This is a genomic window from Streptomyces sp. NPDC051105 (genome assembly GCF_040682795.1).
GTDB lineage: Bacteria > Actinomycetota > Actinomycetes > Streptomycetales > Streptomycetaceae > Streptomyces.
Genome location: NZ_JBFBBR010000014.1, coordinates 56322 through 113447, shown reverse-complemented (window position 1 = coordinate 113447; position 57126 = coordinate 56322). Strand labels below are relative to the sequence as shown.

At 71.2% G+C, this 57126-nt stretch carries 49 protein-coding genes (2 of these 49 running past the window's edge); 17 read left to right on the top strand and 32 right to left on the bottom strand.

Going from position 1 to position 57126, the window contains the following annotated elements; all coding sequences use genetic code 11:
* A protein-coding gene (locus tag AB0N16_RS30400; RefSeq protein WP_365802194.1) for a hypothetical protein crosses the window boundary here: on the top strand, positions 1-244 show its 3' end. It extends 266 nt beyond the left edge of the window; 244 of the gene's 510 nt are visible here — the last part of the coding sequence; the start codon falls outside the window, past its left edge; it ends in the stop codon at positions 242-244.
* A 95-nt stretch (positions 245-339) separates the two neighbouring features.
* Here the strand turns inward: AB0N16_RS30400 and ppc are convergent, their stop codons facing one another.
* Entirely contained in the window at positions 340-3072 is a 2733-nt protein-coding gene (gene ppc / locus AB0N16_RS30395; protein ID WP_365802192.1) for a phosphoenolpyruvate carboxylase, read from the bottom strand.
* A gap of 308 nt (positions 3073-3380) precedes the next feature.
* Here ppc and AB0N16_RS30390 point away from each other — a divergent pair, with 308 nt between their 5' ends.
* Entirely contained in the window at positions 3381-4394 is a 1014-nt protein-coding gene (locus AB0N16_RS30390) for an acyl-CoA desaturase (protein WP_365802190.1), read from the top strand.
* The gene (locus AB0N16_RS30385; RefSeq protein ID WP_365802188.1) at positions 4391-5065 is read left to right on the top strand and encodes a TetR/AcrR family transcriptional regulator; all 675 of its coding nucleotides are present in this window, start codon (positions 4391-4393) and stop codon (positions 5063-5065) included. The genes AB0N16_RS30390 and AB0N16_RS30385 overlap by 4 nt, the downstream gene beginning before the upstream one ends.
* Before the next feature lie 66 nt (positions 5066-5131).
* On the opposite strand, the gene AB0N16_RS30380 is transcribed toward AB0N16_RS30385, so the two are convergent.
* The 3 genes from AB0N16_RS30380 to AB0N16_RS30370 all read right to left on the bottom strand — a co-directional run bounded on the left by AB0N16_RS30380 (position 5132) and on the right by AB0N16_RS30370 (position 6561).
* The gene (locus AB0N16_RS30380) at positions 5132-5305 is read right to left on the bottom strand and encodes a CsbD family protein (protein ID WP_365802186.1); all 174 of its coding nucleotides are present in this window, start codon (positions 5303-5305) and stop codon (positions 5132-5134) included.
* Positions 5306-5383: 78 nt separating this feature from the next.
* Positions 5384-5746, bottom strand: a complete 363-nt coding sequence (locus tag AB0N16_RS30375) for a VOC family protein (RefSeq protein WP_365802184.1) — start codon at positions 5744-5746, stop codon at positions 5384-5386.
* Positions 5746-6561 carry a trans-aconitate 2-methyltransferase gene (locus AB0N16_RS30370; protein ID WP_365802182.1) on the bottom strand — a complete coding sequence of 272 codons (816 nt, stop codon included), beginning with the start codon at positions 6559-6561 and terminating at the stop codon, positions 5746-5748. Before AB0N16_RS30370 ends, AB0N16_RS30375 begins: the two co-directional genes overlap by 1 nt.
* Before the next feature lie 89 nt (positions 6562-6650).
* On the opposite strand from AB0N16_RS30370, the gene tamR reads away from it, so the two are divergent.
* Positions 6651-7148, top strand: a complete 498-nt coding sequence (tamR, locus tag AB0N16_RS30365) for a MarR family transcriptional regulator TamR (protein WP_365802180.1) — start codon at positions 6651-6653, stop codon at positions 7146-7148.
* Between the two features lie 85 nt (positions 7149-7233).
* Here tamR and AB0N16_RS30360 read toward each other — a convergent pair whose 3' ends face one another.
* Positions 7234-8007, bottom strand: coding sequence for a response regulator transcription factor (locus AB0N16_RS30360; RefSeq protein ID WP_365802178.1), 774 nt, complete (start codon positions 8005-8007; stop codon positions 7234-7236).
* Between the two features lie 271 nt (positions 8008-8278).
* Here AB0N16_RS30360 and AB0N16_RS30355 point away from each other — a divergent pair, with 271 nt between their 5' ends.
* A complete protein-coding gene (locus AB0N16_RS30355) occupies positions 8279-8725 on the top strand; it encodes a GNAT family N-acetyltransferase (RefSeq protein WP_365802176.1) in 447 nt (148 codons plus the stop codon).
* Positions 8726-8728: 3 nt separating this feature from the next.
* Here AB0N16_RS30355 and galK read toward each other — a convergent pair whose 3' ends face one another.
* From galK to galT, 3 genes are read right to left on the bottom strand one after another with little or no spacing between them, the layout of a single operon-like run.
* Complete coding sequence (gene galK, locus AB0N16_RS30350) at positions 8729-9883, bottom strand: galactokinase (protein ID WP_365802174.1); 1155 nt, start codon at positions 9881-9883, stop codon at positions 8729-8731.
* Positions 9883-10845 (bottom strand): UDP-glucose 4-epimerase GalE, encoded by a 963-nt coding sequence (galE, locus tag AB0N16_RS30345; protein WP_365802172.1) that lies wholly within the window; start codon positions 10843-10845, stop codon positions 9883-9885. Before galE ends, galK begins: the two co-directional genes overlap by 1 nt.
* The gene (gene galT / locus AB0N16_RS30340) at positions 10845-11903 is read right to left on the bottom strand and encodes a galactose-1-phosphate uridylyltransferase (protein ID WP_365802170.1); all 1059 of its coding nucleotides are present in this window, start codon (positions 11901-11903) and stop codon (positions 10845-10847) included. The genes galE and galT overlap by 1 nt, the downstream gene beginning before the upstream one ends.
* A 136-nt stretch (positions 11904-12039) precedes the next feature.
* On the opposite strand from galT, the gene AB0N16_RS30335 reads away from it, so the two are divergent.
* Entirely contained in the window at positions 12040-13740 is a 1701-nt protein-coding gene (locus tag AB0N16_RS30335) for a sodium:solute symporter family protein (RefSeq protein ID WP_365802427.1), read from the top strand.
* A 28-nt stretch (positions 13741-13768) separates the two neighbouring features.
* Positions 13769-14101, top strand: a complete 333-nt coding sequence (locus tag AB0N16_RS30330; RefSeq protein ID WP_365802168.1) for a hypothetical protein — start codon at positions 13769-13771, stop codon at positions 14099-14101.
* A gap of 102 nt (positions 14102-14203) precedes the next feature.
* Here AB0N16_RS30330 and AB0N16_RS30325 read toward each other — a convergent pair whose 3' ends face one another.
* From AB0N16_RS30325 to rsmI, 10 genes are all read right to left on the bottom strand, one after another.
* The gene (locus AB0N16_RS30325) at positions 14204-14896 is read right to left on the bottom strand and encodes a response regulator transcription factor (RefSeq protein ID WP_365802166.1); all 693 of its coding nucleotides are present in this window, start codon (positions 14894-14896) and stop codon (positions 14204-14206) included.
* A gap of 293 nt (positions 14897-15189) precedes the next feature.
* Positions 15190-16968 carry a PQQ-binding-like beta-propeller repeat protein gene (locus AB0N16_RS30320; protein WP_365802164.1) on the bottom strand — a complete coding sequence of 593 codons (1779 nt, stop codon included), beginning with the start codon at positions 16966-16968 and terminating at the stop codon, positions 15190-15192.
* A gap of 207 nt (positions 16969-17175) precedes the next feature.
* Positions 17176-18987, bottom strand: coding sequence for a hypothetical protein (locus AB0N16_RS30315; protein ID WP_365802162.1), 1812 nt, complete (start codon positions 18985-18987; stop codon positions 17176-17178).
* 352 nt (positions 18988-19339) lie between these two features.
* Complete coding sequence (locus tag AB0N16_RS30310; RefSeq protein WP_365802160.1) at positions 19340-21142, bottom strand: ABC-F family ATP-binding cassette domain-containing protein; 1803 nt, start codon at positions 21140-21142, stop codon at positions 19340-19342.
* Between the two features lie 363 nt (positions 21143-21505).
* Positions 21506-22435, bottom strand: coding sequence for a 4-(cytidine 5'-diphospho)-2-C-methyl-D-erythritol kinase (locus AB0N16_RS30305; RefSeq protein ID WP_365802158.1), 930 nt, complete (start codon positions 22433-22435; stop codon positions 21506-21508).
* Complete coding sequence (gene rsmA, locus AB0N16_RS30300) at positions 22432-23361, bottom strand: 16S rRNA (adenine(1518)-N(6)/adenine(1519)-N(6))-dimethyltransferase RsmA (RefSeq protein ID WP_365802156.1); 930 nt, start codon at positions 23359-23361, stop codon at positions 22432-22434. The genes AB0N16_RS30305 and rsmA overlap by 4 nt, the downstream gene beginning before the upstream one ends.
* Positions 23362-23399: 38 nt before the next feature.
* Positions 23400-24899, bottom strand: a complete 1500-nt coding sequence (locus tag AB0N16_RS30295; protein ID WP_365802154.1) for a ubiquitin-like domain-containing protein — start codon at positions 24897-24899, stop codon at positions 23400-23402.
* A gap of 157 nt (positions 24900-25056) precedes the next feature.
* Complete coding sequence (locus tag AB0N16_RS30290) at positions 25057-25959, bottom strand: TatD family hydrolase (RefSeq protein WP_365802152.1); 903 nt, start codon at positions 25957-25959, stop codon at positions 25057-25059.
* Positions 25960-26006: 47 nt separating this feature from the next.
* Positions 26007-26450, bottom strand: a complete 444-nt coding sequence (locus AB0N16_RS30285; protein WP_365802150.1) for a hypothetical protein — start codon at positions 26448-26450, stop codon at positions 26007-26009.
* A gap of 449 nt (positions 26451-26899) precedes the next feature.
* Positions 26900-27748 (bottom strand): 16S rRNA (cytidine(1402)-2'-O)-methyltransferase, encoded by an 849-nt coding sequence (gene rsmI, locus AB0N16_RS30280; RefSeq protein WP_365802148.1) that lies wholly within the window; start codon positions 27746-27748, stop codon positions 26900-26902.
* A gap of 139 nt (positions 27749-27887) precedes the next feature.
* Here rsmI and AB0N16_RS30275 point away from each other — a divergent pair, with 139 nt between their 5' ends.
* The 3 genes from AB0N16_RS30275 to AB0N16_RS30265 all read left to right on the top strand — a co-directional run bounded on the left by AB0N16_RS30275 (position 27888) and on the right by AB0N16_RS30265 (position 33212).
* Complete coding sequence (locus AB0N16_RS30275) at positions 27888-29678, top strand: phospholipid carrier-dependent glycosyltransferase (RefSeq protein ID WP_365802146.1); 1791 nt, start codon at positions 27888-27890, stop codon at positions 29676-29678.
* 143 nt (positions 29679-29821) lie between these two features.
* Complete coding sequence (locus AB0N16_RS30270) at positions 29822-31438, top strand: penicillin-binding transpeptidase domain-containing protein (protein ID WP_365802144.1); 1617 nt, start codon at positions 29822-29824, stop codon at positions 31436-31438.
* 103 nt (positions 31439-31541) lie between these two features.
* Entirely contained in the window at positions 31542-33212 is a 1671-nt protein-coding gene (locus AB0N16_RS30265; protein WP_365802142.1) for a penicillin-binding transpeptidase domain-containing protein, read from the top strand.
* Between the two features lie 6 nt (positions 33213-33218).
* On the opposite strand, the gene AB0N16_RS30260 is transcribed toward AB0N16_RS30265, so the two are convergent.
* Entirely contained in the window at positions 33219-33566 is a 348-nt protein-coding gene (locus tag AB0N16_RS30260; protein WP_365802140.1) for an SsgA family sporulation/cell division regulator, read from the bottom strand.
* 197 nt (positions 33567-33763) lie between these two features.
* Between AB0N16_RS30260 and AB0N16_RS30255 the strand changes: the two genes are divergently transcribed.
* From AB0N16_RS30255 to AB0N16_RS30230, 6 genes are all read left to right on the top strand, one after another.
* A complete protein-coding gene (locus AB0N16_RS30255) occupies positions 33764-34813 on the top strand; it encodes an energy-coupling factor ABC transporter permease (protein WP_365802138.1) in 1050 nt (349 codons plus the stop codon).
* A gap of 1 nt (position 34814) precedes the next feature.
* The gene (gene cbiQ / locus AB0N16_RS30250; RefSeq protein WP_365802137.1) at positions 34815-35576 is read left to right on the top strand and encodes a cobalt ECF transporter T component CbiQ; all 762 of its coding nucleotides are present in this window, start codon (positions 34815-34817) and stop codon (positions 35574-35576) included.
* The gene (locus tag AB0N16_RS30245) at positions 35564-36340 is read left to right on the top strand and encodes an ABC transporter ATP-binding protein (RefSeq protein ID WP_365802135.1); all 777 of its coding nucleotides are present in this window, start codon (positions 35564-35566) and stop codon (positions 36338-36340) included. The genes cbiQ and AB0N16_RS30245 overlap by 13 nt, the downstream gene beginning before the upstream one ends.
* Before the next feature lie 53 nt (positions 36341-36393).
* Entirely contained in the window at positions 36394-36855 is a 462-nt protein-coding gene (locus AB0N16_RS30240) for a MarR family winged helix-turn-helix transcriptional regulator (RefSeq protein ID WP_365802133.1), read from the top strand.
* 193 nt (positions 36856-37048) lie between these two features.
* Positions 37049-37495 carry an organic hydroperoxide resistance protein gene (locus AB0N16_RS30235; RefSeq protein WP_365802131.1) on the top strand — a complete coding sequence of 149 codons (447 nt, stop codon included), beginning with the start codon at positions 37049-37051 and terminating at the stop codon, positions 37493-37495.
* 145 nt (positions 37496-37640) lie between these two features.
* Entirely contained in the window at positions 37641-38810 is a 1170-nt protein-coding gene (locus AB0N16_RS30230; RefSeq protein WP_365802425.1) for a serine hydrolase domain-containing protein, read from the top strand.
* 199 nt (positions 38811-39009) lie between these two features.
* Here AB0N16_RS30230 and AB0N16_RS30225 read toward each other — a convergent pair whose 3' ends face one another.
* The 9 genes from AB0N16_RS30225 to AB0N16_RS30185 form a co-directional block, all read right to left on the bottom strand.
* Complete coding sequence (locus AB0N16_RS30225; RefSeq protein WP_351706757.1) at positions 39010-39285, bottom strand: DUF1876 domain-containing protein; 276 nt, start codon at positions 39283-39285, stop codon at positions 39010-39012.
* Between the two features lie 81 nt (positions 39286-39366).
* Positions 39367-40248, bottom strand: a complete 882-nt coding sequence (locus AB0N16_RS30220; RefSeq protein WP_365802129.1) for an NAD(P)-dependent oxidoreductase — start codon at positions 40246-40248, stop codon at positions 39367-39369.
* A gap of 160 nt (positions 40249-40408) precedes the next feature.
* Positions 40409-43162, bottom strand: a complete 2754-nt coding sequence (locus AB0N16_RS30215; RefSeq protein WP_365802127.1) for a bifunctional YncE family protein/alkaline phosphatase family protein — start codon at positions 43160-43162, stop codon at positions 40409-40411.
* Between the two features lie 14 nt (positions 43163-43176).
* Positions 43177-44592 carry an ABC transporter permease gene (locus tag AB0N16_RS30210; protein ID WP_365802125.1) on the bottom strand — a complete coding sequence of 472 codons (1416 nt, stop codon included), beginning with the start codon at positions 44590-44592 and terminating at the stop codon, positions 43177-43179.
* Positions 44589-45599: an ABC transporter ATP-binding protein gene (locus AB0N16_RS30205; RefSeq protein WP_365802123.1), complete on the bottom strand. Its 1011-nt coding sequence runs from the start codon at positions 45597-45599 to the stop codon at positions 44589-44591. Before AB0N16_RS30205 ends, AB0N16_RS30210 begins: the two co-directional genes overlap by 4 nt.
* Before the next feature lie 131 nt (positions 45600-45730).
* A complete protein-coding gene (locus AB0N16_RS30200) occupies positions 45731-46576 on the bottom strand; it encodes a DMT family transporter (protein ID WP_365802121.1) in 846 nt (281 codons plus the stop codon).
* On the bottom strand, positions 46573-47094 hold the full coding sequence (locus AB0N16_RS30195; RefSeq protein WP_365802119.1) for a YbaK/EbsC family protein: 522 nt from the start codon (positions 47092-47094) through the stop codon (positions 46573-46575). Before AB0N16_RS30195 ends, AB0N16_RS30200 begins: the two co-directional genes overlap by 4 nt.
* A 141-nt stretch (positions 47095-47235) precedes the next feature.
* Complete coding sequence (locus tag AB0N16_RS30190; RefSeq protein ID WP_365802117.1) at positions 47236-49449, bottom strand: MMPL family transporter; 2214 nt, start codon at positions 49447-49449, stop codon at positions 47236-47238.
* Positions 49450-49573: 124 nt separating this feature from the next.
* Positions 49574-50176, bottom strand: a complete 603-nt coding sequence (locus AB0N16_RS30185; RefSeq protein ID WP_365802115.1) for a TetR/AcrR family transcriptional regulator — start codon at positions 50174-50176, stop codon at positions 49574-49576.
* A gap of 183 nt (positions 50177-50359) precedes the next feature.
* Here AB0N16_RS30185 and AB0N16_RS30180 point away from each other — a divergent pair, with 183 nt between their 5' ends.
* Positions 50360-53824, top strand: a complete 3465-nt coding sequence (locus AB0N16_RS30180) for a S41 family peptidase (protein WP_365802423.1) — start codon at positions 50360-50362, stop codon at positions 53822-53824.
* 89 nt (positions 53825-53913) lie between these two features.
* Here AB0N16_RS30180 and AB0N16_RS30175 read toward each other — a convergent pair whose 3' ends face one another.
* From AB0N16_RS30175 to AB0N16_RS30160, 4 genes are all read right to left on the bottom strand, one after another.
* On the bottom strand, positions 53914-54177 hold the full coding sequence (locus AB0N16_RS30175) for a hypothetical protein (RefSeq protein WP_365802113.1): 264 nt from the start codon (positions 54175-54177) through the stop codon (positions 53914-53916).
* A gap of 96 nt (positions 54178-54273) precedes the next feature.
* A complete protein-coding gene (locus AB0N16_RS30170) occupies positions 54274-55158 on the bottom strand; it encodes an SDR family oxidoreductase (protein ID WP_365802111.1) in 885 nt (294 codons plus the stop codon).
* Positions 55155-56111 carry an alpha/beta hydrolase gene (locus AB0N16_RS30165; protein WP_365802109.1) on the bottom strand — a complete coding sequence of 319 codons (957 nt, stop codon included), beginning with the start codon at positions 56109-56111 and terminating at the stop codon, positions 55155-55157. Before AB0N16_RS30165 ends, AB0N16_RS30170 begins: the two co-directional genes overlap by 4 nt.
* A protein-coding gene (locus AB0N16_RS30160; protein ID WP_365802107.1) for an NAD(P)/FAD-dependent oxidoreductase crosses the window boundary here: on the bottom strand, positions 56108-57126 show its 3' portion. Its footprint extends 511 nt past the window's final position; the window shows 1019 of its 1530 coding nt (coding positions 512-1530); the start codon falls outside the window, past its right edge; the stop codon is at positions 56108-56110. Before AB0N16_RS30160 ends, AB0N16_RS30165 begins: the two co-directional genes overlap by 4 nt.

Here is a 57126-nt window from a genome sequence, read left to right as displayed (position 1 = left end):
GGTCATCGACAAGTCGGTGGCGGTGCGCAAGGGGCAGACCTACGACGTGATCGTGAAGCCCGGCACCGACGACGTGGTCCGGTCCGGCCCCGCCGGGATCCTGCTCGCCTGGGTGCCGCTGGGCGGCGCGCTGCTGCTCGCGGCGGTGGTGGTCGCCGGAGGCCTGCGGCTGACCCGGGTGGCGTGGGCACTGGGCGGTTCGGGCATCGCGCAGCTGACGACGGCCTTCTTCGCCTTGCAGTGAGCGCATACCGCTGTGAGCGCATACGGCTGTGAGCGCATACGGCTGTGCCCCCGGGTGTACGACCCCGGGGGCACAGCCGTGTGCGGTGGTGCTGGTCAGCCGGTGTTGCGCAGGCCGGCCGCCACGCCGTTGACGGTGAGGAGGAGGGCGCGGGCGAGGAGCGGGTCGGGTTCGGCGCCCGCGGCGGCGGCGTCGCGCTGGCGCTTGAGGAGGGTGACCTGGAGGTAGGAGATCGGGTCGAGGTAAGCGTCGCGGATGCCGAAGGTCTGCTTGAGGACGGGGGTGGCGTCGAGCAGTTCGCTCTCGCCGGTGATCTTCAGGACTTCGGTGACGGTCAGCTCGTGTTCGGCCCGGATGGTCTCGAAGACGTGCTTCAGCTCGTCGGGGACGAGGGTGTCGACGTAGTGCTGGGCGATCCGCAGGTCGGTCTTGGCGAGGGTCATCTCGACGTTGGAGACGAAGTTGCGGAAGAAGTGCCACTGTTCGTGCATCTCGTCCAGGACGGTGTCCAGGCCCGCCTCGCGCAGCGCCTTCAGCCCGGAGCCGACGCCGAACCAGCCGGGGACGATCTGCCGGGACTGGGTCCAGCCGAACACCCAGGGGATGGCCCGCAGACCGTCCAGGCCGGCGCCGGAGTCGGGGCGGCGGGAGGGGCGGGAGCCCAGGTGCAGGTCGGCGAGCTGGTCCACGGGGGTGGCGGCGAAGAAGTACGCGGGCAGGTCGGGGTCCTCGACCAGGCGCCGGTAGGCGCTGTGGGCGGCGTCGGAGACCACGTCCATGGCGGCGTCCCAGCGGGCCAGGGCCTCTCCGGACTGGCGGGGGGCGGTGTGCAGGGCGGAGGCCTGCAGGGTCGCGGCGAGGGTCAGTTCCAGGTTCTCCCGGGCGAGGGAGGGGATGAGGTACTTGTCGGAGATGACCTCGCCCTGTTCGGTGACCTTGATCTCGCCCTCGAGGGTGCCCCAGGGCTGGGCGAGGATGGCGTCGTGGGAGGGGCCGCCGCCGCGGCCGACGGTGCCGCCGCGGCCGTGGAAGAGGCGCAGGCGCACCCCGTAGCGGTGGGCGACGTCGCGCAGGCGGCGCTGGGCGCGGTGGATCTCCCACTGGCTGGTGGTGATGCCGCCGAACTTGGAGGAGTCGGAGTATCCGAGCATGACTTCCTGGACGTCTCCGCGCAGCGCTACCAGGCGCCGGTAGGAGGGGTCGGAGAGCATGTCCTCCAGGATGGTGTCGGCGGCCTTGAGTTCGTCGGTGGTCTCCAGGAGGGGGACGATGCCGATCTTGGCCCAGCCGGCGTGCAGGTCCATCAGGCCGGCCTCGCGGGCCAGGACGGCGGCGGCGAAGACGTCGTCGGCGCCCTGGCACATGGAGATGATGTACGACTCGACGACCTCGGGCCCGAACACCTCCAGCGCCTTCTTCACCGTCTGGAAGACCCCCAGGGTCTTCTCCCCGGCCGCGTCCACCGGCGCCGGAGTGGGCGCGAGCGGCCGGCGCGACCTGAGTTCCTTGGCGAGGAGCTTGCCACGGTAGTCGCGGGGCATGTCGGCGTAGCGCCAGGACTCCTCGCCGAGGCGGTCGAAGAGCTGGCCGAGGGCGTGGTGGTGGGCGTCGGCGTGTTCGCGGACGTCCATGGTGGCGAGCTGGAGGCCGAACGCGGCCAGGGTGCGGATCGTGCGGGCCAGGCGGCCGTCGGCGAACAGACCGCCGCGGTGTTCGCGCAGCGAGGCCTGGATCAGCCGCAGGTCGCCCAGGAGCTCGGCGGTGCCCAGGTAGTCGCGGCCGGCCTGGTGCGGGGTGTCGGTGGCCAGCCGCCGCTTGGTGTTGACCAGCTTCTGCCGGATGCAGGTGGCCTTGAGGCGGTAGGGCTCCTCGGCGTTGAGGCGCTTGTAGCGGGGGCTGATCTCCGGCAGCAGCTCCAGATCGGTACGCAGGGACTCCAGCAGTTCCTCCGTGGCACCCGTGTAGCGGATGGAGTTGGAGAGGAAGCCGCGGAGTTCGTCGATCATCTCCAGGGCGTCGTTGATGCCGTGCTCGTGCTGGAGGATCAGGACGTCCCAGGTGACCTGCGGGGTGACGTTGGGGTTGCCGTCGCGGTCGCCGCCGATCCAGGTGCCGAAGGTCAGCGGCCGGGTGTGGTCGGGCAGCTTGACGCCGACCCGCTCCAGCTCCGCCGTCAGGTCCTCGAGGACGTCGCCGACCGCGTCGGCGTGCAGTTCGTCGAGGTAGTAGATGGCGTTGCGGGCCTCGTCGGCGGGCTCCGGGCGTACGACACGCAGCTCGTCGGTCTGCCAGACCAGGTCGATGTTCTCGGCGAGGCGGATGTCGGTGCGGCGGCGGTCCGACTCGATGACCGGGGTGTCCAGGAGCGCCGCGATACGCCGGAGCTTGTTCAGGACCGAGCGGCGCGCGGCCTCGGTGGGGTGCGCCGTGAACACCGGGCGGACGTTGAGGTTCTGGACGGTCTCGCGCAGGTGGTCGGCGTCGGCGTCCTTGAGCCGGTCGGCGGTGCGGGTGAGGAGGCCGCCCTCGGCGGCGCGGCGGGCGCGCAGTTCACGGCCGCGGTGGACCTGCTCGGTGACGTTGGCCAGGTGGAAGTAGGTGGAGAAGGCACGGACCAGCTTGGCGGCGGTCTCCAGTTCGATGCCGCGCAGCAGCTCGGCGGCGGCCTCGCCGTCCTCGCGGGTGAGGCGGCGGACCTTCTCCACGAGGTCCAGCAGCTCGGGGCCCTCCTGCCGGACGAGGGTCTCGCCGAGAAGGTCACCCAGCCGGCGGATGTCGGCGCGCAGCTCACTGCTGGTCGTGGTGGTCTGGTCGTCGGCACTGCTCACAGGTGCGGCTCCTTGCAGTGTTGAAGCTCGTCTGGAGGGAACCCGTCCGTCAGCCGGGCGGCAGGCGGGGCCTGTCCGCATACGGGCCGGACATCCGGGAAGGAAACAGAGCGGACCGCGCTGTCCGACCGACTCCAAGGATAGGTGTCCATGAGGACGCGCAGGCTAGGGGGCTCTTGCCGCGAGACGCCTCGCTGCCATACTTACGTTGCCGTAGGTTACGGAACCGTAGGGAAGAACCCTTATCGTCCCGTACGGTCGCCACGGATCGACACCTGTCTCAACCCTCGACCCCCCAGGGGACGCGCATGACCTCGTCTAGTTCCGATGTGATCGAAGACCCCCGGAAGGCGGCCGACAGCTCGCTCCAGTCCGCCACCCTGGGCGGCGAGCGGAAGGGCTCGCTGGAGCAGATCACCCTGTTGCTGTTCATCGCCGTGCCGTTCCTCGCGCTGCTGGCGGCGGTGCCGCTGGCGTGGGGGTGGGGCGGCGTGAGCTGGCTCGACCTGGGCCTGCTGGTGTTCTTCTACTATCTGGGCTGCCACGGCGTGACGATCGGTTACCACCGTTATTTCACCCATGGCTCGTTCAAGGCCAAGCGGCCGCTCAGGATCGCGCTAGCGGTCGCGGGCTCGATGGCGGTGGAGGGGCCCCTGGTGCGCTGGGTGGCCGATCACCGCAAGCACCACAAGTTCTCCGACGCGGAGGGCGACCCGCATTCGCCGTGGCGGTACGGGGAGACCGTGCCGGCGTTGCTCAAGGGCCTGTGGTGGGCACACATCGCCTGGATGTTCGACGAGGAGCGGACTCCGCAGGAGAAGTACGCGCCGGACCTGGTCAGGGACCCGGCGATCCGGGCGATCTCCCGGCAGTTCATCTACTGGACCGTGCTCTCGCTGGCGCTGCCGCCGCTGATCGGCGGTCTGGTGACCATGTCCTGGTGGGGCGCGTTCACCGCGTTCTTCTGGGGTTCACTCGTCCGGGTGGCGCTGCTGCACCACGTGACCTGGTCGATCAACTCGATCTGCCACGCCGTGGGAAGGCGGCCGTTCCGCTCGCGGGACAGGTCGGGCAACGTGTGGTGGCTGGCGGTCCTGTCCTGTGGCGAGTCCTGGCACAACCTGCACCACGCCGACCCGACCTCGGCCCGGCACGGGGTGGAGCGCGGCCAGCTGGACTCGTCGGCCCGGATCATCCGCTGGTGCGAGCAGCTGGGCTGGGCGTACGACGTGCGGTGGCCGTCACGCTCGCGTATCGATTCGCGCCGTAACACCGGGGAAGGTGGCTCCCGGCGAGGGTCGGAGACCGCCGAGGCGGCATGATTGACGCCGTGGCGACCGACTCCAGCACCCCCAGTCCCGAAAAGCCGCGGCGGGCGCGTCGCACCCGCATGACCGGGGTGGAGCGTCGCCAGCAGCTGTTGGAGATCGGTCGCACCCTCTTCGCCGCGAAGGGTTTCGAGGGCACCTCGGTGGAGGAGATCGCGGCGAAGGCCGGGGTCTCCAAGCCGGTGGTGTACGAGCACTTCGGCGGCAAGGAGGGGCTGTACGCGGTGGTGGTCGACCGTGAGATGCGCCGGTTGCTGGACATGGTGACCGGCTCCCTCACCGCCGGGCATCCGCGTGAGCTGTGCGAGCAGGCCGCGTTCGCCCTGCTCGACTACATCGAGGAGTACACGGACGGGTTCCGGATCCTGGTCCGGGACTCCCCCATCCCGCAGTCCACGGGTTCCTTCGCGTCCCTCATCTCGGACATCGCCACCCAGGTGGAGGACATCCTCGGGCGCGAGTTCAAGTCGCGCGGCTTCGACCCCAAGCTGGCGCCGCTGTACGCGCAGGCGCTGGTGGGCATGGTGGCGCTGACCGGCCAGTGGTGGCTGGACGTGCGCCGCCCGAAGAAGGCGGAGGTCGCCGCCCACCTCGTCAATCTGGCCTGGCACGGCCTGGACGGCCTGGAGCAGAAACCGCGGCTGATAGGGCACCGCAAGGCGTGACACCGCGGCTCATAGGGCACCGCAAGGCGTGAGACCGCCCGCCGGGCCCTGGAAGACCAGACCTCCTCAGTGCTTGAAGATGTCCTTGGCCTTCTCCTTGGCCTGGCGGGCGTCGCCCTTGGCCTTCTCGGCGCGGCCTTCACTCTCCATCGGAAGATCGCCCGTCGCCCGCCCGGCGATCTCCTTGGCCTTGCCCTTGAGCTGTTCCTTCTTGGCCTTGGCCTTCTGCTCCCGTGCCACCGTCGATCACCCCTGACGGGTTCGTAGTCGGCTGTCGTCCCACCGGGTAACCGGGGCCGGGCCGGGGCAAACGGCGGCTCAGCGGTCCGGTTCAAGGAACTCCAGGCGGTTGCCCACGGGGTCCTCGCAGTAGAAGCGGCGGTGGCCGGGGAGATCCCCGTCCCAGGCGACGGGCGTGCCGTGGGCGGTGAGCCGGGCCGCGTACGCCTCGATACCCGTCACCAGCAGACCCGGGTGGGCCTGCCTGGCCGGCCGGAAGGCCTGCTCGATCCCCACGTGCAGATGGATCTCGCCGGCCCGGAACCAGCAGCCGCCGCGCGCCGCGAGCACGGGCGGTTTGGGGATCTCCGTCATGCCGAGGGTGTCCACGTAGAACGTCCGCAGCCGGTCCTCGGAGCCGGGCGGGGCGGCGAGCTGGACATGGTCGAGGGCGGCGAGCATCAGTTCCCCTCCTTGCGGGCGACGGCGAAGACGCGCCGGAACGGGAACGGGGTGCCGTGCGGGCCGGCCGGGTAGGCCTCGCGCAGTGCGGCCCGGTACTCGGCGAGGAAGGCGTCGCGGGCTCCGGGATCGTCGGCGAGGGCGGTGAGGACCGGGCGCAGTCCGGTGCCCTTCACCCAGTCGAGGACCGGGTCCTCGCCGGCCAGCAGATGGATGTACGTCGTCTCCCAGACGTCGGCGGCGCAGCCGAGCCCGGTCAGCCGCTCCAGGTAGGCCTCGGGGGTGAGGACGGCGTCGTCGTGGCGGAGGACCTCGGCGAGGCGGCCCCGCCAGCGGGGGGACTCGGCGAGGGTCCGCATGAGCCGGTGGCTGGGCGCGGTGAAGTTGCCGGGGACCTGGAAGGCGAAGATGCCGCCGGGGGCGAGGGCGGCGATCCAGTCGGCGAACCGCTCGGCGTGCCCGGGGACCCACTGGAACGTGGCGTTGCTGACGATCAGGTCGTACGGCCGCTCGGGCGCCCAGGTGCGGACGTCGGCGTGGGAGAAGTCCAGGCGGCCGCCGCCGGCCGTGGGGCCCTCGTACTCCACGAGCGCCTTGTCGAGCATCTCGGGCGAGTTGTCGTAACCGGTGATGCGGGCGGTGGGCCAGCGTTCGGCGAGCAGGGCGGTCATGTTGCCGGGGCCGCAGCCGAGATCGGCGACGGCCGGGGGCTCGCCGGGGAGGTCGGGGATCCGGGCGAGGAGGTCGATGAAGGGGCGGGCGCGGTGGCCGGCGTGCCGGAGGTACTGGGCAGGGTCCCAGGCGGGAGTCGTCATGGGCTCCACCCTCCCCGCCCTGATATCTCGATGTCAAGAAGCTCGACATCAAGAGACTTCATGTCGACACAACCACTACACTGATCGCCATGGAGGACGAGGTCGATCGGCTGGTGGCTGCGTGGCGCCGGGAGCGCCCGGACCTCGACGTGGAACCGCTTGAGGTGCTCAGCCGGGTGAGCCGACTGGCCCGGCACCTGGACCGGGCGCGTCGGCTGGCCTTCGCGGAGCACAGCCTGGAGCCCTGGGAGTTCGACGTGCTGACCGCGCTCCGGCGCGCGGGGACGCCGTACCAGCTCTCCCCCGGGCAGCTGCTGACCCAGACCCTGGTGACGTCGGGGACGATGACCAACCGGATCGACCGGCTGACCAAGAAGGGCCTGGTGGAGCGGCTGCCGGACCCGAGCGACCGGCGGGGCGTGCTGGTGCGGCTGACCGAGGAGGGCCAGGACCGCGCGGACCAGGCCCTGGCCGGACTCCTCGACCAGGAACGGGCGATCCTCGCCGAACTCTCCCGCGCCCAGCGCGCCGAACTCGCCGCTCTGCTACGCCAGTTGACCGCCCCGTTCGACAACATCCCCGGCTGAGGGACCCGCGGGGGCGGATCCCTCCGCAGACGCGGGGCTCACCGGCTACGCGGGCTCACCGGAGACGCGGGCTCACCGGTGTCGATCAGGCGCTGCTGCTCTCCTCCGGCAGGATCCGCCCGGCGGGCCCCAGGTCGGCCGGGCCCACTCCGGCCCGGCGCGCGAGCGCGACGGCGGCCAGCGTGGAGTGCACGCCCAGTTTGCCGAGCACGTTCTGCATATGGGTGCGGACGGTGTGCGGGGACAGGAACAGGCGCTCGGCGACCGCCTTGCGCCCCAGGCCCGCCACCATGCACCGGAGCACTTCCCGCTCCCTCGGCGTGAGGGACTCCACGAGCCGTTCACTCTCGGTGCGGTGCTTGCGCGCGGCCGTCAACTCCCGCAGGACCCCGGTCAGCAGGGCGGGCGGCAGATGGGTCTCGTCGCGCAGCACCCCCCGGATGACGTTCAGCAGCCGGGACAGCGAGCAGTCCTTGGCGACCCAGCCGCAGGCGCCGGCCTGCAGGGCCAGGGCCGCGCGCCGCGGGTCGTCCTTCTCGGCGAGCACGACGACACGGACCGCGGGGTGGGCCGAGCGGACCCCGGTGACCAGGGATATCCCGTCGACCAGACCCTCCTCGTTGCCCTCCTGCACCGGCACCGCCGGGCGGCCGCCGGGCAGTTGGCCGCCCAGATCGGCGTCGACGAGCAGCACGTCGTAGCGGCGGCCCTCGGCGACCGCGCGCTCCAGGCAGCGCAGTGCCGCCGGACCGCTGCCGGCCGCGGACACGTCGACGTCGGGCTCGGCGGCCAGAGCCGCGGCGAGCGACTCGGCGAAGATACGGTGGTCGTCGACGACCAGAACTCGGATGCGAACCACAAAACCCCCTTCCCAAGCTCTTCACGAGCAGGGGATACCCCAAGGTGCTCAGAACGACGGATCATGCGGACACGACACCCGTGGGAGGACAGAACCGCACGGCCGCCGTCGTGCCTGAACTGCTACCCCCACCGCGGGTGTCGTACCCGACTTGTCTCGCCCCCTGATCAGCACCGGCCCCCACCGGTACCGCTCCTCAGGGTACGGAAGGGGGGCGGGAGCGGAAGGCAATTTGCAGAACTGCCCGGCCGACGCGTTTATGGTGTGCCGCATGTTTCGTATTGAGACGGAAGTCGACAAAGAACGGCGGGAACTGCTCCACGCGCGGCTGCGGGACAGCAACACCACGGCCTCCCCGGTCCTCGCGGCCCTGCGCGGGACGCCCGACGAACGCCAAGTGCCGCTGCACGTCTGGGCGATGGACGACCGTTCGGGCGAACTGGCGGGCGGCCTGGTGGGGCACACCTGGGCGACCTGGCTGCACGTCACCTATCTGTGGGTGGACGCCGGCCGTCGCGGCACGGGTCTGGGCCGCCGGTTGCTGTCCGAGGCGGAGCGCATCGCCCGGCAGGACCGCGCCTGCGCCGCCGTCCGGCTGGAGACCTGGGACTTCCAGGCACCGGACTTCTACCGGAAGCAGGGCTACGAGGTGGTGTGCGTGGTCCCCGACTATCCGCCGGGGATCACGGAATACACCCTCACGAAGCGGCTGGGCTGAGCCTCAGCTCTCCCGGCGGGCGCCCGCCGACGGCACCGCCTCGAACGTCCGGGGCGCCTTGAACCCGGCCGCCGCGAAGGCCTCTTCGACCGCCTTGGTGATCGTGTCGACGTCGGACGCCTCCGCGAGGACGATCGCCGAGCCGCCGAAGCCGCCGCCGGTCATCCGGGCGCCCAGGGCGCCGGTGGCGAGGGCGGTGTCGACGACCAGGTCCAGCTCCGGGCAGGAGATCCGGAAGTCGTCGCGCAGCGAGGCGTGGCCCTCGGTGAGGACCGGGCCGATGGCGCGGGTGTCGCCGGCCTCCAGCAGGGCGACGACGCTTTCCACGCGGTGGTCCTCGGTGACGACGTGCCGGACCAGGCGCCGTACCTCCTCCTCGTCGCCCAGCCGGTCGAGCGCCGCGTCGAGGTCGTCGTAGGCGACGTCCCGCAGCGCGTCCACGCCCAGCAGGGCCGCGCCCTTCTCGCAGCCGGCCCGGCGCTTGCCGTACTCGCCGCCGCTGTGAGCGTGCTTGACCTGGGTGTCGACGACCAGCAGCCGCATGCCCTCGGCCGCGAGGTCGAAGGGGATCTGCTTCTGCGAGAGATCGCGGGTGTCCAGGAACAGGGCGTGCCCCTGCTCGCAGCAGGCGGACGCCGTCTGGTCCATGATGCCGGTGGGCGCCCCGACGTAGACGTTCTCCGCGCGCTGGCACAAGCGGGCCAGCTGCCAGCGGGCCAGGCCCAGTTGGTGCAGGTCGTTGAGGGCGAGGGCGATCACCACCTCCAGGGCCGCGGAGGAGGACAGGCCTGCTCCGGTGGGGACCGTGGAGGACAGGTGCACGTCGGCGCCGGTGACCGGGTGGCCGGCCTCGCGCAGCGCCCAGACCACGCCCGCCGGGTACGCCGTCCACTCCTGGTCGGTGCCGGGTTCCAGGGCGTCGAGGGAGAGCTCGACGACCCCGCCCTCGATGTCGGCGGAGTGCAGCCGCAGCACGCCGTCGGTGCGGCGGGAGACCGCGGCCGTCGTCGCGTGCGGCAGCGCGAACGGCATCACGAAGCCGTCGTTGTAGTCGGTGTGCTCACCGATCAGGTTGACCCGGCCCGGCGCCGACCAGACCCCTTCGGGCGCGGTTCCGTAGAGCTCCGTGAAACCGTCCCGGACCTGCTGTGCCCCCACTACTGCTCCCTTGAGACGTGCTGTGCGAACTCCCAGGCGTCCGCGACGATGCCCGCGAGGTCCGCGCGGGTCGGGTTCCAGCCCAGCTTCTCGCGGGCGGTGGCCGCCGAGGCGACCAGGACGGCCGGGTCGCCGCCCCGGCGCGGGGCCACGACCTCGGGGATCGGATGGCCGGTGACCTGGCGGACGGTCTCGATGACCTCGCGGACCGAGAAGCCCTCGCCGTTGCCGAGGTTGCAGATGAGGTGCTCGCCGGGGAGCGCGGCCGTCAGGGCCAGCAGGTGGGCGTCGGCGAGGTCCGCGACGTGGATGTAGTCGCGGACGCAGGTGCCGTCGGACGTCGGGTAGTCGTCGCCGAAGACCGAGACGGCCTCGCGGCGGCCCTGGGCGACCTGGAGGACCAGCGGGATCAGGTGCGACTCGGGGTCGTGGCGCTCGCCCTGCGCGCCGTAGGCACCGGCCACGTTGAAGTAGCGCAGGGAGACCGCGCCCAGGCCGTGCGCGGCGGCCTCGCCGGTGATCATGTGGTCGACAGCGAGCTTGGTGGCCCCGTACGGGCTGGTGGGCTTCGTCGGGGCGGTCTCGACGATCGGGACCTGCTCCGGCTCGCCGTAGGTGGCCGCCGTGGAGGAGAAGACGAGCTTGCGGACGCCGGCCTCACGCATCGCGGCGAGCAGCGCCATCGTGCCGCCGACGTTGTTGTCCCAGTACTTCTCGGGCTGCTCGACCGACTCGCCGACCTTGGAGAACGCGGCGAAGTGCAGCACCGCGTCGTAGGAGGCGTCGAGCCACTTCGCGGCGTCGCGGATGTCGCCCTCGACGAAGGCGGCGCCCGCCGGGACGGCCTCCCGGAAGCCCGTGGACAGGTTGTCGAGGACGGTGACCTCGTGGCCCGCCTCCAGCAGGTGCTGGGCCACCACGCTGCCGACGTAACCCGCTCCGCCCGTCACCAGGTACTTCATCAACTCGCTACCTCTCGCAGTCGCTCGGCCGCGCGCTCCGGCGGCACGTCGTTGATGAACACGTTCATGCCGGATTCGGAACCCGCGAGAAACTTCAGCTTGCCGGACGTTCGGCGGATGGTGAAAAGCTCCAGGTGGAGCGCGAAGTCGTCGCGCGTGACCCCCTCGAACTCCTCCAGCGTCCCGAACGGCGCCTGGTGCCAGGCGGCGATGTAGGGCGTGGGAGGTTCACCCTCACCGAAGATACGGTCGAAGCGCCTCAAGAGTTCCAGATAAACCTGGGGGAACTCTGAGCGCGCCGCCTCGTCCAGTCCGAGCAGGTCGGGGACCCGGCGCTTCGGGTACAGGTGGACCTCGTAGGGCCAGTGTGCCGCGTACGGCACGAAGGCGACCCAGTGTTCACCCTCAAGGACGACCCGCTCGTCGGCGAGTTCCCGCTCCAGGACGGCGTCGAAGAGGTTCTCTCCGCCGGCCGCCTCCTTGTGAGTGGCGAGTGAACGCAGCATCAGGGCGGTGCGCGGGGTGGTGAAGGGGTAGGCGTAGATCTGGCCGTGCGGGTGACCGAGCGTCACGCCGATCTCCTCGCCGCGGTTCTCGAAGCAGAACACCTGCTGGACGGAGGGGAGATGCGACAGTTCCGAGGTCCGGTCGGTCCACGCGTCGAGGACGAGACGCGCCTGCTCCTCGGTGAGGCTCGCGAAGGACGCGTCGTGGTCCGAGGTGAAGCAGACCACCTCACAGCGCCCGGAGTCGCCGGCCAGCGAGGGGAAACGGTTCTCGAAGACCACCACGTCGTACGACGAGTCCGGGATCTCGCTCAGCCGGTCGCCCTTGGTCGGGCAGAGCGGGCACTGGTCGGCCGGCGGGTGGTAGGTGCGGCCCTGCCGGTGCGAGGCGATGGCGACCTGGTCGCCGAGCAGCGGGTCACGGCGGATCTCGGAGGTGGTGTGCGTCCGCTCCAGCGGCCTGCGGTCCACCGCGTCCCGCACGGTGTCGTCCCGCAGGTCGTAGTAGATGAGCTCGCGACCGTCGGCCAGCCGGGTCGAGGTCTTCTTCACTGCGGACTCCCGAAAATCGAGCGTTGTTCGAGTCAGCCAACCATCAAACAGAACCGAACACACCAAAACACAACTCACCAGGTGAGTCAACATCGGAATCAATCAAGGTGAGACAACGAAAGTGTTGAATTACTGGGTGCAGAACCCCACCAATGCCCCCGCATCCCCCACATACCTCGCGCAGGAGCTACGGCTCCCCACCAACGGGCTCGACTACGTGATCCTCGCGATCTACTTCGTGGTCGTCCTGGGCATCGGCTTCGCGGCCCGCCGCTCGGTGAAGACCAGCCTCGACTTCTTCCTGTCCGGACGCTCGCTGCCCGCGTGGATCACCGGGCTCGCGTTCATCTCGGCGAACCTGGCCGCCACCGAGATCCTCGGCATGGCCGCCAACAGCGCGCAGTACGGCGCGTACACCGTGCACTGGTACTGGATCGGCGCCATTCCGGCCATGGTCTTCCTCGGCCTGGTGATGATGCCGTTCTACTACGGGAGCAAGGTCCGCTCGGTCCCCGAGATGCTGCTGCTGCGCTTCGACAGAGCCGCACATCTGCTGAGTTCGATCCTGTTCGCCTTCGCCGCCATCCTCATCGCGGGCGTCAACCTGTACGCCCTCGCGATCGTCGTGGAGGCACTGCTGGGCTGGCCGCAGTGGGTGGCGATCGTGGTGGCCGGCGCGTTCGTGCTGGGGTACATCACCCTCGGCGGCCTCTCCTCGGCCATCTACAACGAGGTGCTCCAGTTCTTCGTGATCCTGGCCGCCCTCATCCCGCTGTCCGTGCTCGGCCTGAAGAAGGTGGGCGGCTGGGACGGCCTGGTCGACAAGCTCGACGCCACCCACGGCCACAACTTCACCACCGCCTGGGGCGGCACCGGCATCGGCACCGTCAACCCGCTCGGCGCGAACTGGCTGACCATCGTCCTCGGCCTCGGCTTCGTCCTCTCCTTCGGCTACTGGACGACCAACTTCGCCGAGGTCCAGCGCGCCCTGTCGGCGAAGAACCTCTCCGCCGCCCAGCGCACCCCGCTGATCGCCGCGTACCCGAAGATCTTCATCGTCTTCCTGGTGATGATCCCGGGCCTGGTCGCCGCCGCGCTGGTGCCGAACATCGGCACGTCCGGCTCCGACCTCCAGTACAACGACGCGATCCCCTACCTGATGTCCCAACTCCTGCCCAACGGCGTCCTCGGCATCGCGGTCACCGGCCTGCTCGCGGCCTTCATGGCCGGCATGGCCGCCAACGTGTCGTCCTTCAACACCGTCTTCACGACCGACATCTGGGCGAAGTACGTGGTGCGGGGCCGCGAGGACGGCTACTACGTCCGCTTCGGACGCCTCATCACCGCGATCGGCGTGGCCGCGTCCGTCGGTACGGCGTTCCTGGCGTCGTCGTTCTCGAACATCATGAGCTACCTCCAGACACTGTTCTCCTTCTTCAACGTGCCGATGTTCGTCGTCTTCATCGTCGGCATGTTCTGGAAGCGCGCCTCGGCGAAGTCCGGCTTCTGGGGGCTGCTCGCGGGGACGGTGACCGCGATGGTCAACTACTTCGTCCTCTACAAGAAGGACATCATCGGCATCCCCTCGGACCAGGGCGCCAACTTCGTCTCCGCGATCGCCGGCTTCGTCGCCGGCGCGGTGGTGATGGTGATCGTGTCCCTGTTCACCGCGCCCAAGCCGGAGGCGGAGCTGGCGGGCCTGGTCTACGGCACGCGCTCCCCCGGCATGACCGAGGCGCGCGCCGCGGGCGACGACGCCTGGTACCGGCGGCCGGCGCTGCTGGGCTGGGGTGCGGTGATCCTGGCCGCCCTCTGCTACATCCCGTTCTCGTTCTGACCGCCGTGGCTGGAGAAGAGGAGAGACCATGACCGACGACTCCGGGCACTCCGGGTTCCACTACTCCGAGCAGGACGTCCATCGGGAAGTCACCGAGCTGGAGGGCAAGTCCGCGACCGCCGCGCGCATCTTCGATCTGCGGCGGATCATCGGTGGGCTGTTCGTGCTGTACGGGATCATCGTCACGATCACCGGGATCACGGACTCGCAGGCCGAGATCGACAAGGCACAGGGGATCAACATCAACCTGTGGACCGGGATCGGGATGCTGCTGCTGGGGGTGTTCTTTCTGGTGTGGCTGTGGCTGCGGCCGACCCCGCCGCCGGTTCCTTCGGTGGAAGGGGAGAAGGAGGTGGAGTAGGTCGTCGTGCGGGTGCGGGTGCGTGGGGGCTGGTCGCGCCCGCACGGCGGAGCCGCACATCGCTACGGCCCCGCGCCCCTGGGTGGGTGCGGTGGCCGCCGGCTACTGGTCCGGCCCTGCTGAATGGTTGAGTGGGCCGGCCCTGTCCAGCAGCCCGGTACGTGCCGCCAAAGCCGCCGCCTCCAAGCGCGACCCCACCCCCAGCTTCATCAGCACCCGCTGCACATGGGTGCGGGCCGTGCTCGGGGCGATGCCCATGCCCGCCGCGATCAGGCGGGTGTCCTCGCCGTCGGCGACGCGCACCAGCACCTCCACCTCCCTCGGGGTGAGCATCTGGAGGAGGCGCTGGCCCTCGTCGTCGGGCTGGGCGGCCGGGTTGAGGAGTTCACCGAAGGCACCCTGGAGCAGGGCGGGTGCCACCGCTGCCTCCCCGGCCCGCGCCTTCATGATCGCCCGCTCGACGCCCTCTATCCGCTCGTCGTGCCGGACGTATCCGGAGGCGCCCGCGGCGAAGGCCGCCGCGATGCCCCGCGGTGAGGGCACCGGGCCCAGCACGAGGACGGCGACCTGCGGCCGTTCCTTCTTGATCCGCACCACCGGGTCGAAGATCCCCGGCTCGGCCGGTGTCGCCGTACCCAGCAGGCACACCTCGGGCGCGCGCGTGATCACCAGCTCCGCCGCACCCGCCGCCGGCGCCGCCGCCGCGAGCACCCGGTGGCCGCGCAGTTTCAGCGCCGAGGCCAGCGCCTCGGCGAGCAACCGGTGGTCGTCGACCACCATGAGCCGCACTCCCATAGAGCAACCCCCCAGTCCCCCCAATGGATGCCCCACTATGGATGCCCACTGGTCCGCGTGGACAGAGGGCCCCCCGGCACCTCGTCCTTCATGCCCCCGGAAGCTACACGCTTGTTCGACGTTGCGCTGCCCCTACTGATGAGAAGTGCCCCGGATCGGAGGAATCTCTGGCTTTTCTCGTATTCGCAGGTGAAGAGCGGGTGTGATGCGGTACGCGCCCGGTCCCGCCGCTGACCAGGGGCGGGACCGGAATCGCGGGCCGGGTGATACGGGTGTTTCCGCTTGACGAACCGTCAGCCACCCGCGCCGAACGCGGTGACCAGGTACTCCTTGGCCGACAGTGACGAACCGGCGGCGTGGGCGTACACCGCGGACAGGTACAGGTGCCCCTGAGAGTAGAGGACCTCCGCGTACGCCGGGGACATGGCGGTCTCCACGGCCCTGACCGACGCGGTCGACGGGTTCTCCAGCAGCTTGGTCTCGCTGAACGAACCGCCGTCGATACTGACGATCTGGCCGCCCTTGTCGTACGGCGGGTTCTTGTACGCGATCACGTTCGGACCGTCCATGCGCAGCGGTGTGATCGTGTAGTTGTCGCCGGCGTCGGCGCGCTGGCCGGTCTGCTTGCCGGTGGCCAGGTCGAAGGCGACGATCTCGTTGGTCTTCGCGAGGTCCGCGCCGCCGTCGTGCGCCTCGGTCGCCAGGTACAGCCGGTCGTTGCCGACCACCACTCCCTGGCACTTCTCCAGCTGGTAGATGCCGTCGCAGCGGGCCGCGTACGAGCTGCCGGGCGTGGAGATGCGGGTGCGCAGCTGCCCGGTCCTGTTGTCGATGGAGAAGACGTCCGAGAAGCCGCTGCCGTCGCCCGCGCTGTCGTTGACGTCCGCGGCCACGACCAGGGGGTCGGTCGACACGACGCTGGCGTAGGCGATGCCCGAGGTCATCTTGTACTCGGAGATCACCTTGCCGGAGACCGGGTCGATGGTCTGGATGTGCAGCTGGGCGGTGTCGCCGCTGCCGCAGCTGCGGACCGCGACCAGTTTGGCGCCGCCGCCGTAACCGGCGTCGTAGCAGGTGTCGGTCGGCTTCGGCTGCCAGCGGACCTTGCCGGAGGCGAGGGCGAAGGCGGCGCCGCCGCTGGTACCGCCGACCGCGACCGTCTGCTGGGAGACCGTCACGTTATTGAAGTTGATCGGTACGTCACCGGACTTGATCGTCTGCGTCCATAGTCTCTTACCGGCGTTCAGGTCGATCGCGGCGACCTGGGTGCAGCCGGCCGTGGAACCCTTGGGCGGCATTTTCGGCTGGAAGACGACGGCCGTCCTGCCGTCCGCACTGGTGTGCCCGGTGGCGTAGCAGACCGGGCCGGGCAGCGGCACCGTCCACAGCTTGGCGCCCGAGTCGGGGTCGTAGCCGACGATCCGGGCGACGCCGGTCTTCGCGTACACCTTGTCGGTGAGCCAGGAACCGGCGGTGACCGTGGTGTCGTTCGCCGTGGGCAGCGGGACCTGGAAGAGGATCCTGGAGGCCGGGTCCGCGGGCACCTTCTCGCTGCCCTTGCCTGCTCCCCCGCCTCCTCCCTTGCCGCCGGTGCCGCCGGTGCTGGAGCCCGCGGTGTCGTCCTTCTTGCCGTCCGCGCCGGAGGACTTGGAGTACCAGATGCCACCGCCGACGATCAGCGCGATCACGACGACCGCGGCGACGACGATGAACAGCGTGGTGTTGTTCCTGCCGGGGGCGGGAGCGGGGCCGGGGGTGGGGCCGCCCGGGTAGCCGTAACCGGGTGGCTGGGCGTAGGGGTTGGCGGAGGTGGGGGTGGGGGTGGGGGTGGGGGGGTGCTGGGTGTACGGGTTCACGGCCGGGGGCTGGGCGGGGTAGCCGTAGCCGGGCTGCGGGGGCTGGGGTGGCTGGTGGGGGTGGCCGTAGCCGGGCTGGGGGGCCGGGGGCTGCTGCGGGTAGCCGTAGCCCGGCTGGGGGGCCGGGGGTACGGGTGGCTGCGGCGGGCCGGCGGGGGCGCCGAAACCGGGCTGCTGTGGGGGCTGGTTGGGCGGTGGCGGAGGCGGCTGGGTCATGACGGGGAACCTCTGGGGACGGGACGGCGCGGGAGAGGGCTGGGGACGGCGCGTGGGCCAGTGGAGGACGGCGCGTGGGCCGGCACTGGCGGCCGGTGCGGCAGACGGCCGGCGGTCGACGGCCGGCGGTCGATGGCCGGCGGGGTGAGGGGGCCGGCCGTCGGCGCGGGCTGCTGGACGGGGTAGGGCGGGGCGAGGTGGGGCCGCTCAGTCGCCGAAGGCCATCATCAGCTTCTCCTTCGCGTCGTCGCTGCCGGACAGCCGCGTTGAGGAGAGATAGAAGCGGCCGTCGACCCAGTCGACCGCGCCGTCGTAGAAGCCGTCCTCGATGTCGGCGGTGTGCTGTGGGTTCTGCAGCAGCTTGGCGGTGGCGTGGGCGGAGCCGGCGGTCGGGATCGACACCACCTGACCGCCCGAGTCGTACGACGGCCGTACATACGCGACGAGTTTGCCGCCCTCGACCTTGACCGGGTACATCGACTCGTCCGTCGGGGATTTCGTACGCCACTTCGCCTTGCCGTCGACGAGGCTGATCGCGACGATCTCGTTGGCACCGCTATTCGTGTCCGTCGGCAGGTAGAGGGTGGTCGCGTCGACGGCGACGCCCTGGCAGCCCTGGAGGTCACGGGCGAAGATCGCCCAGCCGCACTCGGGGGCGAACTTCTCGTCGACCTTGACCTCGGACCGGAACGCGCCCTTGGCGTCCAACGTCGAGATGTTCCAGGCCTTCTTCTCCTCGTTGGTCATGTAGACCACGAGCGGGTCGACGGAGTAGGTCCGTTCGACCGACCAGCCCTTCTTGACCGGCTGGGTCCACCTGACCGCGCCGGTGGCCGGCTCCAGCTCCGAGATCTCGTCGTGCTCGTTGCCGCCGCCGACCCCGCAGGAGGCCACCTCGACCAGCCGGTGCGCACCGCCCGCGAACGCCGTCGGGAAGCAGGACGCGCCGTACTTCTTCTTGTCGTACAGCTTGTCGCCGCTGCCAAGGTCGTACGCCGTGCCCGACTGGGAGCGGCCCACCATCAGCGTCTTTCCGCTGATCGTCAGCTCGATGCTGATCGCGCTGTCGAACAGGCCGCCGTCGGCGACGGTCGCGGTCCACCCCTTGTGGCCCGTGTCGAGATCGATCTCCTGCAGCCGGTTGCACTTGGCCCGGTCACTGGTGCCGTTCATGTACGCCACGACGACCTTGCCGTCGGCCGACTGGTCCGGGGTCACCGCGCAGATCTTCTGCGGGAACGTGATCGGGGCCCAGGCCGCGGCGCCGCCGCCCACGCGGTAGGCGAAGACCTGCTTGTACGCCGCCTTCACCGCGGTCTTCCCGGTGATCCACATGCCGGGGGCGTCGGCGCCGGACGCCGGGGCGTCGGGCGCCGACTTGTACCAGAGCACCTTGGCCTCGCCGGACTCGCGGCCCTCGTTGAGGTTCTCCGGGTCCGTGCCGCCGTCGCCGCTGCCGTCCCCCGGGTTGACCGGGGCGTCGGTGCCGGAGGCCTTGGGGTCGTCGGACTGCTGGGCGACCGGGTTCTTGCCGTCGTCCCCGCTGGTCACGGCGTACACGGTGCCGCCGACGGCCAGCAGGGCCGCCACCGCCGCCGCGACGATCAGCCCGGGCTTCCCCCTGAACGGCCCGCGGCCCCCGCCCCCGGGCGGCGGAGCGATGCCGGGTGCGCCCGGGTACTGCGGCGGATAGCCGTAACCCGGCTGGGGCGGCTGCCCGTACGGCCCCGCTTGCTGGGGCTGGCCGTAGGGGCCGGGCGGCTGAGCCTGGGGCTGGCCGTAGGGGCCGGGCGGCTGAGCCTGGGGCTGGCCGTACGGACCGGGCTGCGCGTACGGTCCCGGCTGCTGTGGATAGCCGTATCCCGGCTGGGCAGGAGGCGGGGGCGTGCCCTGGGGCGCACCGAAACCGCCCTGCGCGGGCGGCTGTTGCGGGGCGCCGAAGCCACCACCCGGTGGAGGCTGGTCCTGCGGTGCTCCGAATCCGCCCTGCTGCGGCGGCTGACTGGGTGGCTGAGTCATCAGCGCCCTTCCCCCGTTACTGATTTTTAGCCACGCCCCGAGACTCCCGATGGGCCTCAGGCCGTTCTCAGACTTCTCTCAGACGGACCTTTCTATCACTCGGGACCGACAGGCCACGGACCCTCATCAACCCCTGTTCCCAAGGAAGAACCGCCCCGTGATGCCCCCGTTACGCGCCTTCACGCTCCCTTCACGCCGGCGCGCGCAGGGGGTTTGCGCGCCGTGGGGTGGCGCGCGTGCGCGGCCGGTTCACGCCGGTGGATGAGGGGGCGGGCGCACCCATGCGGGTCGCGCGCCCACCGGCACAGCGCACACGCCGAGTTACGCGCCGCCCGGGACCGCGCGCGCCGTGTTACGCGTCCTCCGCCAGCTCCAGCCAGCGCATCTCCAGTTCCTCGCGCTCCCCGGCCAAGTCGCGCAGCTGGGTGTCGAGTTCGGCGACCTTGGCGAAGTCCGTGGCGTTCGCGGCGATCTGGTCGTGCAGCTTGGTCTCCTTCTCGGAGACGCGGTCCAGCTGACGCTCGATCTTCTGGAGTTCCTTCTTGGCGGCGCGCTGGTCGGCGGCGCTCCGGTCGGCCGTGGGGGCTTTCGGGGCCACGGCGGTCGCGGCGGCCGTCTCCTCCATGCGCTGACGCCGCTCCAGGTACTCGTCGATGCCGCGCGGCAGCATCCGCAGGGTGGCGTCGCCGAGGAGGGCGAAGACGCGGTCCGTGGTGCGCTCCACGAAGAACCGGTCGTGGGAGATGACGATCATCGAGCCGGGCCAGCCGTCGAGGACGTCCTCCAGCTGGGTGAGGGTCTCGATGTCGAGGTCGTTGGTGGGCTCGTCGAGGAAGAGGACGTTCGGCTCGTCCATGAGCAGCCGGAGCAGCTGGAGGCGGCGGCGCTCACCGCCGGAGAGGTCGCCGACCGGCGTCCACTGCTTCTCCTTGTTGAAGCCGAACGTCTCGCACAGCTGCCCGGCGGTCATCTCGCGTCCCTTGCCGAGGTCGACGCGCTCGCGCACCCGCTGGACGGCCTCCAGGACCCGCAGGTTCGGGTCGAGTTCGGCGACCTCCTGGGAGAGGTAAGCCAGCTTGACGGTCCGGCCGACGGCGATCCGGCCGGCCGCCGGCTGCTCCTCGCCCTCGGTGCGCGCGGCCTCGGCCATGGCGCGCAGCAGCGAGGTCTTGCCGGCGCCGTTGACACCGACCAGGCCGATGCGGTCGCCGGGCCCGAGCTGCCAGGTGACGTGCTTGAGGAGCACCTTGGGCCCGGCCTGGACGGTCACGTCCTCCAGGTCGAACACGGTCTTGCCGAGCCGCGAGGAGGCGAACTTCATCAGCTCGGAGGTGTCGCGCGGCGGCGGCACGTCGGCGATCAGCTCGTTGGCGGCCTCGACCCGGAAACGGGGCTTGGAGGTACGGGCGGGAGCGCCCCGACGCAGCCAGGCGAGCTCCTTGCGGACCAGGTTCTGCCGCTTGGTCTCCTCGGTGGCCGCGATCCGCTCGCGTTCCGCGCGGGCGAAGACGTAGTCCGAGTAGCCGCCCTCGTACTCGTAGACGGCTCCGCGCTGCACGTCCCACATGCGGGTGCAGACCTGGTCGAGGAACCAGCGGTCGTGGGTGACGCAGACCAGCGCCGAGCGGCGTTCGCGCAGATGCCGGGCGAGCCAGGCGATGCCCTCGACGTCGAGGTGGTTGGTGGGCTCGTCGAGGACGAGCAGGTCCTGCTCCTCGATGAGCAGCTTGGCCAGCGCGATACGGCGCCGCTCACCGCCGGACAGCGGCCCGATGACGGTGTCCAGGCCCTTGGGGAACCCCGGCAGGTCCAGGCCGCCGAAGAGGCCGGTGAGGACGTCCCTGACCTTCGCGTTGCCCGCCCACTCGTGGTCGGCCATGTCACCGATGACCTCGTGCCGGACGGTGGCCGCCGGGTCGAGGGAGTCGTGCTGGGTGAGGACGCCGAGGCGCAGCCCGCCGGAGTGCGTGACGCGCCCGGTGTCGGCCTCCTCCAGCTTGGCGAGCATCCGGATGAGGGTGGTCTTGCCGTCGCCGTTGCGGCCCACCACGCCGATGCGGTCGCCCTCCGACACGCCGAGCGAGACGCCGTCCAGCAGGGCACGAGTGCCGTAGACCTTGCTGACGTTCTCGACATTGACCAGGTTGACGGCCATTTCACTCCTGCGCAGGGGGACGGTCAGCCTCCCAGCGTAATGCGCGCCGGGAGGCCGTCCCGCCGCGAGCGGCTTTCCGCCCGCCTGAGCGCATACCTCGGTCGAGGACGTCGCCTGGCCCGGGCAGTGCCTCGTCGAGGACTTCGCCTGGCCCGGGCAGTGCCTCGTCGAGGAGGTCGTCTGGCCCGGGCAGTCGGTCTCCGGCCATTCGCGGTGGTCGGAGACGGTGGTGACGGCCTTGGTGACGCCGCCCGCGAGACGGATCGTGACGCCGCCCTGGTCGCCGTCCCAGCGGACGCCGGCGTAGGGGGCGGGGAAGCCCGTGGCGGCCGTGCCGGTGGCGCCGGCGGCTGCGCGCTGGTGTCACGCTCCGGCGGGGGCGCCGATGTCGTGCGCCGTGGTGACGACCCTCGCGCCCGGCGCGGGCGCCGTTGCCGTGCGCACGGTGCGGCAGGTGCCGGAGGCGAGGAGCGCCCCGGACACCTTCTCCGCCGACGCGGTGTCGCGGACCAGGAACGCCGTCGTGGGCCCGGAGCCGGAGACCAGCGCCGTGAGGGCACCGGCCGTGCGCCCCGCGTCGAGCGTCTCCGCGAGCTCCGGGAAGAGCGAGAGCGCGGCCGGCTGGAGATCGTTGGAGACGGCGGCGGCGAGCGCGTCCGGGTCGCCCTTGGCGAGCGCGTCCAGGAGAGCGCGGGAGGCGACGGGCTCGGGGATGTCGAGGCCCTCGGCGAGCCGGTCGAACTCGCGGAAGACGGCCGGGGTGGACAGCCCGCGTCCGGCCATCGCGAACACCCAGTGGAAGGTGCCGCCGACCTCCAGGGCGGTGAGCCGTTCGCCGCGCCCGGTGCCGAGGGCGGCGCCGCCGACCAGGCTGAAGGGCACGTCGCTGCCCAGATCGGCGCAGATGGCGAGGAGTTCGGCGCGCGAGGCGCCCGCGCGCCAGAGCTCGTTGCACGCGAGCAGCGCGGCCGCCCCGTCCGCGCTCCCCCCGGCCATGCCGCCGGCGACCGGGATGTCCTTGGCGATGTGGAGGTGCACGGCCGGGTCGATGCCCCGGCGCTCGGCGAGCGCGAGCGCGGCGCGCGCGGCGAGGTTGGTGCGGTCCAGCGGTACCTGGTCGGCGTCCGTGCCCTCGCAGGTGATGCTCAGCTCGTCGGCGGGCGTGACCGTGACCTCGTCGTACAGGCCGACGGCGAGGAAGACGTTGGCGAGGTCGTGGAAGCCGTCGGGGCGGGCGGCGCCCACCGCGAGCTGGACGTTGACCTTGGCGGGAACGCGTACCGTGACGCTCACTTGCCGGACTCCTCTGTCGGGGACGCGGACCGCCGCACGGCGGCCGTCTGATGCTGTGCCCCCTGCGGGGACGCGGCCTCGGCGATCCGCGCGAACTCCTCCACCGTCAGCGACTCCCCCCGCGCCTGCGGCGAGACCCCGGCGGCGACGAGGGCCGTCTCCGCTGCCGCCGCCGACCCGGCCCAGCCGGCGAGCGCCGCCCGGAGGGTCTTGCGCCGCTGTGCGAACGCCGCGTCGACGACCGCGAAGACCTCGCGCTTCGACGCCGTCGTCCTCAGCGGCTCCGCGCGCCGGACGAGGGAGACGAGCCCGCTGTCGACGTTCGGGGCGGGCCAGAAGACGTTGCGCCCGATGGATCCGGCGCGCTTCACGTCGGCGTACCAGTTGGCCTTGACGGACGGCACGCCGTACACCTTCGAACCGGGCGGGGCGGCGAGCCGGTCGGCGACCTCGGCCTGCACCATCACCAGCGTCCGTTCGATGCTCGGGAAGGTGTCGAGCATGTGGAGGAGGACGGGGACGGCGACGTTGTAGGGGAGGTTCGCGACGAGCGCGGTGGGCGGGGGGCCGGGCAGTTCGGTGACGTGCATCGCGTCGGAGTGGACCAGCGCGAACCGGTCCGCGCGCGCCGGCATGCGCGCCGTGACCGTCGCGGGCAGCGCGCCCGCCAGCACGTCGTCGATCTCCACCGCGGTCACTCGGTCGGCCGCCTCGAGGAGCGCGAGGGTGAGGGACCCGAGTCCCGGGCCGACCTCGACGACGACGTCGTCCGGGCGGACCTCGGCGGTGCGGACGATACGGCGGACCGTGTTGGCGTCGATCACGAAGTTCTGGCCGCGCTGCTTGGTGGGGCGTACACCGAGCGCGGCCGCGAGTTCACGGATGTCGGCCGGGCCGAGGAGGGCGTCGGGGAGGGGGCTGCTCACGGGACAAGGGTACGGGCCGCCGGGATCCGGCCCGCCGGTCACCCGTGCAGCCGTGCCCCGCAGTGCGGCCAGGGCGTGGAGCCGCGTTTCGTGTAGAGCTTCTTCGCACGGAACGTCTGCTCCTCGGCCGGCGCGTCCTGCGGGCGCCCGCTGCCGCCAAGGCTGTGCCAGGTGTGCGTGTCGAACTGGTACAGCCCGCCGTACGTCCCGGAGGGATCCACCGCGGCCGCGCGGCCGCCGGACTCGCAGACGGCGAGACCGTGCCAGTTGAGGCCGTCGGCGCCCTTCACGGAGTCCGGGTGCGGCTTGGTGCCGACCTTGACGAGTTGGGCGCTCGGCTCGCGGACCACCTCGGACCGCTCGCGGCGCGGCTTCTGCCGGACCCCGTTGACGGTCCGCAGGTAGTACGTGACCCGGCGCAGTCCGGGCCGCCCGGTCCGCTCGACCACCTCGGTGCCCTTGAACACAGTGGGGTCCGCCGTCCGCCGCACCTCGAAGGGGATGGTCTCCTCGCGCACCTCCTTGCCGTCGGTGACCCGCAGCACGGTCACCGTCTGCCCGTCGCGCGGGAAGCCGGCCAGCGGCACGGAGGTGGTGTCCTGGCCGTGCAGGGTGACCCCGGCCTCCTCGACAGCCTCGTGGACGGTCGCGGCGTTGGTGCGGATGGTGCGGGTCCGCCCGTCCGCCAGGATCGTGACCGTGCGCTCGGTGCGCACGTCAAGCGCGAGCCCGGCGCGTCCGATGCTCTGGGAGCGCGAGGCCGATAGGTACGCGCCCTCGGCACGCACCCCCAGTTGGGTGAGCGCCCCCTCGACCGTGCGCGCCGTCGTCCACACCTCGCGCCGCTGGCCGTCCAGGGTGAGCCGCACGGGGCGGCCGTAGCGCACCGCGACCTCGTCGCCGCTGGCCAGTGCCGCGTCGGCGGCCGGCGCCACCACGTCGTGCGTGCCCACCCGCACACCTTCGTCGGCGAGCAGTTCGGTCACGTCGTCCGCGAACGTGTGCAGGATGCGCGGCCTGCCGTCGACGGTCAGCTCGATGGCCTTGTCCTTGGCAAGGAACGCGGTGGTGCCACCGGCGAGGAAGGCGACGACCAGCGCCTGCGGCAGCAGACGGCGCACGGCGGAATCCGGGCGCTGGGTGTACCGAGCCTTCCGCCGTCGCGCGGCACGCCGCCCCGCCACGGCACCCACTCCCGATTCGCGCGCCCCGCTTTCCGGCGCGCGCCCGCTCTGTCGCGGAAGCACCGGCTCGCCGGGCTCACCCGCATACGCCTGCGCGTGCCCCAGCGGCGCGCCCCGGGCCCCCGCCCCCGCCCCCGCCCCCGCCCCCGCCGAGACCTCGTACGCCGGCCGATACGTGTCACCCCCGTAGGCGGCCACGCCGTATCCCTGCGTCACGGCGTCGTGCACGCCGGGCACCGGCACCACCGGCGCGCCGTACACGCCCTGCTCCCCGTGCGCGCCACCTCCACCGTGCGCCCCCGGCGCGCCGTAGGGGTCGTACGCCTCAAACATCTCGTACTGCGATGTGCTCACGCCGACACGCTCCAGAGGGCCAGAGGGGTCCGGATCGGGCCCCCAGAACCTAGCGGAGCACCGGTCACTCTCCAAGGCGGCTTGACTACGCAGAGTCGCGATCGGGCCCAAGCCGTGGCCGAGCGAGCGTTATGCGTCAGTTATGATCGATACACCCTCAGTAATCGAAGGCGCGGGCCGTGTTCGCTCCCAGGGCTGTCGCCAGCGCGTCCTCGTCGATGCCTCGCACGGCGGCCATCGCGCGCACCGTGACCGGAATGAGATACGGGGCGTTGGGCCGTCCGCGGTACGGCACCGGGGTCAGGAAGGGCGCGTCGGTCTCCACGAGGACCAGCTCCAGCGGAGCGACGGCGAGTGCGTCGCGGAGGTTCTGGGCGTTCTTGAAGGTGACGTTGCCGGCGAAGGACATGAAGTAGCCCTCGCGGGCGCACACCTCGGCCATCTCGGCGTCCCCGGAGTAGCAGTGGAACACCGTCCGCTCGGGGGCACCCTCCTCCTTGAGGACGCGCAGCACGTCGGCGTGGGCGTCGCGGTCGTGGATGACGAGGGTCTTGCCGTGCCGCTTGGCGATCTCGATGTGGGCGCGGAAGGAACGCTCCTGGGCGGCCTTGCCCTCGGGCCCGGTACGGAAGTAGTCGAGGCCGGTCTCACCGACGCCCTTCACCTGGGGCAGCCCGGCCAGCCGGTCGATCGCGGCGAGCGCCTCGTCCAGGGCCGCGTCCCCGCCCGCCGCACGGGCACCTTGCCGGGACCAGCCGTCGGGGTCGCCGTGGACGATACGCGGGGCCTCGTTCGGGTGCAGGGCGACCGTCGCGTGGACGTTCGCGTGCGCGGCCGCCGTCTCGGCCGCCCACCGGGAGCCCTTGAGGTCGCAGCCGACCTGGACGACGGTCGTCACGCCCACCGAGGCGGCCTTCGCGAGGCCCTCCTCGACCGTGCCGGACTGCATGTCGAGGTGGGTGTGGGAGTCGGCGACCGGCACCCGGAGGGGTTCCGGGAGCGGCGGCGCCGCGTTCTTGTCGGCCGCGGCGGACGCGTTCGCGGAGGCGTTCGAAGGCATGCCCCGATCCTACGAAAGGGGCACACCCCGCCGGACCCGCGCCCGGGTCAGCTCGCCTTGCGCTGGAACGGATGCAGGAGATCGGACAGCTGCCAGTGGTGGTGCGCCTTGACCTGCGCGGAGCCCTCCGTCGCCGCCGCGGGACCGGTCTCGGCTTCCTCGGCCTCCTCGGCCACCTCGTCCCGGCCGCCCTGCACCGGTCGCCGGGACGACTGGGCCGCGCTGCGCACCGACGAGACCTGCCCCGCGCGCATGATCCGCACGACCTGGCCGTCGCAGTTCTGGCACGCGGGCCGGCTCAGCGGGGACGGGACGACCTGGCCGTTCGCCACATACATGACGAACTCGTGGTTCTCCGCGTCCGTGTGGTGCTCTATCTCGTACGACTGCTCCCAGCCGTGCCCGCATCGCATGCAGGCGAAGGAATACGACTCGTGAACGACGGCTGTGGCCGCACCGCGGAGGCCGGTCTGCCCTGCGATCTCACTCATGCCAGCTCCTCTTGTCCGCTGGACAAGCACCCCGGTTGCCGGGATTCCCCCCGGAATCCCATGGAGGTGAGGGACGGACGTCCCTGCTGACCAGTGGACGCCTTCACCGGCGCGAATGCGACGGGCCTGCCGAGTGTTGGATGCGATTTGGATTCTGCTTGCCAAATCGGCCTTGTCGCACAGGGCTGGGCTTTGCGTTTCCGGCCCTTGCTTTACCGTTGCGTGGGGCGCGCGCTCAGAGGAGACGCGCCCCGCTCAGAGGACACATCACCGCAGGTCAGGGGCGCACGCCCAGAACAAGAGCGACGCGCTCGAGGATCAAGGGCGCCCCCTTCGAAACCCCGGCCCCGAGGCGCCCCACCAGAGGCGCGGGGCACCGCGCGGCCGGCCCCCACCGACCCGCACACGACCGCACAAGAGCAACCATGACGGCGCTGCCGAAACCGCCCTCACCCCTCCGCACGCTTCGCCGCCACCACCGCGTCGAACACGACCCGCTTCGGAATCCCCGCGTCCACCGCCACCGCCGCGATGGCCTCTTTCCGGCGTTCACCCGCCTCCTCCCGCACCCGCACCCGCCGTACGAGTTCCGTCGCGTCGAGTTCCTCGGGCCCGCGCTCGGGGGCGCCCTCGACGACGACGGTGATCTCGCCGCGCACCCCGTCGGCCGCCCACACCGCGAGCTCGGCCAGCGGGCCGCGCCGTACCTCCTCGTACGTCTTGGTCAGCTCACGGCAGACGGCGGCCCGGCGCTCGGCGCCGAAGACCTCGGCCATGGCGGCGAGGGTGTCGTCGAGGCGGTGCGGGGCCTCGAAGTAGACGAGGGTGCGGCGTTCCTCGGCGTTCTCCTGGAGCCGGGAGCGGCGTTCGCCCGCCTTGCGCGGCAGGAACCCCTCGAAGCAGAACCGGTCGACGGGCAGCCCGGACAGCGCGAGCGCGGTGAGCACCGCGGACGGCCCCGGGACCGCGGTGACGCGGATCTCCTTCTCCACGGCGGCCGCGACCAGCCGGTAGCCGGGGTCGGAGACGGAGGGCATCCCGGCGTCGGTCACGAGCAGCACGCGCGCGCCGCCGACGAGTTCCTCGACCAGCTCGGGCGTGCGGGCGGCCTCGTTGCCCTCGAAGTACGACACCACGCGCCCCTTGGGCGTGACACCGAGCGCCTGGGTGAGCCACCGCAGCCGCCGGGTGTCCTCGGCCGCGATCACGTCGGCGCCGGTCAGCTCCGCCGCGAGCCGGGGCGGCGCGTCCGCTACATCGCCGATGGGGGTGCCTGCGAGGACAAGGGTTCCAGTCACGCCTCCATCCTCGCAGCAGCCACCGACAGGGCCGTCCCCCAGCACGGTCCCCCGCGAACCGCGGCGTCGATCGCAAAGGAAACCACCTCTAAGCCCCATTGCACGGGACTCACACAGAACGGTTCCCTACGATGGCGCGGTGACCAGTACCGCGTCCTCCACGGACACCCGGCAGGGCCAGGCAGCGCTCGACGAGCAGCCGGCGTGGCAGCAGCGGCTGCGCCGCTTCGGCTACCCGGCGATGCCGGCGCACACGGCGCACACCACCGGAGGCAGAAGCGCCGCGGGCGCCGGCGCGGGCGCCGATGTCGTCGACCGGCTGGTCCCGCCGTACGCCGAGCCCAGCTCCCGGCTGTGGCTCGGCCTGGGCGTGCCCCCGGCGCTCGCCGAGCGGATCACGCGCTGGTCCGGTTGGGGCGGCCCCCTCCTGGTGACGCTGATGGCGGGCCTGCTGCGGTTCTGGAACCTGGGCAGCCCCAAGGCGGTGATATTCGACGAGACGTACTACGCGAAGGACGCGTGGGCGCTCGTCCACCGCGGTTTCGAGGTCAACTGGGACAAGAACGCCAACGATCTGATCCTGCAGGCGAACGGCCATGTCACGGTCCCGGCGGACGCGGCGTACGTCGTGCACCCGCCGGTCGGCAAGTACGTCATCGGGCTCGGGGAGCTGATCTTCGGCTTCAACCCGTTCGGCTGGCGCTTCATGACGGCGCTCCTCGGCACGCTGAGCGTGCTGCTGCTGTGCCGGATCGGGCGCCGGATGTTCCGGTCCACCTTCCTGGGCTGCCTGGCGGGCGGCCTGATGGCGGTGGACGGGCTGCACTTCGTGATGAGCCGCACCTCGCTGCTCGACGGCGTGCTGATGTTCTTCGTGCTGGCCGCGTTCGGCTGCCTGGTCATCGACCGGGACAGGGCACGGGAGAGACTCGCGGCCGCGCTGCCTCCCGACGCGGAGGGCCGGATCCGCCCCGACGCGCGCGTGGCCGACGGTTTCCGCTTCGGCCGGCGCCCCTGGCGCTGGGCTGCGGGTGTGCTGCTGGGCCTGGCGATCGGCACCAAGTGGAACGGTCTCTACATCCTGGCCGCGTTCTGCCTGATGGCGCTCCTGTGGGACGTCGGCGCCCGCAAGGTGGCCGGGGCCCGGCACCCGTACAAGGCGGTCCTCAAGTACGACACGGGGATCACGTTCCTGGCGACGGTCCCGGTGGCGATCGCCGTCTACCTGACGTCCTGGATCGGCTGGATCCTGTCCCCGACCGACGGCAGCGGCGGCTACTTCCGCAACTGGGCGGCCACCGACGGCAAGGGCGGCGACTGGACGTTCCTGCCGGACTGGCTGCGCAGCCTGTGGCACTACGAGCACGAGGTGTACCTCTTCCACGTCGGCCTCTCGTCGCCGCACACCTACATGTCCAACCCGTGGTCCTGGCTGGTGCTGGGCCGCCCGGTGTCGTACTTCTACGAGTCGCCCTCACCCGGTGCGGACGGCTGCCCGTCGGACGCCGGGGGGAAGTGCGCCCGTGAGGTGCTGGCGATCGGCACACCGCTGCTGTGGTGGGCGGCCTGCTTCGCGATCCTGTACGTCCTGTGGCGGTGGGCGTTCCGCCGTGACTGGCGGGCGGGCGCCATCGCCTGTGGCATCGCGGCCGGTTACCTGCCCTGGTTCATGTACCAGGAGCGCACGATCTTCCTCTTCTACGCCGTCGTCTTCGTGCCGTTCCTGTGTCTCGCGGTGGCGATGATGATCGGCGCGATCATCGGCCCGCCGGGCTCCAGCGACACCCGCCGGCTGATCGGCGCGTCGGGTGCCGGCGTACTCGTCCTGCTGATCGCCTGGAACTTCATCTACTTCTGGCCGCTGTACACGGGCACGGCGATCCCGATCGATTCCTGGCGTTCACGGATGTGGCTCGATACCTGGGTGTGAGCCACATCTCTGATCTCTCTTCAGGCAACAATGAGTCAACACCTGACACTGGGCCCTCACAACCGCCTACAGTGCGCATCAAAGCCAGCTTTTGAACGCGTTCACAAAATGCGGCGAAAGCGCACGGGGAGGGGATACGCGTTATGCGCAAGGGGGTCAAGGCGGCCATAGTCGGCAGCGTCTGCACCGTGATGGTGGGCGGAGCCGGATACGGCGCCTACAACGTGCTGTCGGCGGTGCGCGGCGACGGCGGTGGCACACCGGCCGTACGGACCGGGCCGCCCACCACGGACGAGATCAAGGACACCACGCGGAAGTTCTTCGCGGCCTGGGAGAAGGGCGAGTCGGTGACCGCGGCGTCGTACACGAACAACTCCGCCGACGCCGAACCGGTGCTCACCTCCTTCAGCGCCACCGCGCACATCAAGGACGTGCACATCACGCCCGGCAAGGCGAGAGGAGCCACCGTGCCGTTCAGCGTGAAGGGGACGGTGGCCTACGACGGGAAGTCGAAAACACTCGCCTACAGGAGCACGTTGACGGTCGTGCGCGGCGAGACCACGCACCGCGCGCTCGTCGACTGGCAGCCGTCCGTGGTCCATCCGCAGCTCAGACGCGGCGACACGCTGGCCACCGGTGAGGCGTCGAGCCCGCCGATCGAGGCCGTGGACCGCAACGGCACGGTCCTCAGCAAGGACAAGTACCCGTCCCTGGGGCCGATCCTGGACGAGCTGCGCAGCCGCTACGGCGACAAGGCGGGCGGCACCCCGGGCGTGGAACTGGTGATCCAGCACGCGTCCCAGGAGTCCGCCGACACCACCCTGCTGACGCTCGCGGCGGGCCGGGCGGGCAAGCTGCGCACGACGCTCGACGCGCGCGTGCAGGCCGCCGCCGAGTCAGCGGTGACGAAGTACGCCGAGTCGTCGGTGGTGGCCGTCAAGCCCAGCACCGGCGAGGTGCTCGCGGTCGCCAACCACCGTGAGGACGGATTCAACGCGGCCTTCCTGGGCGAGCTGGCACCCGGCTCCACCATGAAGATCATCAGCGCGGCCACCCTCATCGACACCGGGATCACCACGATGAACGGCCCGGCACCCTGCCCGCCGACCGCGACCTGGCAGAGCCAGACCTTCAGCAACCTCAAGGGACTTCAGCCGGATCTGAAGGCCACCCTCTCGGACAGCTTCGCGCGGTCCTGCAACACGGCGTTCGTGAAGTACGCGGACTCCGTCCAGGTCGACTCGCTCACCAAGGAGGCCGAGGAGGGCTTCGGGCTCGGGCGCAACGACTGGAAGGTCGGCATCCCGAGCTTCGACGGACGCGTCCCCGCCTCCGGCGGTCCGGACACCGCGGCCAACCTCATCGGCCAGGGCCAGGTGCAGATGAGCCCGCTGAACATGGCGTCGGTGACGGCGACCGCGATGACGGGAACCTTCCACCAGCCGGTGCTCGTCTCACAGAAGCTGGACGGCCGCGACCTGGCCACCGCCAAGGGCCTGTCGGCCAACACGGTCGGCCAGCTGCGCTCCATGATGAACCGCACCGCCACCAGCGGCACCGCGGCCGGGGTGATGAGCGGACTGCACGGCAGCATCGGCGCCAAGACGGGTTCGGCGGAGGTCGACGGACAGTCCAAGTCGAACAGCTGGTTCGCCGGTTACCGCGACGACGTCGCGGCGGCGGCCATGACCCAGGACGGCGGTCACGGCATCGACGCGGCCGGTCCGATTGTCGCAAGCGTGCTACGGATCGGTGGCTGAAGTCACTCCCACAGGCCGGGACTCTAGGCTGTTGCAGTCGTTGGGGTGCGTGAGGGCTACGGGGCGGCGGGGGCCCTGGGGAAGTGCGCGGAGGGACTGAGCTGTGGGCAAGAGAAGGCGCGTCGTCGAACGGCGGAAGAAGAAGAGACCCGCCGTCATCGTCGGGGTGATCGCCGTCGTCGTCGGCGGCGCCGGCTTCGGCGGCTACGCGCTGTACGGCGGCGGAGCGGCCGACGCGGCGTCGAAGACGCCGGCCGCCAAGCCCGTCAAGACCGGACCGTTGTCGGCGACCGAGGTGCAGACGACGGCGCGAACCTTCCTGACGTCCTGGCAGCAGGGCAAGGTCACGCAGGCCGCAGCCGTCACGGACGACGCCAAGGCCTGCATCACGCTGCTCACCGGCTACGCCAAGAACGCCCACGTCAAGGACGTCACGCTCACCGAGGGCACCCGCACCGGCGCCAAGGTCCCGTTCTCCGTGAAGGCGACGGTGTCCTACAAGGGCGTCAGCAAGCCGCTGTCGTACGACTCCTCGTTCAGCGTCGTCCGGCGCACCAGCGACGGCAAGCCGGTGGTCGACTGGCACGCCGCGGTCGTCCACCCGGACCTCGCGGACGGCGACACCCTGGCGACCGGCGAGTCCGGCACTCCGCCCATCAAGGCCCTGGACCGTGACGGCGGGGAGATCACCACCGCCAAGTACCCGTCACTGGGCACGGTCCTGGACGGGCTGCGGGAGAAGTTCGGCAAGAAGGCCGGCGGCAAGGCGGGCGTCGAACTGCGCGTGGTGCGCGGCAAGGCGTCCGAGAAGGCGAAGCTGTCCGACAAGACCCTCCTGGAGCTCAGCAAGGGCACGCCTGGCACGGTGAAGACGACGCTCAGCCCGACCCTCCAGGCGGCCGCCGAGAAGCAGGTCACCACGCAGAAGAACGCCTCGGTCGTCGTGATGCGCCCGTCGACCGGCGAGATCTACGCCGTGGCCAACTCCAGCCACGGCTTCAACGTGGCCTTCCAGGGCTCGCTGGCCCCCGGTTCCACGATGAAGATCGTCACCTCGACGATGCTGTTCGAGAAGGGGCTGATCACCCCGGACGCCTCCCACCCCTGCCCCAAGACGTACAAGCTGGCCGGGTGGACGTTCCACAACGACGACGACTCCGAGATCAAGAAGGGCACGTTCAAGATGGCCTTCGGGGCGTCCTGCAACAACGCCTTCATCAATTTCGCGCCCAAGCTGTCCAACAGCGACCTGACGACCGAGGCGCAGCAGGTCTACGGCCTCGGCATGAACAACTGGGCCATCGGCGTCCCGACCTTCGACGGCTCGGTCCCGGTGCAGAGCGGCGCGCAGATGGGCGCCTCGCTGATCGGGCAGGGCGGAGTGCGCATGAACCCGCTGAACATGGCGTCGGTGGCGTCCACCGTCGAGACGGGTGTCTTCCACCAGCCGTACCTGGTCTCCCCCTCGGTCGACGACCGGACCGTCGCCAAGGCCTCGCGCACGATGTCCGCGAAGACCCAGTCCGAGCTGAAGGAGGTCATGCAGTACACGGCCGCGTACGGTACGGCCGCCAAGGCGATGGCCGGTCTCGGCCCGGACTACGGCGCCAAGACGGGCTCGGCCGAGGTCGACGGGCAGAAGAAGCCCAATGGCTGGTTCACGGCGTACAAGGGCGATCTGGTGGGCGCGGGCGTGGTCCAGGCGGGCGGCCACGGCGGCGACACGGCCGGGCCGATCGTGGCGGCGCTGCTGAAGCTGGGGTCGTCGCTGTAGGCGGCGCTAGCCGGCCACAGGGGTGCTCATGTAGGTGCGCCTGAGGAAGCGCAGCAGCGCCTTCGACTCGAACTGCACCACCGACGTGCCGTGGTCGGAGTGGAACTCCACCACGGCCTGCACCCGGCCCAGCGGCCACACCCGTACGTCACCGCTCGCCGCCGGAGCCCTGAGTCCCTGCTCCAGCAGCGCGCGCGAGAACGTCCACTCGTCCGTCCCGGGCAGGCCGACGCGCACCGAGCGCGGATCGTCTTCGGGGTCGTAGCGCAGGACGACGGGCACCGCACCCGGATCTACCGGCACGTCCTCGTCCGTGACGATGTGGGCTCGCGCATACTGCTCGACTACAGACATCGGACTGCCCTTTACGCTCCGTTACCTTTGCGAAAGCTGTGCATCCGCTTCTCTCCAATGTCGCACATATTCCGGATTGTGCTTGCGGAGGTCGTGGTATTTTCCGCGCCCCCGGGGCGCCCCGATGTGCCTCGGTGCGCGCTACACGACTCTCTCGCTCTTGCAAAAGCTTCGCAACAACCGCTTAAAATCGAGTGGTGCATGTACCTGACGGATTCATCGACGCCCCCACCTCGGCGGTCACCGCGGTGGTCGCGGCCGGCGCCCTCGCCGTGAGCCTGCGCGGCGCCCGCCGTGAACTCGACGAGCGCACGGCGCCGCTCGCCGGCCTGGTGTCGGCGTTCATCTTCGCCGTACAGATGCTCAACTTCCCCGTCGCGGCCGGAACAAGCGGCCATCTCCTGGGCGGAGCGCTGGCCGCGATACTCGTCGGCCCCTATACCGGCGTCCTGTGCGTGTCCGTGGTCCTGCTGATGCAGGGCATCCTGTTCGCGGACGGCGGCCTGACCGCGCTCGGCGTGAACATCACGGACATGGCGATCGTGACGACCGTCGTCGCGTACGCCGTCTTCCGGGGCCTGCTGAAGGTCCTGCCGCGCACCCGGCGTTCGGTGACCGCCGCCTCCTTCGTCGCCGCCCTGCTCTCCGTCCCGGCCGCCTCCGTCGCCTTCACGCTCCTCTACGCGATCGGCGGCACCACCGACGTGTCCATCGGCAAGGTGGCCACCGCCATGATCGGTGTGCACGTCCTCATCGGCATCGGCGAGGCCGCGATCACCGCGCTCACGGTCGGCGCCGTCATCGCCGTACGCCCTGACCTGGTGTACGGGGCGCGCGAGCTGCGGCAAGGGCTGAAGTTGCGCGTGAACGGCGTGCTGGTGGACGCGCCCCCGTCGCAGCCGGCGCCCACGGCGCCCGTGGCAGCGCGCACCTCGCGGCGCGCGCTGTGGATCACGGGGCTCGCCACCTCCCTGGTGCTCGCCGGGTTCGTCAGCTTCTACGCCTCCGCCGACCCGGACGGTCTGGAGAAGGTCGCCCACGACAGGGGCATCGACGTGAAGGCGGAGGAGCATGCCGCCGCCGACTCCCCACTCGCCGACTACGGCGTCAAGGACATCTCCGACGCCCGCCTCTCCGGCGGCCTCGCGGGCGTCATCGGTGTCGGCGTGACCGTCGTCGCGGGCAGCACGGTGTTCTGGGCGGTGCGCCGGCGCCGGGGCGCCGAAGAACCGTCCCGGGCGCTCTGACATGGGTGCAGGACACGCTCACCGGCTGTACCGGCACGCGCACTCCCCCGTGCACGCGCTCCCCCCGCACACCAAGCTCGCCGCGGCCTTCGCCTTCGTGGTCGTCGTGGTCTCGACACCGCGTACGGCGATGTGGGCGTTCGCCCTGTATGCCGTGCTCCTCGCGGGCGTCGCGCACCACGCGCGTGTGCCCGCTTCCTTCGTGCTGCGCCGGCTGCTGATCGAGGTGCCGTTCGTCGCCTTCGCGGTGCTGATGCCGTTCGTGGCGGAGGGCGAGCGGGTCGACGTCCTCGGCCTCTCACTCAGCGTGAACGGCCTGTGGGGCGCCTGGAACGTGCTCGCCAAGGGCACTCTCGGCGTCGCCGCCTCCGTCCTCCTGGCGGCCACCACGGAGCTGCGGGAACTTCTCCTCGGCCTCCAGCGGCTCAGGCTCCCCCCGCTGCTCGTCCAGATCGCCTCCTTCATGATCCGCTATGGCGACGTCATCACCGACGAGATGCGCCGGATGCGGATCGCCCGGGAGTCGCGCGGATTCGAGGCGCGGGGCGTGCGCCACTGGGGCGTGCTCGCGAAGTCCGCCGGCGCGTTGTTCATCCGCTCCTACGAGCGCGGGGAGCGCGTCCACCTGGCCATGGTGAGCCGGGGGTACGCCGGTTCGATGCCGGTCATCGACGAGGTGACGGCGTCCCGGGCACAGTGGTCCCGCGCCCTCGCGCTGCCCTTGTCCGCCCTTGTCGTCTGCGTGTTGGGATGGGCCCTGTGACTACCGCTCCCGCCTCCCTGGAGGTCTCCGGCCTCGCCTTCGCCTACCCCGACGGGCACCAGGCCCTGTTCGGCGTGGACTTCACCGTCACGCGCGGCGAGCGCGTCGCGCTGCTCGGGCCGAACGGCGCCGGCAAGACCACCCTCGTACTGCACCTCAACGGCATCCTGAGCGGCGGCACGGGCACGGTGACGGTGGCCGGACTGCCGGTGGGCAAGCGGCACATGGCGGAGATCCGGCGCCGGGTCGGCATCGTGTTCCAGGATCCGGACGACCAGCTGTTCATGCCCACGGTGCGCGAGGACGTCGCGTTCGGTCCGGCGGCGGCCGGCCTGAAGGGCGCCGAACTCCAAGCACGCGTGCGTACCGCCCTGGAACGGGTCGGCATGGCCGACTTCGCCGAACGCCCGCCGCACCACCTCTCCTTCGGCCAGCGCCGCCGGGTCGCCGTCGCCACCGTTCTCGCCATGGAGCCGGAGATACTCGTCCTCGACGAACCCTCCTCCAACCTCGACCCGGCCTCCCGCCGCGAACTCGCCGACATCCTGCGCTCCCTGGACGTCACGGTTCTCATGGTCACCCACGACCTGCCCTACGCCCTGGAGCTGTGCCCGCGCTCCCTGATCCTGAGCGACGGCACGATCGCCGCCGACGGCCCCACCGGTGAACTCCTCTCCGACGACGCCCTGATGCGCGCCCACCGGCTGGAACTGCCGTTCGGCTTCGACCCGCGCGCGGCGACGGCCGGACGTGGGGGCGCCTGACGCGTTTCCGTGACGGCCGTCCCACGCACCCCCGCGTCCGTGACAATGGGCGGGTGACGCATCAAGAGGACACGGGGTCGCCACGGCTGGACGACCAGCTGTGCTTCGCGCTGTACGCCGCGCAGCGCGCCGTGACCGCCGCCTACCGCCCGCTCCTCGACGACCTCGGGCTCACCTACCCGCAGTACCTCGTGCTGCTCGTCCTGTGGGAGCGGGGAGAGACCACGGTGAAGGAACTGGCCGGCGCGCTCCGCCTCGACTACGGCACGATGTCGCCGCTGCTCAAGCGGCTGGAGGCGGCGGGTCTGGTGCGCAGGGAGCGCTCGGAGCGGGACGAGCGCTCGGTGCTCGTCGCGTGCACCGGGCGTGCGGAGGAACTGCGGGAGCGCGCGGCGCGCGTACCCGGCACCCTGCTCACGGCGACGGGGCTCGACGGCTCGGATGTGGCGCGGTTGCGCGAGGAGTTGCGGGCGCTCGCGGACCGGGCGAGCGGCGCGTCTTCGCGCCCCGCGTAGCGGCGCCCGCACCCGGCGCACACCTCAACACCGCGCGCTCCGCCGCCGCCCTCACCACCCCCGGCCCCCTGTTACCCACGGTTTCCACCCCCTGGTAACCCGAAGACTTCCTACCGGTCGGTACCTTGTGCACGATGTACTTGCACACCACCGTGTTGCCCACCATCGTTTCCGCCCTGGGGGAGGTCCCGCCGTGACCGAAGGCGCCACCGTCGACAGCCGTCCGACGAAGATCATGTATGTCGCCGAGGCGACCGCGCACGGTGGCCGGGACGGGTACGTGACCAGCCAGGACGGCCAGATCGAACTCAAGGTCGCGATGCCTCCGGAGCTGGGCGGCGACGGCAATGGCACCAACCCCGAGCAGCTGTTCGCGGCGGGCTACAGCTCCTGCTTCCACAACGCGCTGATCCTGGTCGGCAACCGCGCGGGCTACGACCTGACCGGCTCCACGGTCGCCGCGAAGGTCGGTATCGGCCCCAACAAGCGGCGCGGCTACGGTCTCGCCGTCGCGCTCAGTGTCTCGCTCCCCGTCCTGGACGCGGACATCGCGGCGAAACTGGTGGACGCCGCCCACGAGGTGTGCCCGTACTCGAACGCGACGCGCGACAACATCGACGTGACGATCGTGCTCGGCTGACCGCGTGCCTCTCCCACCCAGGCACACCCCAGGGCCACCTCACTGAGGCACAGCTCACGCCCGTACCGCCCTGGTACCGAGGAATCGCAGGCCCCGCGGGTGCGTTCCCCCCAAGGGTCAGGCGATCAGGAGGGATGTGGCGGACGTGGACGTGAACGGCACTGTGGCCGAGGGCTTCGAGCCGGTCAGGGACGCGTTCGCGAAGAACTTCGAGTTGCTCGGGGACCGGGGCGCGGCGGTCGCCGTGTATCGGGACGGGCACCGGGTCGTCGACCTGTGGGGCGGCGCCCGGGACTTCGACGGGGGTGCGGGCGACGCTTCCTGGGAGCACGGCACCGCCCAGATCGTGCGCTCGGCGACCAAGGGCGTCGCCGCCGCGGTTCTGCTGCTTCTGCGACAGCGCGGGGAGCTGGACCTGGACACTCCCGTGGGTGATCACTGGCCGGAGTTCAAGGCGGCCGGCAAGGAACGCACGCTGGTGCGGCATCTGCTCGCGCACCGCGCTGGCGTTCCGGTGCTGGACAGGCCGCTCACGCCCGAGGAGGCAGCCGACCCCGATCTGGGCGCGGCCGCGGTGGCGGCGCAGGCGCCGGCGTGGGAGCCGGGCGCCGATCACGGCTATCACGCACAGACCTACAGCTGGCTGACCGGTGAGCTGGTGCGGCGGGTGACCGGGCGGCCGATCGGCGAGTGGATCGCGGAGGAGATCGCAGGGCCGGTCGGTGCCGAGCTGTGGCTCGGGCTGCCGGAGACGGAGCACGCGCGCGTGGGGTGCGTCGGGCCCGTCGAGGGCCCCGAGACCGCCGGCGCGCTGCGGACCCGCCCCAAGCGCGCCGTCTCCGAGGCGTACGCCGACCCCGGGTCGCTGACCCGCCGGGCGTTCGGCGCGATCAGCCCGCTTCCGGACGAGAACGACCCCGCCTACCGCGCGGCCGCCCTGCCCGCCTCCAACGGGATCGCCACCGCCGACGGCCTGGCCCGCTTCTACGCCTCCCTCATCGGCGAGGTCGACGGCGGCACGCGGCTGTTCACGCCGGAGACCGTTGAGCTGGCCCGCGCCGAGCAGTCGGCGGGGCCGGACCGGGTGCTGGTCATCTCCACCCGCTTCGGGCTCGGCTACATGCTGCACGGCAGCGCGTCCCCGCTGCTCTCTCCCACCTCCTTCGGCCACCCCGGCCGCGGCGGCGCGCTCGGCTTCGCGGACCCCGAGTCGGGCATCGCCTTCGGCTATGTCACCAACGGCTTCCGCAAGAGCGTGACGGCGGACGCACGGGCGCAGGCGCTGGTGCGGGCGGTGCGCGCAGCGCTGTCGTAGCCGCCGCACGCGCCCACGCGCCCACGTACGCGCCTCCGAACCCGCGTACGCGCCTCAGCGCCCCGCGCACGCGCCATGCCCGCGCCCCGCATCCCGCACCCACGCCTGGCGCGCCTCGCGCGCCTGCGCGCCCCGGGCCGCCCACGCCCCCGGGCCGCCCACGCCCCCGTGCCGCCCACGCCCCCGTGCCGCCCGCCCCTCACACGTTGATCGGGTGCGAGTGCCGTCCGGAGTCCGCGTCGATCTCGCCGTGCGCCTTGGTCAGCAACTGCATGGCCAGTTCGTTCAAAGCGCGGGCTCCCGCGATCTCCTCACCGACTCTGGGCTGATTGCTGTCGGAGTCGTGACGGCTCGCATGGCCGTGCGCTCGTACCTCGGTGCCGTCGGGCAGGCGCACCATGGCCACCGCGCGCGTGTGCGTGTCGTCCTCCAGGAACTCCATCTCGACGTGCCATCCCACAGCGGTTTGCATCATGGGGACCACCTCCGGAATCGCTGCTTCCAGGGTGCTCCTCGGAGGGCCGGGCCGTCACGTCGGGGGGGTCCCGCTGACCGGCTACTTGTCGTCGAAGCTCGCGAAGTACGCGGCGGCCATGTCCTCGTCGGCGTGGCCCTGGGCGGCGGCGCGGGCGAAGCGTTCGGCGGCCGCCTCGGCGACGTCGAGGCGCACGCCGTGGCTCGCCCCGGCGGCGACGATCAGCCGGGCGTCCTTCCCGGCGGTGTCCACCGCGAACGACGGCGGGGTCAGCCCGCCGTCAAGGATCAGGCCGGCCTTGGCCCGCATATAGCCCATGTCGAGCGGCCCGCCCGCGATCAGGTCGAAGAAGCTGTGCGGGTCGACGCCGAGGCCCTGCGCCAGCGCCATCACCTCGCCGGTCGCAGCGGTGGCCGCGATGACCCAGCTGTTGGCGACCAGCTTGAGCCGGGTCGCGGTGGCCGAGGACCCGTCGTCGCCGGTCCACACCGTACGGGCGCCGACGGCTTCGAAGACGGGCGTGACCGTCTCCCGGCCCTGCTCGGGCCCCGCGGCCAGGACGGTGAGCTGTCCGGCCTCGGCGGGCTGGCGGGTGCCGAGGACCGGGGCGTCGTAGAAGACCAGGCCGTGTTCGCGGGCGAAGGCGGCGAGCCCGGGGATCTGGTCAAGGCCCGCGGTGGTCGACTGCACCCAGGCGGCCCCGGGACGCAGCGCGCCGGCCGCCTCCCGCATCGTCTCCAGCGCGGTCGCGCCGTCGTACAGCATGGTCAGGACGACGTCGGCGCCCTCGACGGCCTCGGCCGGTGTGTCCGTGACCCGGGCACCGTCGGCCGCGAGGGGTTCGGCCTTGGCACGGGTGCGGTTCCACGCGCGGACGGTGTGCCCGGCCCTGAGGAGGTTGCGGGCCATCGCGGCACCCATGATGCCGGTGCCCAGCATGCCCACGGTCGGCTTGTCGGTCATGACGTCTCCCTGTTCTCGTACGTTCCACAGCCAGCTTGGCCCACCCGCGGCCCACCCGCGGCTCGCCCGGGGCGCGGCGACGCGGCGACGCGGCGACGCGGCGGAACGCTCAGGGGACCCCGGTCCGCCGACCGGGGTCCCCTGACGTGAGCGGGCAGGATCAGCCGTCGTTCTCCGCGGACGGGAGGTAGGCGCCGGGCACGTCGTTCGGCGAGTAGATCTTCTTGTCGCCAGGGTAGGGCTTGGTCCAGTTGTGGGTCTGGTACCAGGTGTAACGGTTCATCTGGGTGGGGTTCGCGTAGTCCGGCACGGCGTTCTTGCCGGTCAGCCGCTGGTGCGAGGCCCAGGTCCGCCACTGCGCCGCGACCGTCTTCTCGGCCGCCGGGACGGAGACGGACGTCGGGGCGGCCGCCGCCTTGGTGTCCTGGGCCGCCGGGGTGTCCGAACCGCAGGTCGGCTGCGGGCTCACGCCGAGGGTCAGCGAGGTCCGGTTCGGGACCGCCGTGAACGGCGTGTCGTCCGCCTTGCTCGTGAACGCCCCGTACATCGGGGTGGCCGCGCTGTCGAGCTGGTTCATCGGGTGCACGCCGAGGATCTGCTCGATGGTGCGGACCATGGTGATCTGCGAGTAGTAGTGGTCGTCGACCTTGCCATGCTGGGCGTACGGGCTGATGACCTGGACCGGGGCGCGGTGGCCGTCGACGTGGTCGAGGCCGGCCTGGGAGTCGTCCTCGACGACGAAGATCGCCGAGTCCTTCCAGTACTTGCTGTGGGTGATCTCGTCGACCATGCGGCCGACCGCGAGGTCGTTGTCGGCGACCTCGGCGGCGGCGTTGGCCGGGCCGCCGGTGTGGTCGTTGGAGAACCAGAACATGTTCAGGTTCGCCGGGCCGTTCTTCTCGAAGTCCTGCTTCCAGATCTGCTCTTTGTAGATGTCCGGGACGGTGAGGTCGAACAGCGGGAAGCCCTGTACCGACACGTCGTTGAGGGAGGGGATCGCCGAGCCCGTCTTGATGGGGTAGGCGGTCTGCGCGCCGGTCGCGGCCATGTTCTTGCTGTCGCAGTACAGGTTCTGCCAGGTCGCACCGGCCGGCTTGCTCTCGTACGACTGGAACTCGCCGAAGTCCTTCACGGACTTGCCGGCCGCCTGCGCTCCGGTCCAGATGAACCCGGTCTTCTGGTGGCCGAGGACGTCGTCCTCGGTGTCGTAGCTGCGGGTGTACTCGCCGGCCGACGACTCGGTGTACTCCGGGTTGTCCGACTGCATCAGCCAGTTGTGGCCCTCGGCGGAGTTGGTGCCGATGTCGTAGAAGTTGTCGTACAGCCCGAACTGCTGGGCCAGCGCGTGCTGGTTCGGCGTGACGTTCTCGCCGAACTGGGTGAGCGCGGAGTTTCCGTTTCCCTGCGGGAGGTCGCCGAAGACCTGGTCGTAGGTGCGGTTCTCCTTGACGAGCAGGAAGACGTGCTTGATCGTCGACGGGTCGCCGATCCTCTTCGGGACCGGGACGGCCTTCTTGTGGCTGTTGCTCTTCGCGGTCCTGACCGAGTTGGACGTCCAGCCGTTCTGCTTGAACAACTTGTTCGTCTCGGACCTGACGACCTGGTCGCTCGGCATCGTGAACTGGGTGAGGCTCGACGTGGTGTCGTGCGTGTTGTGGCCGGCGGCGTCGGGACGGAGCGCGTCGATGCCGCGGGTGTTGGCGACGACGATCTTCTGGCCGACGGCGGTGATCCCCGACGGGAAGTAGTCCGTGGGGAGCAGGCCGACGTAGCGGGCCGGCTGCTGCGCGGAGGTGTAGCGGTAGACGGCGACGGCGTTGGCGCGGCCGAGCGTCACCAGGAGGCGGCCGTCGTCGGTGAGGGTGACCGCGTTCGGCTCGTAGCCGACGGAGGCCTCGGGCCACGGCTGGGTGGAGATGGTCTGGACGACCTTGTCCTTGCGGCTGTCGATGACCGACACGCTGTTGTCGGCGGTGTTGGTGACGAACACCGCGCCCTTGCTCGCGTACACGGCGGTCGGGTGCAGGCCGACGTCGATGGTGCCGACGGCGGCGGACGGGTCCGCGGTGTCGATGACGCTGACCGTGCCGGTGGTGCTGGCGCCGGTCTTCGGGTTGGCGACCACGTCGGTGCCGTAGGAGTTGATGGTGGTGTCGCCGGCCTTGGCCGGGCGTCCGCCCTCGTTGCTGACGTAGAGCTTGCCGCCGACCAGCGCGAGACCGCGCGGGGCGTTGCCGACCGCCCAGGTCTGCTTGATCGTCCCGGTCGCCGCGTCTATGGCGACCACCTTGTTCTGGCCGTTGACCGCGGAGTACACGGTGGAGCCGTCGGCGGAGAACACGGCCGCGCCCACCAGCGCCTGCTTGGACCCGGCGGCCGCGATCGGTACGGCCGTGGGGCTCGCGAGGGTGCCGTCGGCGTTGACGGTGAACTTGGTGTAGCCGTTGGCCTGGCCCAGCCACAGCTGCTTGCCGTCGGGCGAGTAGGTCGGGCCTTCCTGGCCGACCGCGCCGCTGCTGATGCGCAGGTTGTCGGCCGCGCTGGTGCCGATCTTCTGCTTGACCTGACCGGTCGCCAGGTCCACGACGACCAGGGAGGCGTCGCCGTCGGCGACCGAGGCGGCGAGCTGGGTGCCGTCCGGGCTGACGACCGACGACATGATCTTGCCGTCGTTGATGACGCTACGGGTGCCGTAGGGGTTGATGTACTGGTCGGCGGAGACGACCTGGCCGTTGGCGGTGGTCTGGCCGACCTGCTGGGTGCCGAACTGGTACGTCGAGGCGACCGCGGTGCCCGTGACGCCGAGGGCGACCGCGATACCCGACGTCACCAGCAGGGCCCGGCGGCCGACATGTCTGCCGAAGAGGTTGAACTGTTTCTTCTCGCTGATCCGACGCTGGCGTGTTACCTGCACGGAACTGTTTCCCTTCAGTGGGTGTCAAGCAGGTCGACGTTGCCGTCGAACTGCCACAGCGGATTCGGGGCGTCGCCGGTCGAGGTCCGCACCAGGAAGTAACCGTTGACTTCCTTGGGACCGTCGCCGTCGGCCACGAACCGCCCGTCTGAGGTGATGTCGAGCTGGTAGATCGCCGTCCCGGTGACCGGGACGCCGGGGAGGCGCCAGCTCACGACGCAACGCCAGTCGTTGCCCGCGCCCTCCTGCGCGACCCGGCCGTCGCTCTTGGTGCACGCCGCCGTGGCCTTCAACTGCGCCTCGGTGACGGCGGGGCGGTGCAGTTGCCCGGTCTGCAGCCGGTAGAGGTGGCCGAAGGCCGTCGCGAGGGACTTCTGGACCTTTTCCTGCTCGATCCCGGAGTCCGTCGACGGGGTGGCCACGGCGACCACTGCGACGGTGACGGCGGTCAGCGCGGCCAGCGGCAGCACGCCGAGGGTGATCGCGCGGCGCCCGGAACCGTCGTAGGCCGGATTGGTGAAGTCGCGCCGCACGAACAGCACATGGGCCAGTACGGTCGCGAGCACCGCCCACACCAGGCTGACCGCGACGGCGATCAGCAGCGGGGCGAGCTGGGCCGGGCTGGTGAACAGGCCGTTCCAGGAGATGAAGGCGTAGGTGGGCAGGGCGAGGCGCACGGCGACGGGCAGCGGCAGCATCTGGGCGACCGACATCGCGAGCGCGACGATCGGGGGCAGCAGCAGGCCCATCGGGGAGCGGCCCAGCGCGACCGACCCCAGCAGTCCGATCGCGGCGAGCGCGAGGGTCGGTGCGAGGGCCGCGAGCCAGGCGAGCAGGACCCGGCCGGCCGCGTCCCCGGGCGACAGCAGGTGCCCGTCCAGTCCCACCAGGGGCTGGTTGCCGACCGCCACCAGTCCGCCGACCGTGCTGGAGACGACCAGCCCGGCCACCAGCAGCAGGATGACGGTGAGGCTGGCCAGTGTCTTCGCCACGAAGATCCGCGCGGGTGAGCGGACCGCCACCAGCAGATGGCGCCAGGTGCCGAGCCGGTCCTCGGCGGCGAACACGTCACCGGCGACCACCGACGTCAGCAGCGGGAGCGCCCAGGTGCCCGCGAAACCCAGTATCACCAGCGGCCCGGCCCACCCGGTCGCGTGCATCCAGCGCCCGAAGAGTGTGTCGGCGGGCAGCGTGCTCTGCTGGCTGACCCCGGCGACGAACAGCCCCGGCGCGATCCAGCAGGCGAGCACCAGCAGCCGGATCCGCCACTGCGAGACCAGCTTCACCAGCTCGAAGCGGTACCCGCGCGAGACCGGGACACGACGGGCGTCGGCGGGTTCGGTGAGGACGGAGGCGGTGGGGTCGGTGGCGGTGGGGTCGGTGGCGGTGGGGTCGGTGGCGGTGGGGTCGGTGGGGGTGGTCGCGGTCATCGTCCGGCCTCCTGATGCTCGGTGAGGGCGAGGAACGCGGCTTCGAGGGGCGATACGACGGGGGCGAGTTCGCGCACCGCGACACCCGACCGCACGACCTCCGTGACGAGTTCGTCGAGGGCGGCCACCAGGGCGCGTACGACCAGCACGTCGGGGTCCTTCCGCAGGCCGAGGCCGGTGTCGTCGACGATCCGGATCCCGGCCACGTCCGCGGCCAGCCGGCGCGCGGTCTCGGTGTCTGAGGTGCGCAGCCGGTAGTCGAGTTCGCGGTTCTCGGCGGCCAGCTTGGTCAGGGGGCCGGAGAAGACGACGCGGCCGGTGGCGAGGATGGTGACCTCGGAGCACAGCGCCTCCAGGTCGTCCATCCGGTGGCTGGAGAGCACCACGGCGGTGCCGTCGGCGGCGAGCCGGCTGAGGACGCCGTGCACATGTCTCTTGCCGGCCGGGTCGAGGCCGTTGGCTGGCTCGTCGAGCACGAGCAGCCGGGGCCGGGTGAGCAGGGCGGCGGCGAGCCCGAGCCGCTGGCGCATGCCGAGGGAGAAACCGCGGGTCTTGTCGTCGGCGACATCGGTGAGCCCGACCTCGGCGAGCACGTCGTCGACACCCGTGGTTCCCGCGGTCTTCGCGGTCCCCGCGGTCTTCGCGGTCCCCGCGGTCTTCGTGGTCCCCGCGGGCCCGGTGCCGAGACCGCGCAGCGCGGCCAGCGCGGCGAGGTTCTGCCGGGCGGTCAGCGAGGGGTAGAGACCGGGCGCGTCCACGAAGCCGGCGACGCCGTCGGGGGCGGCGAGCGCCCGCTCGACCGGGGTGCCCAGGATCTCCAGCCGGCCGCCGTCGGCGACGGCCAGCCCCAGCAGCAGCCCGAGCAGGGTCGTCTTACCGGCGCCGTTCGGCCCGACCAGGCCATGGATCTGACCTTGCGTCACGTCGAGGTCCACGGCGTCCAGTGCCACGACGTCACCGAAGCACTTGGTGATCCCGCGGGCCCGGACAGCGTGAAGTGTGTCCATGAGTCCCATGCGTCCCTTCTTCCGCAACCCGCAGGGACTTTATGGAGAACACACAACCCGGGCACAGGTGGTCGGTTGAACGTTCGAGGAACGGTTCGTCAAGGCAACGGCAAGTCCGGTGAACTGACGCACTACCCGGCGTGCAGCATCAGCCCGATCCCGACGACCACCAGACCGGCCGCCGCGATCCTGGGCGCCCCGAAACGCTCCTTGAAGAAGACCGCTCCGATGGCCGCCCCGACGATGATCGACGACTCGCGCAACGCGGCGACCGGTGCCAGCTCGGCGCGGGTCTGTGCCCACAGGACCAGTCCGTAGGCGAAGACGGACAGCAGGGCGCCGAACAGCCCCAGGGCCGCGAACGGGCGGGCCGCGGTGAGCAGTTCGCCGCGTCTGCGGTACAGGGCGTACGCCGGGATCACGAGCCCTTGCAGGGCCATCAGCCAGGCGATGTAGCCCACGGAGGATCCCGAGGCCCGGACCCCGAGGCCGTCCAGGACGGTGTACGCGGCGATCGTCAGGCCGGTGGCGAGGGCGGCCCCGATCGCCGTCCAGTCGGGGCGGCGGCCGCGCAGGCCGCACAGGGCGACCCCGGTGAGCCCGGCGCAGGACACGGCGATGCCCGCGGCCGCCGGGGCGTCGGGCACCTCGTGCGCGAACACGGCGGCGAACAGCGTCACCAGCAGCGGGGCGGTGCCGCGCGCGATCGGGTACGCCTGCCCGAAGTCCCCGAGCCGGAAGGAGAGCATCAGCAGCGCGAAGTAGGCGACATGGACGACCGCGGAGGCGATCAGGTACGGCCATGCGCCGGCCGCCGGTGCGGTGCTGAACGGCATCAGCAGCAGCCCGATCAGCACGCCTCCGCCGGCGATCAGCGAGGAGCCGACGAGTTTGTCGGTGATCCGGTGGGCGATGGCGTTCCAACTGGCGTGCGTGACCGCGGCGAGCAGGACGGCCGCGGTGACCAGTGGGGTCACGCGGTGGGCTCGCGCACGTCCACGACGGTGGCGCCGGCGTGCTCCACCAGGGCGGCGGGCGCGATCGGGAAGACGGCGTGGGGGTTGCCGGCCGCGGCCCACACCAGGTCGTGCCGCAGCAGTGCCCGGTCGGCGAGCACGCGCGTGTGTGTCCGGTGCCCGAAGGGCGGCACGCCGCCGATGGCGTACCCGGTCGTCTCGCGTACGACGTCCGCCTTGGCCCGGGTCACCTTCCCGGCGCCGAGTTCCTTGCGGACCAGTTCCACGTCGACCCGGGAGGCGCCGTCCATCAGCACCAGCACCGGCACCCCGTCGGCCGCGAAGATCAGTGACTTGCAGATCTCGCTCAGCTCGCACCCGACCGCGGCGGCGGCCTCGGCCGCGGTACGGGTCGCGTCCGGGAACCGCCGGATCCGCGAGGTCAGTTCCCCGAGGCGCAGCTCCTCCAGGGCGGCGGCGAAACGAGGATGGGCACCGGAGCCCTGGGCGTCGGCGTCAGTGGCGGCTGTCGTCGTCATGGGGGCACGCTAGCCAAGCCGGGGAAGTGACGGCGAGTGGTTAACGCGGGGCGCGGCGCCGGGGCGGTCACGGCACGAGGAAGCCGGTGAGGGCGCCCCGTCCCCACGGACCCTCACCGGCGGTCTGTCACGAGCCGTACGTCAGACGCGTACGAGCTCCCGGTCCTCGTCGTCCTTGCCGGCGTCCTTGCCGGACAGGGCGCGCAGGCCCTCGCCCTCGACGTCGACGTTGGGCAGCGCCCGGTCCAGCCACTTCGGCAGCCACCAGGCGCGCTTGCCGAGCAGGGCGAGCACCGCCGGGACGATCGCCATGCGGACGACGAACGCGTCGAAGAAGACGGCGATGGCCAGGCCGAAGCCGATCATCTTGATCATGGACTCGCTGGAGGTGATGAAGCCGCTGAAGACGGAGATCATGATGACCGCCGCGGCGGCCACGACCCGCGCGCTGTGCCGGAAGCCGGTCACCACGGCCTGGCCTGGCGTCTCGCCGTGGACATACGCCTCCCGCATCCGGGTCACGAGGAACACCTCGTAGTCCATGGCGAGGCCGAAGACCACGCCCACCATGAAGATCGGCATCATCGACATGATCGGGCCGGTCTGCTCGACGCCGAGCAGGCCGCCGAGCCAGCCCCACTGGAAGACCGCGACGACGGCGCCGAGCGCGGCGAGCACACTGAGCAGGAAGCCGAGGGCCGCCTTCAGCGGGACCAGGATGGAGCGGAAGACCGCGATCAGGAGGAGGAAGGCGAGGCCGACCACCAGCGCCAGGTACGGGATCAGCGCGTCGTTGAGCTTCTGCGAGAAGTCGATGTTCATCGCGGTGGTGCCGGTGACCAGGACCCGCGCGCCGGTGTCGGCCTTGACGTCGGCGCCCTGGTCGCGGATGGCGTGCACCAGGTCCTCGGTCTGCACCGAGGACGGCTTGGAGTCCGGGATCACCGTGATCGTCGCGGTGTCGCCGGCCTTGTTGAACGTCGCCGGGGTCACCGTCACGACGTCCTTGAGGCCCTTGATGTCGTCGGCCACCTTGGTGGCCGCGGCCTTGGGGGCGTCACTGCCCTTGGCGTCGACCACGATCATGAGGGGCCCGTTGAAGCCGGGACCGAAGCCCTCCGACAGCAGGTCGTAGGCCCGGCGCTGGGTCGTGGACGTGGGCTGCGAGCCGTCGTCGGGCAGGCCCAGTTCGAGCTGGGTGGCCGGGAGGGCGATCGCGCCCAGTCCGACCACGCCGAGCAGCAGCACGGCCGCCGGGCGGCGGACCACGAAGCTCGCCCAGCGGGCGCCCAGGCCGGGCTTGTCCTGCCGGCCGGCATGGGCGTGCGTCCGGCGCTTCTCGCCCGCGGCCCTGACCCGCCGGCCCGCGTAGCCGAGCATCGCCGGGATCATGGTCAGCGCGATGAGGACGGAGACCACGACCGTGCCCGCCGCCGCGAGGCCCATCTTCGTCAGCATCGGTACGCCGACGACCGAGAGGCCCGCGAGCGCGATCACGACCGTGAGGCCCGCGAAGACCACCGCCGAGCCTGCCGTACCGGCGGCGCGGCCGACCGCCTCCTCGCGGTCGCGGCCCTCCGCCAGTTCGCCGCGGTAGCGGGAGACGATGAACAGCGCGTAGTCGATGCCGACCGCGAGACCGATCATCAGCGCCAGGGTGGACGTGGTGTCGCCGAGGTCGAGCGCCTTGGCCAGGGCGGTGATGGTGGAGACGCCGATGCCGACGCCGATGATCGCCGTCAGCAGCGGCAGTCCGGCCGCGACCAGTGAGCCCAGGGTGATGACGAGGACGACGGCGGCGATGGCGAGACCGATGACCTCACCGGCGCCTCCCGCGTCGGCCCCGGACTGGAGCGCGTCCCCGCCGACCTCTACGGCCAGCCCGGCCTTCTGGGCGTCGTGGCCGGCCGCCTCCAGCGCGTCGCGGGAGGAGTCCTTGAGCTCCGTGCCGGAGACGTCGTAGCGCACCGAGGCGTAGGCGACCGTGCCGTCCTTGCTGACGGCGTGCTGCTTGTAGGGGTCGGTGACGGAGGTGACCTCCGAGCCGTCGGCCAGTTCCTTCAGGGTCTTCTTGACGGTGGCCTTGTTGAACTTGTCCGTCACCTTCTCGCCGGCCGGCGCCTTGAAAACCACGCGCGCGGTGGCGCCGTCGGAGCTGGAGCCGGGGAAGCGCTGGTCCAGCAGGTCGAAGGCCCTCTGGGCCTCGGTGCCGGGGATCGAGAACGAGCTGGAGCCGGCCGCGGGCGCGGAGGCGGCGGCGACGCCGGCGAGGGTCAGCAGCGCCACCCATATGAGGGCGACGTAGTGCCGTCGCCGAAAGGCGAACCGGCCCAGTTTGTAGAGAAACGTGGCCACGAAGGCGTACTCCCGGTCAGGTCGTGGGGTTTTCGGGGCAGGGGTGATCAACCCGGTGGGTGGCAGGGGTGATCGGCCCGACGACGTGAGCGGAGACGTCAGGTGGGCTGGCTGCGGGGAGGGGTCAGCAGATGGGTGCGCCGAGGGCGGGAAGCACCACGGCGTCGATGTACGACAGCAGGAAGGCCTGGGTGGGCGGCTGCTCGTCGATCATGGTGCGGGCGGCGAATCCGCCGATCATCATGTGCATCAGGAAGTCGATCGCCGGGTTGTCCGCACGGATCTCACCGCGGTCGACCGCCCGTTGCAGCACTTGGCGGAACTGGGCCATCTCGGGCTCGATCAGATGCTCCTTGAACGCCTTCAGGAGGTCCGGGTTGCCATGGACCGCCAGGGCGAGCGCGCGCATCAGCGCGGAGTTCTGCTCCATCTCGCAGTCGTCCGAGCGCATCGTGAGGGCGTGCAGGTCGCCGCGGAGCGACCCGGTGTCGATCTCGTCGAACGCGCTGCCCGGCTTCTGGTACCGGACCGCCTTGGCCACCAGTTCGGCCTTCCCGCCCCACTGGCGGTAAAGGGTGGCCTTGCTGGACTTGGTGCGGGCGGCGACGGCGTCCATGGTGAGGGCGTCGTAGCCGACCTCACGGAGCAGGTCGAGCACGGCCTCGTACAGCTCTGCCTCACGCTCGGGCGTGATCCGACTGCGACGCGCCGTTGCGACCTCAGTCATGCCACTCACCCTTCCCTGTTCCGTCGGCACCTCAATGCGTACATGTTGAAGATACCCCGGGAGATAGAGAAACGAAACCGTTTCGTACGTGTGCTGTCTCACGCTCGTCGGCCACGCGCGCGTGCCGCACGAGTTGCTGGGCCCCTGCACCCGGAAAAGCATGGGGAGGTGAGCTATCTGCGCATGCCGCATCTCCACGGTGACCTGTTGTGCTTCGTGGCCGAGGACGACCTCTGGCTGACCTCGCTGGACGCCCCGGGCCGCGCCTGGCGGCTCACCGTCGACCGCACCAAGGTCGGCCATCCGCGCTTCTCGCCGGACGGCCGTCAGGTCGCTTACACGAGCTGGCGCAGCCTGGTGCCCGAGATCCACCTGGCCGACGTGGACGGCGGGCCCGGGCGGCAGCTGACGTACTGGGGCAGCGCCGACACCCAGGTGTGCGGCTGGACCCCGGAGGGCGACATTCTCGCGGTGGCCTCCCAGGGGCAGCCGTTCTCCTACTTCACCTGGGCCTACAAGGTGTCCCCCGATGGCGACCCCGGCCGCAAGCTGCCCTGGGGGCCGGTCTCCGACATCCAGGTCGCCGACATCGAGGGCGGGCGCAGGACCCTGCTGCTCACCGGCACCCCACCGCACGAACCGGCCGGCTGGAAACGCTACCGGGGCGGTGCCATGGGCCGGCTCTGGCTGCACGGGCAGCGGCTGCTCCCCGGCATCGGCGGTCATCTGCACTCCCCGATGTTCGTCGCCGGCCGGATCGCCTTCCTCTCCGACCACGAGGGCGTCGGCAACCTCTACTCGTGCGCCTACGACGGCTCCGACCTGCGCCGCCACACCGACCACGACGCCTTCTACGCCCGGTACGCCGCCAGCGACGGCACCCGGGTGGTGTACCAGTGCGCGGGCGACCTGTGGCTCGTCGACGACCTCGGCCCGGACTCGGCGCCGCGCAGAGTGGACGTGCGGCTGTCCGGGCCGCGCGCCGGGCGCCGCCCCTACCAGGTGCCGGCCGCCCAGCACGTCGACGGCGTCTCCGTCGACGAGACGGGACGGGCCAGCGCCGTCGTCGTACGCGGCAGCCTGTACTGGCTCACCCACCGCGACGGCCCGGCGCGCACCATCGCCGACACGCCGGGGGTACGGGTGCGGCTCCCGGAGATGCTCGGCTCGACCGGGCAGATCGCGTACGTCACGGACGCGGGCGGCGAGGACGCGATCGAGATCGCCCACCTGCCCCGGGCGAGCGGCGACCGCCCACCGCGCCGACTGGCTTCCGGCATGCTGGGCCGGGTCCTTGAACTGGTGTCCGACCCGCTGGGCGAGCGGCTGGCGGTGGCGGCGCACGACGGGCGACTGCTGCTCATCGACGTGACCGAGGACGTTGAGGGCGTCGAGACATCTGTTGAACCGGTCGACGCCGCCGATACCGTCCATGCTGCTGATGCCGTCAATGCCGCTGATGCCGTCAATGCCGCTGATGCCGTCCATGCTGCTGATGCCGATTCCACCGATCCAGCCGGCTTGGTTGATTCCGCTGGGCCTGTTGATTCCGTTGACGGTATTGACGATGTTGATGCCGCTGCCCCTGCCGGCGTTGATTCCGTTGACGGTGAAGTCCCCGACGGCGTGGTCACCGAGTTGATCCAGTCGATCAATGGTCCGGTCCGTGATCTGGCCTTCTCACCGGACGGGTCATGGTTGACCTGGTCGCATCCAGGGATCGGCCGTTCCCTGCGGCAGATCAAGCTGGCCCGCATCAGCGACCGGCTCGTCATCGACGTCACCAACGGCCGCTTCGAGGACGAGAACCCCGTCTTCACCCGCGACGGCCGCTATCTCGCGTTCCTGTCCTGGCGCGGTTTCGACCCGGTGTACGACGTGCACACCGGCGACCTGTCCTTCCCGCTCGGCTGCCGCCCGTACCTGGTCCCGCTCTCGTCGGCGACCCCCTCCCCCTTCGCCCTCAGCCCCGACGGGCGACCCGCGGCGGGCGGTCTGGACCTCGTCGAGGACGAGGAGCCCGGCGAGGGCGGCACGGTCACGGTCGAGGTGGAGGGACTGGAGAGCCGGGTGACCCCCTTCCCGGTCACCGCCTCCAAGTACTCGGCGCTGTACCCGGTCGCGGGCGGCGGTCTGGTCTGGCTGCGCTGGCCGATCTCGGGTGCGCTGGGCGAGACCTTCGTCAACCCCGCGGACACCAGCGGCCGGCCGACCCTGGAGTACTTCAACATCAGCAAGGCGAAGAAGTCCGAACTCGTGGACCACCTGGACTGGTTCACGGTCAGCGGCGACGGCAGCCGACTGGTCGTGGTCGACGAGGGCGAGTTGCGGGCCGTGCCGTCGACCGAGTCCGGCGACGCCGACTCGACCGTCTGGATCGATCTGCGCCGCATCCTGCACCAGGTCGATCCGCCCGCCGAGTGGCGGCAGGCGTACGCCGAGGCCGGCCGCCTCATCCGCGACTACTTCTGGGACCCCGAGATGTGCGGCATCGACTGGGACGGGGTCCTCGACCAGTACCGTCCGCTGGTCGAACGGGTCGCCTCCCCCGACGAGTTCGCCGACCTCCTGCGCGAGGTCCTCGGTGAACTGGGCACCTCGCACGCCTATGTCTCCCCCGCCCGCCGCAACGAGGGCCCACCGCACTACCAGCGTTTCCAGGGCCTGCTCGGCACCGACTTCGTACGCCGGGACGGCGGCTGGACGGTCAAGCGGATCCTGCCCGGCGACTCCTCCGACTCCAAGGCGCGGTCACCGCTGGCGGGCACGGGGATCCGGGAGGGGGCGGTGCTCACGCACGTGGACGGCAGGCCGGTGGATCCGGTGACCGGCCCGTATCCGCTGCTCGCGGGAGCGGGCGGTACGACGGTGGAGCTGACCTTCGTGCCGGGCGACGGCGAGCCGGGGCCACCGCGCCGGGTCGCCGTCCTCCCGCTGATCAACGAGCGGCCGCTGCGTTACCAGGACTGGGTGGCCAAACGCCGTGCGGTGGTACGGGAGTCGAGCGGTGGCAGGTGCGGCTATCTGCACATCCCGGACATGGGCGGCTCGGGCTGGGCCCAGTTCAACCGCGATCTGCGCATGGAGGTCTCGCGGCCCGCGCTCATCGTCGACGTGCGCGGCAACGCGGGCGGCCACATCAGCGAACTCGTCGTCGAGAAACTCACCCGGACCATCCTCGGCTGGGACCTGACGAGGGACGCCCAGCCGGTGTCGTACGCCTCCAACGCGCCGCGCGGCCCGATCGTCGCACTCACCGACGAGGCGACCTCCTCCGACGGTGACATGATCACGGCGGCGATCAAGCTGCTGCGGCTCGGCCCGGTCGTCGGGCAGCGCACCTGGGGCGGGGTCGTCGGCATGACCGGGCGGCACCGGCTGGGCGACGGCACGGTGATCACGGTGCCGATGAACGCGGCCTGGTTCGAGGACTACGGCTGGTCCGTCGAGAACCACGGCGTCGCCCCCGACGTGGAGGTCCTGCGCACCCCGCTGGACTGGGCGGAGGGCCGTCACGTCGAGATGGACTACGCGATCCAACTGGCCCTGGACCTGCTGACCGACCACCCGGCGGCACTCCCCCCGGACTACAGCGAGACCCCGGACAGATCCCGCCCGAAGCTGCCCCCGCGGCCGACGGCTCCCTAAGGCGCCCGCAAAGGCAGGGCGTCCGCAAACGCAGGGCGCCCTCCGAGACGAAGGGCGCCCCACACACTTCGGCCGAGCCAGTACAACGACTAGGCGTCGTAGTCCTGGTTGAACCGGTCCTGCATCTCCTGCTCGGTGTCGTCCATGTTCTGGCGACCGCGCTCACGCATCTGCTGGCCACGCTCCTGCGTCGCCTGCTGGCCACGCTGCTGCGTGGTCTGGCGGCCACGCTCCTGCGTCGTCTGCCGGCCGGGCTCCTGCGTCTGCTGATGACCGTGCTGCTTGGCCTGTTCCTGGCCTTCGCGCATCTTCTGCTTGGCCTGACCCTGCGTCTTGCCGGCCTTGTCCTTCATACCCATGTGGGTTCACTCCCGTGGTGGGTGAGGGGGATTGGCCCATCGGTGGGGCCTCGACCAGACTCACACGGGGCGCTACAGTCCGCATTTCGATCAATGACGGTGCGTAGCGCGCGCCTCCTCATCAGCCGCCCCACCTGCGCCGACGAGCCCGGTGCGGATGCCCTGCAAGCGGGGCGCGAACCGCTTCATCTCGCGCTGCCCGACCGTCCCGATCAGCGCCGGCAGGTACCCGCGGACGCCCTGCATCCCCCGGAGCCACCACTGCCCGTACACATGTGCCGAGCGCCGCTCGATCCCGGCCACGATGCGGTCCACCGCGGGGCCCAGCGGATACGTCTTGTTCGACGGCCACGGCAGCCGCTGCCGCAGCTCCCGCATCACCTCGTCCTGGTCGGCGCCGCGCACCATGTCGGTGTCCGTCCAGGACAGATACGCGACCCCGACGCGCACCCCCTGGTGGCCGACCTCGGCGCGCAGACTGTGCGCGTACGCCTCCACGCCCGCCTTGGACGCGCAGTACGCCGTCATCATGGGCGCCGGCGTGATCGCGGCCAGCGACGCCACCTGCAGCAGATAGCCCCGGCTCTCCGTGAGCACCGGCAGGAACGCGCGTGCCGTCACCGCCGAGCCGATCAGGTTGACCTCGATCACCCGCCGCCAGGCCTCGGGATCCGACTCGGCGAACGGACCGCCGTTCGCCACCCCGGCGTTGGCCACCACGATGTCGGCCTTCCCGAACCGTTCCTTGACCTCCCGCGCCACCCGGCTCATCGCCTCGTGATCGGTGACGTCGGCGTACCAGTACGCACTGTCGGTGTGCAGCCTCCCGGAGACCTCCTTGAGCGCCTCCTCCTCCAGCCCGACCAGCGCGACCTTCGCCCCGCGCGCGGAAAGCTTGCGGGCGAGCAACTCACCGACCCCGCGCGCCGCTCCGGTGACGACGGCGACCTGTCCTTCGAGACCGACCCTGCTCATGAGCCCTCCTTGATCCGCTCGGACGCCTCGGCGCCGGCTCGGCCGGGGGTGTCCGTCGCATACGCGGTGACCAGTTCCCGGATCTTTTCGTTGACCAGTTCCGGCGCCTCGACCGGAGTCATGTGACCTATGCCGGGCAGCTCGGTGAGACCGAGGGAGTGCGGCAGCGCTGCGGCCAGCGCGCGGGCGTGCAGAGGGGGCGTGAGCCGGTCGGACGCGCCGCTGATGACCGCCGTGGGCGCGCGCAGCTCCCGTACGCCGACGTCAAGGTCGAGACGCGCGAGGACGAGCGCCCAGGCATGGCGCACGGCGCGCGGGCAGGCGTGCACGATCCGCGCGCACGCTTCCACCATGTGCGGGGCGGAACCGGCGCCCATGGTGGCGTACTTGAGGATGCTCCGGGCGACGGGCGTGACCGGCCCGAGCGGGGCGCGCGAGGCCAGGACGTGCGCCGTGAGCCATGCGCGCACCGCCCCGGCGCGCAACGGTATGACGCGCGCCTCCGCGACCAGCCTCGAACTGCCGGTGCTGCACAACAGAACCGCGGCGGCGTGCTCGCGGAAGCGCGGACGCGCGGAGGCCGCCATGACGCTCATGCCGCCCATGGAGTGCCCGACGATCACGGCCCGCTCCCCGCGTGCGAGCGTGTGCGCGAGGACCGCTTCGAGGTCGTCCGCCAGCGCCTGGGTGGTGCACGCGGGGCTCGCGGGACTGCGCCCGTGCCCTCTCTGGTCGTACGCGATGACCCGGTGGTCGGCGGCCAGGTCCCGTATCTGCGCCGCCCAGAAGGCGGTCGAGCAGGTCCAGCCATGGGCGAGGACGACGGGGGGCGCGTTCTCGGGGCCGTGCATTTCGACGTGCAGGTGCGCGCCGTCGGCGGAGACGGCGGTGAGTTCGCGCGCGGGCGCGGGCGGGGCGTACGGCCCGGTGGTCACGTGGGTGGGCCGGCTCACGCGCCCACCTCCGCACCGGACTTGGCGCCGTGCGCGCCGTCCGCACCGCTGGTCAGCGGCGCGCGGACCACCTCGTACTCCGCGAGATCCACCCGCTGGGTCGCGCGCCGGAACTCCGTCGTGGTGCCGGGCCAGATGGTGGTGTTGCGGCCGCTCGCGTCCAGGTACCAGCTGGTGCAGCCGCCGGTGTTCCACACCGTGCGCCGCATGCGTTCCTGGACCTTGTGGTTCCAGGCGGCCACGGCGGCGGGGCGCGCGTCGAGAGCCGCACGCCCCCCGAGGACACGGAGCTGGCGCAGATAGTCGGCCATGTAGTTCAGCTGGGACTCGATCATGAGGATCATGGAGGAGTTCCCGAGGCCGGTGTTGGGCCCGATGATCGTCATCCAGTTGGGGAACCCGGCGGCAGCGGCACCGCGCAGCGCCTCCATGCCGCCCTTCCATGCCTCCGCGAGGGTCCGCCCGTCGGCGCCGACGACTCGCTCGGCGATGGGCATGTCGGTGACGTGGAAGCCGGTGCCGAAGATGATCGCGTCGACCTCGGCGCTGCTGCCGTCGGCGGCGACCACCGTCGATCCGCGGATCTCGCTGAGCCCGCTCGCCACCACGTCCACGTTGGGCCGCGCCAGCGCCGGATAGTAGGTGCTGGACAGCAGGATCCGCTTGCAGCCGATGCGGTAGTCCGGGGTGAGCCTGGCGCGCAGCGCGGGGTCCTTGATCGCGCGGGCCATGTTGCGCTTGGCGAGGCTCTCCACCAGGCCGAGTTCGTCGGGCCGCTTGGTGAACGCCTGGACCTGCAGTTCCCGGATGCCCCACAGGAGGCCGCGCCGGGCCTGGGTGGTGAAGGGCAGCGCCCGGTGCAGCCGGCGCTCGGCGGCGCTGATGGCCCGGTCGACGCGGGGCATCACCCACGGCGGGGTGCGCTGGAAGAGGGTGAGGTGGGCGACCTCGGGCTGGACGGCGGGCACGATCTGGATCGCGGAGGCGCCGGTGCCGACCATGGCGACCCGCTTGC

Excerpts from the sequence above, each read along its gene's own strand:
- AB0N16_RS30260 (WP_365802140.1), bottom strand. The coding sequence starts at position 33,566 with ATGTCTGTAGTCGAGCAGTATGCGCGAGCCCACATCGTCACGGACGAG.
- AB0N16_RS30180 (WP_365802423.1), top strand. The coding sequence starts at position 50,360 with ATGCCGCATCTCCACGGTGACCTGTTGTGCTTCGTGGCCGAGGACGAC.
- AB0N16_RS30210 (WP_365802125.1), bottom strand. The coding sequence starts at position 44,592 with ATGACCGCGACCACCCCCACCGACCCCACCGCCACCGACCCCACCGCC.
- AB0N16_RS30225 (WP_351706757.1), bottom strand. The coding sequence starts at position 39,285 with ATGATGCAAACCGCTGTGGGATGGCACGTCGAGATGGAGTTCCTGGAG.
- AB0N16_RS30170 (WP_365802111.1), bottom strand. The coding sequence starts at position 55,158 with ATGAGCAGGGTCGGTCTCGAAGGACAGGTCGCCGTCGTCACCGGAGCG.
- AB0N16_RS30185 (WP_365802115.1), bottom strand. The coding sequence starts at position 50,176 with ATGACTGAGGTCGCAACGGCGCGTCGCAGTCGGATCACGCCCGAGCGT.
- AB0N16_RS30195 (WP_365802119.1), bottom strand. The coding sequence starts at position 47,094 with ATGACGACGACAGCCGCCACTGACGCCGACGCCCAGGGCTCCGGTGCC.
- AB0N16_RS30175 (WP_365802113.1), bottom strand. The coding sequence starts at position 54,177 with ATGAAGGACAAGGCCGGCAAGACGCAGGGTCAGGCCAAGCAGAAGATG.
- tamR (WP_365802180.1), top strand. The coding sequence starts at position 6,651 with ATGGAGGACGAGGTCGATCGGCTGGTGGCTGCGTGGCGCCGGGAGCGC.
- AB0N16_RS30375 (WP_365802184.1), bottom strand. The coding sequence starts at position 5,746 with ATGCTCGCCGCCCTCGACCATGTCCAGCTCGCCGCCCCGCCCGGCTCC.
- AB0N16_RS30285 (WP_365802150.1), bottom strand. The coding sequence starts at position 26,450 with ATGAGTGAGATCGCAGGGCAGACCGGCCTCCGCGGTGCGGCCACAGCC.
- AB0N16_RS30325 (WP_365802166.1), bottom strand. The coding sequence starts at position 14,896 with ATGGGAGTGCGGCTCATGGTGGTCGACGACCACCGGTTGCTCGCCGAG.
- AB0N16_RS30315 (WP_365802162.1), bottom strand. The coding sequence starts at position 18,987 with ATGACTCAGCCACCCAGTCAGCCGCCGCAGCAGGGCGGATTCGGAGCA.
- cbiQ (WP_365802137.1), top strand. The coding sequence starts at position 34,815 with ATGGGTGCAGGACACGCTCACCGGCTGTACCGGCACGCGCACTCCCCC.
- AB0N16_RS30290 (WP_365802152.1), bottom strand. The coding sequence starts at position 25,959 with ATGCCTTCGAACGCCTCCGCGAACGCGTCCGCCGCGGCCGACAAGAAC.
- AB0N16_RS30205 (WP_365802123.1), bottom strand. The coding sequence starts at position 45,599 with ATGGACACACTTCACGCTGTCCGGGCCCGCGGGATCACCAAGTGCTTC.
- AB0N16_RS30245 (WP_365802135.1), top strand. The coding sequence starts at position 35,564 with ATGGGCCCTGTGACTACCGCTCCCGCCTCCCTGGAGGTCTCCGGCCTC.
- AB0N16_RS30330 (WP_365802168.1), top strand. The coding sequence starts at position 13,769 with ATGACCGACGACTCCGGGCACTCCGGGTTCCACTACTCCGAGCAGGAC.
- galE (WP_365802172.1), bottom strand. The coding sequence starts at position 10,845 with ATGAAGTACCTGGTGACGGGCGGAGCGGGTTACGTCGGCAGCGTGGTG.
- AB0N16_RS30310 (WP_365802160.1), bottom strand. The coding sequence starts at position 21,142 with ATGGCCGTCAACCTGGTCAATGTCGAGAACGTCAGCAAGGTCTACGGC.
- AB0N16_RS30270 (WP_365802144.1), top strand. The coding sequence starts at position 29,822 with ATGCGCAAGGGGGTCAAGGCGGCCATAGTCGGCAGCGTCTGCACCGTG.
- AB0N16_RS30370 (WP_365802182.1), bottom strand. The coding sequence starts at position 6,561 with ATGACGACTCCCGCCTGGGACCCTGCCCAGTACCTCCGGCACGCCGGC.
- AB0N16_RS30390 (WP_365802190.1), top strand. The coding sequence starts at position 3,381 with ATGACCTCGTCTAGTTCCGATGTGATCGAAGACCCCCGGAAGGCGGCC.
- AB0N16_RS30355 (WP_365802176.1), top strand. The coding sequence starts at position 8,279 with ATGTTTCGTATTGAGACGGAAGTCGACAAAGAACGGCGGGAACTGCTC.
- AB0N16_RS30320 (WP_365802164.1), bottom strand. The coding sequence starts at position 16,968 with ATGACCCAGCCGCCTCCGCCACCGCCCAACCAGCCCCCACAGCAGCCC.
- AB0N16_RS30385 (WP_365802188.1), top strand. The coding sequence starts at position 4,391 with ATGATTGACGCCGTGGCGACCGACTCCAGCACCCCCAGTCCCGAAAAG.
- AB0N16_RS30220 (WP_365802129.1), bottom strand. The coding sequence starts at position 40,248 with ATGACCGACAAGCCGACCGTGGGCATGCTGGGCACCGGCATCATGGGT.